We start from the raw sequence: 51,410 nt of genomic DNA, 5'->3' as shown, positions 1-51,410 counted from the left end.
CCGGACCGGTAACCGCCGGTCCGGGTCGCAGCCCAGGGTCAGCGCCGCCGCGTTGGTGACCGCGTAGTAGACGAGCACCGTGCAGCTGGAGAAGCCGATCGCGTCGCGGACGTCGCCGAGCAGCACCACCACGATCACCACGGCGGCCACGGCCAGTTCGGCGCGGTGCGGCACCTGGTGCAAGGGGTGCACGGCGGCCAGCGCGCCGGGCAGGTCGCGGCGGCGGGCCATCGCGAGGGTGGTCCGGCCGACCCCGGCGACGAGGGAGAGCAGCACCCCGACGACGGCGATGGTGGCACCGGCGCGGACCACCCAGGCCAGGCCGGGCAACCCGGCGGTGGTCACCACGTCGACCAGGGGCGCGGCGGACTCGGCCAGCCGGTCGGCGCCGAGCACGCCGAGCGTGACCACGGCCAGCACCAGGTAGATCGCGAGCACCGCCCCGAGCGCCAGCGGCACCGCGCGGGGGATGGTCCGTTGCGGGTCGCGGACCTCCTCGCCGAGCGTGGCGATCCGCGCGTACCCGGCGAACGCGAAGAACAGCAGCCCGGCGGCGGTGAGCACACCCCGGGCCGAGCCGCCGGGGTCGGTCAGCCGATCCAGGCGCACCGGGCCGCCCACCACGCCGACGGCCGCGACCAGGGCGAGCACCGCGAGCACGAGCGCCACCAGCAGCTTCGTGGCGGTGGCCGTCTTGCCGATGCCGCGCAGGTTCACCGCGGTCACCGCGAGCACCGCGCCGACGGCGACCAGCCGGGCCTGACCCGGCCACAGGTACGCCCCGATGGTCAACGCCATCGCCGCGCAGCTCGCCGTCTTACCGATCACGAACCCCCAACCGGCCACGAAACCGGCGAACGGCCCGAGGCGCTCCCGGCCGTAGACATAGGTGCCGCCGGACTCCGGATAGCGGGCCGCCAGCCGCGCCGAGCTGGTCGCGTTGCAGAAGGCGATGAACCCGGCGAGCACCAGCGCGGGCAGCAGGCCGGCGCCGCCGGCCGCCGCCGCGGCCGGGCCGAAGACCACGAAGACGCCGGCGCCGAGCATCGAACCCAACCCGATGACAACTGCATCGGGTACGCCGAGCCGCCGCGCCAGTTGATCCACGAGCCGACCCTAGGGGTACGAGGTGAACGGCCGGTCCCATCCGCGTAGCCGGCCCGGAAGCGGCACGTCGTCCCACGGCACCCGGTGCAGCAGCCGGTCCAGGAAGAGGCCGAGCAGCAGGGCCGCCACTCCGTCGGTGAGCCAGTGGAAGTTCAGGTATGTCGTGGTGGCCAGCAGGATCGCTGGCGGCGCGAATCGGATCAGTCGGTGCACTGTCGGGTGCAGTCGCCCGGCTGTCAAAGCGGTCAGCAGCACGGCTATGACGCCGTACCAGACGATCGCGTTGGCGACGTGCCCAGACGGGTAGGAGAGGTCGTACTCGGTGGGCGGCAGGTCGTTGAAGATCCGGACCGACTCGCTCGGCGGCAGGTCGGAGCTGGGTGCCGCCCGGTTGGTCAGGACCTTGAGCGGTCCGACCGTCAGGTACAGGAGCACGAATGCCCCCGCCAGCAGCAGCAGTGGCCGGACTGTGCGCGCCCGCCACGCGACCGCCAGGCCGAGCGCCCCGGCGATCGGCATCAGCAGCCAGCCACCCTGCCCGAGGAAGTTGAATGCCCGCGCCGTCCAGTAGATCGGCGCCGGGTGATGGGCGTAGGCCCACTCCCGGACGGCGAGGTCCACACCGAGCAACGCACCTCCGGCGAGGGTCAGGGTCAACGCGCCGAACCCGGCAAGCAGTAGCGCGTCGAACCACCAGCCGGCCGGGCGGACGGGCCGTAGCCGCAGGTCACGTCGTACCGCCGAGGGTTTGAGCACGGGACCACGCTACCGGCCCGGCGGGAGCCCGGGGTGTTCGGCGCTGTGTGCCCAACCACGATGTGAGGCGGATGCGGGGGGCGAGGCGTCATGCTTGTGCCCGTGCGGATCACGTCTGCCCTCGTCGACCCGGCGCTGCTCGACCTGCCCTGGTCGACACCGCTGGAGGAGTGGCCTGCCCAGCACCTGGTGGCGCTGCCGCAGGGCATCTCCCGACACATCGTCCGGTTCGTCCGGTTGGGCGATTACGTGTACGCGTTCAAGGAGACCCGCGAGCGGATCGCCGAGCGGGAGTACGACCTGCTGCGGGCGCTGGAGCGGATCGACTTCCCGTCGGTCGAGGCGGTGGCGGTGGTCGCCGACCGGCAGACCGAGGACGGGGAGCCGCTCGAATCGGTGCTGATCACCCGGCACCTTCAGTTCTCGCTGCCGTACCGGGCGCTCTTCTCGCACACCCTGCGACCGGAGACGATGAGCCGCCTGCTGGACGCGCTCGCCGCCCTGATCGTGCGGATGCACCTGACGGGCTTCTTCTGGGGCGACTGCTCGCTGTCCAACACCTTGTTCCGCCGGGACGCGGGCGCCTTCGCCGCCTACCTGGTCGACGCGGAGACGGGTGCCCTGCACAACGCGCTCTCCAACGGGCAGCGCAGCGAGGACCTGGAGATCGCCCGGGTCAACATCTTCGGCGAGGCGCTGGATCTGCAGGCCGCTGGCCTGCTGCACGAGTCCATCGACCCGGAGGTGGTCTGCGAGGAGGTCGTGCAGCGCTACGAGCGGCTCTGGCACGAGATCACCTACGAGCAGGCGGTCGAGCGGGAGGCGCGGCACGACATCGAGGGCCGGATCCGTCGCCTCAACGAGTTGGGCTTCGACGTGGCCGAGGTCGCCATGTCGAGCGCCGAGGACGGGCGTTTCCTGGTCCGGCCGAAGGTCGTCGACGCCGGCTACCACACCCGACGGCTGTTGCGGCTGACCGGCCTGGACGCCGAGGAGAACCAGGCCCGCAAGCTGCTCAACGACCTGGACGCCTACCGGGCGGAAAGCGACCTGATCGACGAGCAGCAGGCCGCGCACCGCTGGCTCACCGAGGTCTTCGAGCCGGTGGTCCGGGCCGTTCCCGCGCACCTGCGCCGCAAGCTGGAGCCTCAGGAACTGTTCGCGCAGATCATCGAGCACAAGTGGCTGCTCTCCGAGCAGGCCGGCCGGGACGTCGGCATGCGCCACGCGGTCCAGTCGTACCTGGCCGACGTCCTGGTCCACCGCCCCGACGAGCAGGCCGTCCTCGGCGTCGACGTCCCCGCCATCGGCTGAGGCCCGGCCGGGTCGTCGTGCTCACTTGGCGGCCGGTGGCCTGGCGTTGCGCGGAGCGGCGATGCGCGGAGCGGCGTGGCGAGATGTCTGGGCGCCAACTCTGGAGCTGATGTCGTAGACGATTCAGCTCCAGACGGTCTCTGGTAGTCGTGTAGAGCTGCCCCAGATGTGGGGCGGCTGCGTTCCGCAGCTGCCTTGCTCGCTCTCCGCTCCGATGCTCGTCCGCTGCCCGCCTTGCGCCCCACATGTGGGGCAGCTCTACAGGCCGCGCAACAGACCCGGCTCGCTCGACCGCGCCCGGCTGGCTCGACCGCAACCGACCGGCCTCTGTGTCACTCCACCCAGGAGCCGTTGCGCAGCACCCGCACCACGTTCAGGTCGTCGTCCAGCACCACCAGGTCGGCGCGGAGGCCGACCTGGAGGGCGCCGACCCGGTCGCCCAGGCCGATGGCCCGCGCCGGGGTGGTGGCCACCATCCGGGCGGCGTCGGCGATCGGGATCCCGGTGGACACGGCGTGCCGCAGCGCGGCGTCCATGGTCAGGGTGCTGCCGGCGATCGCACCGTCGCGGGCCAGCCGCGCCACCCCGTCGGTCACGGTGACGGCCTGGCCACCCAGCTCGTACTCGCCGTCGGGCATACCGGCGGCGGCCATCGCGTCGGTGATCAGCGCGGCCCGGTCCGGGCCGGCGGTGGCGGTGACGAACGTCAACATCCCGTCGTGCAGGTGCACCCCGTCGGCGACGAGTTCGCAGATCACGGTGGGCGCGTCGAGCAGTGCCACCACCGGTCCCGGCTCACGGTGGTGCAGCGGCCGCATCCCGTTGAACAGGTGGGTGCCGACGCTGGCGCCGGCGGCGACGGCGGCGCGGGTCTGTTCGTACGTGGCGTCGGTGTGCCCCACCGCGGCCACGACCCGTTGCGCGGTGAGCAGCTTGATGGCCTCCAGCGCGCCGTCCCGTTCGGGGGCGAGGGTGACCATCCGGACCGCGCCGCGACCCAACTCGATCAGCTCGGTCAGCTCCTCGGTGGACGGGTCGCGCAGGTACTCCGGGTTCTGTGCCCCGCAGCGGGCGGCCGACAGGTACGGCCCTTCGAAGTGGACACCCGCGAGCACACCCTCGTCGACCAGCGGAGCGAACGCCTCGGTGGCGGTGCGCATCAGCGGGAAGGGAGCGCTCACCAGGCTGGCCAGCAGAGTGGTGGTGCCGTGTGTCAGGTGGAAGTCGGCCGCCGCCCGAGCCTCGGCGGCGTCCCCGGTGGTGAACGTGTGCCCGCCACCGCCGTGCGTGTGCATGTCGACGAAGCCGGGCAGGATCCAGTGCCCGTCCCGCACCGACGGATACTCGGCCACCGCCGTGATCCGGTCGCCGTCCCACTCGACGCAGCCCTGCCGGATGACACCGGTCGGGGTCACCACTCGGCCGTTCACCCGTACGGTCATCGTTTCTCCTGACGGTCACGGACACCCAGGGTGTCCAGGGCGAGCAGGGCGGCGCCGAGGCAACCGGCCTCGTCGCCGAGGGCCGCCGCGACCAGCCGCGGCTCCCGGTGGAAGGTCATCCGCTCGTGCAGCGCCGCCCGCAGGGGGTCGAACAGCCGGTCCCCGGCCTGGGCCAGGCCGCCGCCGAGCACGATCGTCGCCACGTCGAAGAGTGCCTGCCCGGTGGCCAGGCCGTCGGCGAGCGCCTCGACGGCCTCCTGCCAGACCCGACCGGCGAGCGGTTCGCCGGCGGCGGCCCGCTGAGCCACCTCGGCCGTGGTCACCACCCCGACGGTCTCGCCGGCCAGTTCGGCGTAGCGGCGGCCGATCGCGGCGGCCGAGGCGACCGCCTCCAGGCAGCCGGGTCGACCACAGCCACAGCGCGGGCCGTCCGGCCGGACCATGATGTGGCCGATCTCGCCGGCCGCGCCGTGCGCGCCCACCGCGGCGGCGCCGTCGACCACGTGTGCGGCGGCGATGCCGGTGCCGATCGCCACGAACAGCACGTGCCCGGCGCCGCGCCCGGCACCGAGCCGTGCTTCGGCGAGACCACCGACGCGCACGTCGTGGCCGAGCGCCGTGGGCAGGCCGAGCCGCGACACCGCCAGGTCCCGCAGGGGTACGTCCCGGAAGCCCACGTTCGCCGACCAGACCGCCACCCCGCGCGCCTCGTCCACGATCCCCGGTACGGCGATGCCGACCGCGACCGGGGTGAGCCCGTCGGCGCGGGCCTTGTCGGCGAGCCCGACGGCGACGTCCAGGATGGTGTCGACCACGGCGTCCGGGCCGCGCGTCGCGTCGGTGGGGTGCCGTTCGGTGCGTACCGCGACGCCGTCCGGGCGGACCAGGGCGCACTTCATGCCGGTGCCGCCAACGTCCAGCGCGACGACCACCCGGTCGGCGTCCATGGCGTCGGCGTCCCTCACGCCAGCACCACCGACCGGGACAGGTGTCGGGGCGCGTCCGGGTCGAGGCCCCGACTGGTCGCGAGCGCGACCGCGAAGCGTTGGGCGAGGATCAGGTCGGCCATCGGGTCGACCGGGGTACGACCGGCGGACCAGCTGCCCAGCACCGTGCGCCAGCCGTGCGTACGGCTGTGCACGAAGGCCGCTCCGGTGGCGGCCACGTCCTCGGGCAGCCCCTCCGGCAACTCGCCGAACGCCCAGACCAGCCGGCCGGGCGCGGCGACCGAGATGGGGCCGTGCCGGTAGTCCATCGCCGGGTACGCCTCGGCCCAGAACGTGGCCGCCTCGCGGCACTTCAGCGCTGCCTCGTGGGCCAGCCCGACCGTCCACCCCCGACCGAGGAAGGTGGCCTGCCCGATGGTGGCCGGGTCGATCGGCAGCGGGGAGCGCACCGCCACCTCGGCGTCGGCGGCGAGCGCGGCCACCGGGTCACCGAGGTGTGCCCGCAGCAGGGCCAGCGCGGTGGTGGCGAAACGGGTCTGCACCACCGACCGCTCGTCGGCGAACGGCATGGTCACCGCGGCGGCCGCCAGCTCGACCGCCGGGGACGTCGGGTCGCCGACGAGGACGGTGGTGGGCGTGTGCCCGCGGAGCGCGGCGAGCAGCTCCACCACCTCGGTGGTGGTGCCGGAGCGGGTGATCGCGATGAGTCGGTCGTAGCGGCGGCCGGCGGGGAACTCGGACGCCTGGAACGCGTCGGTCTCGCCCTGGCCGGACTGTTCCCGGCGGGCCGCGTACGCCATCGCCATGAACCACGACGTGCCGCAACCGACGACGGCGACCCGCTCGCCGGGGCGCGGCAGGTCATCGCGTACGACCCCGGCCAGTCCGGCGGCCTCCCGCCAGCAGTCGGGCTGGCTCGCGATCTCCGCGTCCACGTACGCCATGGGAAACTCCTCGCAAGGCCGACCGGTGCGCGATACGGCTCGTTACACCCGTATTTCGCGCGTTATTCTGCGCGAACGCGGGTGGCCGTCGCAACCGACCGGCCGATCGCGCAGCCCAGTCTTTTGCGCCCGCCCAGTTTCGCGCACTAGTGTGCACGCAATCAATCACCGTCCGTGCAGTCTCTGGAGGACCCCCGCGGTGGACCGGTACGCCAGATGGAACGCCCTGCTCGAGATGCTGACCGACAACGGCCGGGTCAGCGTCGAGACGGCCGCCGAGCGGCTGGACGTCTCCCAGGCCACCATCCGGCGCGACTTCGACCAGCTCGCCCAGCAGCAGATGATCACGAGGACCCGGGGCGGCGCGGTCGCGAACGGCGTCTCCTACGACCTGCCACTGCGCTACAAGACGGCCAAGCACTCGGCCGAGAAGCAGCGGATCGGAGCGGCCGCCGCCGCGCTCGTCACCCCGGGCACCGTGGTCGGCCTGAATGGCGGCACCACCAGTACGGAGGTGGCCCGCGCGCTCGCCGTCCGCCCGGATCTGAACACCAGCGCCGAGGGCGCCCAGTTGACCGTGGTGACCAACGCGCTGAACATCGCCAACGAGCTGCTGGTGCGGTCCCGGATGAAGGTCGTGGTGGCCGGCGGGGTGGTACGCCCGAAGTCGTTCGAGCTGGTCGGCCCGCTGGGTGGGGCGCTGCTGCGCGAGGTGACCCTGGACATCGCGCTGCTCGGCGTGGACGCGATCGACCCGCAGCTCGGTGCCGCCGCTCACCACGAGGGGGAGGCGGCGATGAACAACCTGATGGTGGCCCGTGCCAAGCGGGTGGTGATCATCGCGGACTCGTCCAAACTGGGGGGTCACGCCTTCGCCCGGATCTGCCCCGTCGAGCGGGTGGAGACGCTGGTGACCGACTCGGGTGCCGCCCCGGAGGTGGTGGACGCGTTCCGCGCCGCCGGTGTGCACGTCATCTGCGCCTGACCGGTCACGCTCGGTCGATGAATTAGCTCTTTCGGCGCGTCGATGCATACCCGGTATTGCACCCGTCTGCATACCGCGTATGGTGTCGGCTGTCACGCCCACCATCGGGGGAGGTGCAGCTTGCCAGCTGTCCTGGAGATCGAAGGTCTACGAAAGACGTACAAGAGTCGTCGACGCGGCACCCGCAACGCGCTCGACGGCTTCGACATGCGGGTCGACGCGGGGCAGGTGCACGGCTTCCTGGGCCCCAACGGGTCCGGCAAGACCACCACGCTGCGTACGCTGCTCGGCCTGATCCGGCCCGACGGTGGCCGGATGACGCTGCTCGGGCACGAGGTACCCGACGCGCTACCCACGGTCGCCGGCCAGGTCGGCGCGATCGTGGAGAGCCCGCAGTTCTTCCCGCACTTCTCCGCACGGGACACGCTGTCCCTGCTGGCCGGGGCGGGCGAGGTGCCGCAGGCCCGGGTGGACGAGGTGCTGGAACTGGTCGGGCTGCGCGACCGGGCCGGCGAGCGGGTCAAGACGTACTCGCTGGGCATGAAGCAGCGGCTCGCCGTCGCGTCCGCCCTGCTGAAGAACCCGAAGCTGCTCATCCTCGACGAGCCGGCCAACGGCCTCGACCCGGGCGGCATCCGGGAGATGCGCACGCTGATGCGGACCCTCGCCGAATCCGGGATGACGGTGCTGCTGTCCAGCCACATCCTCGGCGAGATCCAGCTGATCTGCGATTCGGTCACCATCATCTCGCTGGGTCGGCGGGTCGCCTTCGGCCCGGTCGACGAGGTGCTCGCCCAGCACTCGTCCGGCGCGGTCCGGGTCCGCCTGGAGGCGGTCAGTGACCTGCCGGCGGCCACCGACGCGCTCACCCGGGCCGGGATCCGGGTCACCGGGCACCCGGACCACCTGATGCTGGCCGACGTCGACAAGCCGGCCTCGGTGACGCGACTGCTCGCCGAACACAACCTCTACGTCAGCGAGCTGGCTCCGATCGCCGTCGACCTGGAGAGCGTCTTCCTCGAACTGACCGCCACCGCGCCGGTACCCGGCCAGCACCGGCAGGTCGACGAGTCCATGAAGGTCGGTGGGACGGGTCAGCCCGGCACCACCGGGGGAGGGTGGGGCGCGTGAGCCTCTTTCGTACCGAACTGCGCCGGCTCACCAAGCGGCGCTTCACCCGATACATGACACTGCTCGGCCTGCTGGTGCTGGCCGTGGTGGTGGTCGGGGTCTTCTTCACCAACCAGAAGATCGGCGCCGACCAGCTCGCCAAGGCCGAGCGTCAGGCCGAGCAGGATTACCGGCAGCAGGTCGTCCGGACCGATCAGGAGCGGGCCTCCTGCGAGCAGGCCAAGAAGGCCGGCACGGCGACCGACGGCCGCTACCCCGACGACTGCTCGATGATCACGCCGCCACCCCGGGAGTCGTTCGAGGCGCGTTGGTTCCTGCCGTCGACGTTCAACTTCCGGGAGACGTTCGACGAGACGCTCATCCCGTTCGCGGCGACCCTCGCCCTGGTCGGGTTCATCGTCGGCGCGTCCTTCGTGGGTGCCGAGTGGAGCACCGGCGGCATGATGAACCTGCTGCTCTGGCGACCCAAGCGGCTCACCGTGCTGCTCACCAAGCTGGCCGCGCTGCTCACCGGCATCCTGGCGGTGACACTGCCCGCCGCGGTGCTCTGGTTCGCCGGATTCTGGGCGGTCGCCAGCTTCCGGGGTAGCACCGAGAAGATGACCTCGGGGGCCTGGCAGTCGTTCGCCCTGACCGGGCTGCGCGGCGTGGCACTGGTGCTGGTGCTCACCACCATCGGGTTCGCGCTGGCCTCCCTGGGCCGGCACACCGCGATGGCCCTCGGCGGCGTGGTCGCGGTGATGGTGGTCTTCCAGTTTGGCCTGGGCATCCTGCTGGAGATGGCGAACGTGAAGTTCGCCGAGGCGTGGCTGCTGCCCACGTACGCGCTGGCCTGGATGACGAAGACGGTCACCCTGCAGAACTGGGACTCCTGCAACGCCACCTACTTCGGGTCGTGTGAACCGGAGACCATGGACATCACCTGGCAGCAGTCGTCCGTCCTGTTCTCGATCGGTGTGGTGGTGATCCTCGGCGCGGCACTCTGGGCGATGCGTCGGCGCGACATCTCCTGACGGATCGACCACGAAGGCCCCCGGCTCCCCCCGGGGGCCTTCGTGCGTCGGTGGGACGCCGCGCCGGCTGCTGCGACCGGGCTCCTGGCTGGCTAGGCTGAGCGAATGTCCGCCGACGCCACCGCCCCCGAGCCGTCCACCGACGCTCGCCCGGCGGACATCGCGGGCGGCACCGGGCCGACCGTCCCGACGCCCCGACCGGCGCCGCCCATCGAGACCGCCGACGAACCGGCGCGGTCGGTCGACGCCACCGACGAGCCGGCCACCGACGAGCCGGCCCCCGCCGAGCCCGTCGAGCCGGGGCTGACCGAGCGGGAGCGCGCCATCCTCGCCTTCGAGCAGCAGTGGTGGCGACACGCGGGTGCCAAGGAGCAGGCCGTCCGGGACACCTTCGGGGTTTCCGCGACCCGCTACTACCAGCTGCTCAACGGACTGCTCGACAACCCGGCGGCCCTCGCCGCCGACCCTGTGCTGATCGGCCGGCTCCGCCGGCTGCGCTCGTCGCGCGCCCGCAACCGCCGCCGCTGACGGCAGCTACTTCTTCTCGTACCCCTGCAGGCCGTTGCCGATGGCGAAGAACGTCGGCGCCCACTCGCCGATGAAGATGCCCCACCGGTCGGCCCGCGCCACGCCGGCCCGCTCCAGGTGCTTCGAGAGAAACCAACTGGTGAACGACAGGCCGATGCTGACGAAGCCGGCCATGTACATGTGATCCGCCTTGAGCCCTGACTCGTGCAACCGCTGCAACATCTGCGATCCCCCTGTCGCGATGGACGGCCCCGAACCGTCGTCCACCTGCGGATCGACGGCCCGCAGGCCCGACGCCGTCACGCTACCGCTGGTAGCCGGGCCGGGACCCGGGTTGCCGGGATACCGGGAGCTGGGGGAATGTCGCTCAGCCGAAGGGGTACGCGGGGGAGCGCTCCGAGTCGCCGGGAGGCGGCCGGAGGCCGACGGAGGGAGCGGGCAATGACGGGTGCCTACCCGAGGCGGCCGCGCCGATGATGCAGGTCAGTTCCGCGTCCGTGCCGGCCCCGGGCCGAGGGGTCAACGAGGACCTGGTCTTCCGGTTCGGTCCGCTGGTCGGTGTCCTGGACGGCGCGACGGTGCCGGAGGGCTTCGACACGGGCTGCGTGCACGGACCCGAGTGGTACGTCCGGCACCTGGCGGCCCGGCTCGGCGTCGCCGAGGCGGTGCGGCCCGCGGCCCGGCTGGCCAGCAACCTGGCCGCGGCCATTCTCGCGGTGCGGGCCGACCACGGCGGGCAGTGCGACCTCGACCATCCGGGCACCCCGTCGAGCACGGTGTGCCTGCTGCGGGACTGCGGCGACCAGGTTGACTACCTGGTGCTCTGCGACAGTCCGCTGGTGCTGGACGCCGGTGGGCAGGTCAGTGTGGTGACCGACGACCGGCTGGAGACGGCGATGGCCGAGCTGCGCCGGACGGTCGCCACCGTGCCCGCGGGCGTCGCCGACCCGGTGACCCGGTTCCGGCACGCGGTGGGCGTGCAGCGGGAACGGATGAACCGCACGCACGGCTACTGGGTGGCGGCGGCCGACCCCGACGCGGCGTTCCACGCGGTGACCGGCACGGTGCCCCGGCACGGTCCCGGAGCGGTGCGCCGGGCGGCGCTGCTCAGCGACGGCGCGTCCAGCGCGGTCGAGCAGTTCGGGTTGACCGACTGGGCGGGTCTGCTCGACCTGCTGAGTGGTGGCGGGCCGGGAGCGTTGCTCGACCGGGTCCGCGACGCCGAGCGCGATCATCCCGACCGGCTGCGCCGGCACAAGGCCACCGACGACGCCTCGGTGGTGTTCTGCGAGTTCGGACCGACGGCCTGAGAAACTTTTTCATCCCGACGGGTGACGACGGAGCGTGAGGAAGAACACCCACGCCGCCCGACCGGCCGGTACCGGTGACCGGACCGCCAGTGGATGTCCAATGGGGTGGACTTCGGCCGATGGGGCCGGCAGACTGCGGCACGTGGCGGGTGCGGTCCGGCTGGAGCCGGTGGACGAGCAGAACCTGGAGCCGTTGCTCTCCGTAGCGGCTGCCGAGGCCGAGCCGGATGATGTGATGCCTCCGGTGGAGGCGCCCGCCGGTTGGTCGCTCGCCCGCCGGGAGGCGTTCCGGGAGTTCCACCGGGCGAGTTTCGGTGGCTTGGACGGCCCGACCCGCTCCCAGATGTACGCGATCCTCGTCGGCGGCGAGGTGGTGGGCATGGTCCGGATGACGCGCTGTGACGAGCCGGGCACGGTGGAGACCGGGATGTGGCTCGGGCGCTCGGCGCGTGGTCAGGGAATCGGCGTCGTGGCCCTGCGGGAGTTGCTGAACGCCGCCGCACGGGCCGGCATGCGGGCCGTGGTGGCGGAGACGACGCCGGACAACATCGGTGCGGTCACCGTACTCGAAAAATGTGGTGCGAAACTGCACGAGGCCGGCGGCAAGGTGCGCGCCGAAATATGCCTCGATTCGACGCCTCCGGCTCTCTGAGACGCCGGCCCGGTCACCCCCGGTCGGCGGCCCGCAGCCGGTCCGCGGCCAGTCCCGCGTCCGGTTAGCGCCCGGGGTCCAGTTCGTCGAGCAGCGACGGGTCCCGCCGGATCAGCTCGGCCAGGCGGGCCGCCGGGTCCGGGGTCGCCCCGTCCGGGCCCGGTGCCCACGCCGGCACCGTCCGCCCCGACATCGGCCAGGCCGGCGGTTGTTCCACCGGGGCCGCCGCCGAATGCTCCGGGCCGACCGTGGCGCGCGGGCCGTCCCAGGACACCCGCAGCGGGTACGTCCGCCCGGCGTGCTCGACCCGGACGGTCACCGCCAGACCGGGGTGGGCGTCGACGACCTGACGGACCGCCTCGGCCACCTCCTCGACCGGCCCCCATCCGGGCGGATCGTCGGGCGTGTCCCGCCCGGCGTGCCGGCCCGGCCCGGTGCCGCGCGGGTCGGTGTGGCCGCTCGCGTGGTGGGCCGGGCCGCCGACCGGACCGGGCGGTGGTGTGCTGTCGTCGCGGTCGTTGGTCCGCCGGCGCAGCGCCTCCTCGCGCCGGGCCAGCCGGGCCAGCGTCTCGTCCAGGTCGCCCCTCACCAGATCACCCCTTCCCGCCACGGCCGGAGCCGGTCGGCTCAGGCCCTCCTGTCCCGGGTGGCCCGGTCCAGCGCCCGGTCCAGGACGACCAGCAGGGCGTCCCGTACTGACAGCCGGTCCCGGGCGTCGAACTGCACCAGAGGTACCTGATCGCCGATGGCCAGCGCCCACCGGATCTCGTCGAGTTGCAGTGCCAGCCGCCCGTCGAAGGCGTTCACCCCGACCACGAACGGCAGTCCCGCGCGTTCGAAGAAGTCGACCGCCGGGAAGCAGTCGTCCAGCCGGGCGCTGTCGACGACCACCAGCGCGCCGAGCGCACCACGGGCCAGGTCGTCCCACATGAAACCGAATCTGGCCTGCCCCGGTGTGCCGAACAGGTACAGCTTCAGGCTGCGGTCGATGGTCACGCAGCCGAAGTCCATCGCCACCGTGGTGGTGGTCTTGGCGGACCGGGCGCCCGGGTCGTCCACGCCGATCCCGGCGCTGGTCATCTCGGCCTCGGTGGTCAGCGGCGCGATCTCGGAGATCGCACCGACCGTGGTGGTCTTGCCCACCCCGAAGCCACCGGCGACCAGGATCTTGACCGGGATCGGTGGTGCGGCCGGCCGGTTGACCGGCGGCGGCGTCGACCCGCTGTCGGCCGGCGGGCGGTACGGCGGTGGTGCGGCCGCCGGCGGGCCGGTGCGTCCGAGCACGGGGCCGCTGCCCGGCGAGGTGCCGTACCGGGCGGTGGCGCTGTTGCCGGCGAGACCCCCCAGCGGGGCGACCGGCCATTCAGGAGATCGCACGGAGTCCATCAATCACTCGCAGGATGAGGTCGGGGTCGTACGCGTCGTCGGCGTCGGTCACGTGCACGTTCAGGTGCCCGGCGGCCCGCAGGTCGCCGACCAGGACCCGGGCCACCCCGAAGTGCAGCCGGGTCCGGGCCGACAGTTCGGCCACCGAGATCGGCTCGGCGCAGAGCGCGATGATCGCCTGGTGTTCCGGTGCCAGCAGGGCGTCCTGCGTGCCGGTCCACCAGCCGCTCTCGGTGCGCACGGTCACCTGCGTCTCCAGCCCGATCGCCGGGTCGGCGCCGGTCACCCGGCCGGAGGTGAGCACGAACGGTCGGGGGCCGGCCGGCCGGCCGTCGCCGGGCTCGGGCTGCACCGTCGCCGCCGGCGCACCATCCCCGGGCGGGGGCGTACGCAGGTAGGGGCGGATCCGGGCCCCGGGTTCCGGGTCCGGTTCCTCGCCAGCGACGTCGGGGATCATTGTTGGACGGCGTTCTTCAGCTCGACGATCAGCCGTGGGGTGAGGGCGTTCCCGGCCCGCCCGGCGAAGAGCGTCATCTCGTACGCGACGGTGCCCAGGTTGGCCGACCGGTCGGCGACGACACCGAGCACGGAACCGCTGCTGATCGCACTGATCAACAGGTAGCCGTCGGCCATGTCGACGATCACCCGGTTCAGGCCGCCGAGCGCGTACCAGCTGGCCGCGCCGCCGGCGAGGCTGGTCATGCCGGAGACCACGGCGGCCAGTCGTTCCGCGTTGGAGCGGTCCTTGATCGCCGACATGGCCATCAGCAGCCCGTCGGAGGAGACCGCGATCGCCTCCAGCACCCCGGCCGTGCTGGAGGTGAAGGAGTCCAGCAGCCAGTTGAAGGTGCGCGCCTCCGGGCTGAGATCGCCGGCGCCGCTCTGGTTCTGGTGGTCGACGTTGTCGTGCAGGAAGGGGCTGGTCACCGTGATGATCCTTCTTCGTTCCGGCGGTCTGGGCTGACTTCGCGGAGAGCGCGGGCGACGCCCGCCTCGAAGTCGGTGATGAGTTGGCGGACCTCGGTCGGGTCGCCGAGGTGTGTGCTGGCCGGCGGGCAGGGTGGGGTGACGGTGAGGTTCGCCCCGGGTACCCGTCGACTCAGCCGGGGGCGGCCGGGAGCCGTCGGCGTGTTCAGTTCGGCCCGGCGTACGCCGGACTGGAACGCCTCGACGAGTGCGCGGGCGGCGGCCGGGTCGGCGGCGGTCGCGTCCACCGGCCCCGCCGGTGCGGCGGTGGGCGGCAGGCTGGCCCCGGGGACCCGCTGCCGGATCCGGGGGGTGTTCGGCGTACCCGAGGGCTCCGGGCGCGGTGGCGCCGGCTCGGTGGGCGTTGGCTCGGTGGGCGTCGGCTGCTCGGTGCTGGTGGCGGTGCCGAACGCGTTCCAGGACGGGCCGGACTCCAGGCTGCGGGTCGCGCGGCTGAGCAGGTCCGAGTCGAAGTGCGCGGGGGTGGTGGTCGCCGCCGCGAAGGCCGGCGCACCGCCGTCCGGGTCGAGCACGGTCGTCGTACGCCGGTCGGGCACCGCGACCCGGGCCACGACGGCGCCGGCGCGGTCCGCGCGGCGCAGCACCAGCGACGCCGACGGGATCTCCACCTGGGCGGTCACCCCGCCACCGGCGGTGGCGGCCAGGCTCACCTCCCAGCCGTGGCGGCGGGCCAGCCGGCCCACCACGAAGAGGCCGAGCACCTCGGTCGGCGCCAGGTCGAGCCGTTCCCGTCGGGTGAGCCGGGCGTTCTCCTCGGCCAGCCGTTGTTCGGACATGCCGATGCCGTGGTCCACGACGGTGACGCGGGCGCCGAGCCCGGACGTCTCACCGGTCACCAGCACGCGGGTGTGCGGCGGGGAGAAGACGGTGGCGTTCTCCATCAGCTCGGCCAGCGCGAGGATGAGGTCACCGACCACCGCCGGTGCGGCCGAGACGCCCGCCGGCACCCGCACCTCGACGCGGGTGTAGTCCTCGATCTCGCCGAGCGCCAACCGGACGACGTCGGCCAGCGGCACCGGCGCGGTGTGCGCGTCCGCACCGGCCGAGCCGGAGAGCACCACCAGGCTGCCGGCGTTGCGTCGCAGGCGGCTGGAGATGTGGTCGAGCCGGTACAGGTGTTCCAGTCGGCCCGGGTCGGCCTCCTGCTCCTCCAGCCGGTCGATCAGTGCGATCTGCCGGCCCACCAGGTTCTGGGTGCGCCGCCCGACGTGGCCGAACATCTGCGCCACGTTGCGCCGGCCGGCGACCTGCCGCTCGACGAGCCGGGAGGCGGTGCTCTGCACCCGGTCGAAGGCCCGGGCCAGGTCGCCGATCTCGTCGTTGGCCCGAATGTCCACCGGTTCCAACCGGATCGACTGCGCGCTCTCCGTCTCGTCGTCGGTGACCCGCACCAGTTCCGCCTCGGCGACCCGGGCGACCCGGTCGGCGGAGCGGGTGAGCTGGGTCAGCGGCCGGGCCACCGTTCGCGCGACCGCGGCGCTGAGCAGCACCACCAGCGCCAGGATCAGCGCCGCCGCCGCACCGACCAGGTACGCGGCGGTCAGCGCCCGCCGCTGCTCGGCGGTGACCTCGGCGAGTACGTCGGCGACGAGCTTCTTCTCGACGAACTGGCCGAGTCGGATCATCGTGCGGACAGCCGGGAAGAGCGCGTCCATCGGCACGTCGCGGACCGCGGCGGCCGGATCCCGGGCGCTGGTGACCAGGAAGTCGGGGCTGGTACGCGCGGCCACCGCCGCGTCGTTGAGCTGGGCCACCTTGAGCTGCTCGGGCGTGATGAGGCTGCGGAAGCGCGCGTTGTCGACCTGGAGGGCGGCGATGCAGGCCACGTAGCCGGCGGTGGTGTCCGGGGTGCCGATCGCCTTGACCAGCAGGCTGAGCGTGGCGCACGCGCCCAGGCCCTCGTCGGCGCGCAGCAGCCCGTCGAGGGCGAGCACCTGGCGGCCGGGCAACGTGTCGGTGTCCACGCCGACCACCAGCCGCAGCGACTCGATCATCCCCATGTTGACCGGGCCGAACGCCGCCATCACCTGGCCCGGGTTGGCGACCCGGGCCAGCACGGCGGTGCGCAGGTCGACGAGGCTGGACACGCCGTCCAGGGAGCGGTCGACCCGACCGGTCAGCGCGTCCCCGCCGGCGGCCCGCAGGTCGGCGACCCGGTCGTCCACGTCGGCGGACTTGCGGATGACCTCGGCGCGTTCGACCCGGCCGAGCAGATAGCCGACGGAGAGGATGCGTTCCTGCTGGAGGTCCTGGACGAGGCTGCCGACCCGGCTGGCGAGGCGTACCCGGTCGGTGATGTCGCCGGCGCGCTGCGCGGCGGCCACCCGTTCGAGCACCACGGGCACGGCGAGGCCGACCATGCTGAGCAGCGGGATCACCACGAGCAGCGCGAGTTTGCCGCGGATCCGGAGCCTACCGAGCAGCATCGAACGGCCCCCACTGGGTGGCTTCCGGCTCACGGGCGGCACCGACCGGTTGCAGCGCCCGGTGGTCGCCGGCCCGGCCCGCACCGATCGGTGGCTGCCAGGCGTCGGCCGGCGTCGGCTCGTCGGGGCTATCGGTGCCCGGGATGGGCATGGCGGCGCGGCGGCGCGTGCGACGGTCGGCGCTGATCAGTAGCCCGGCCAGCCAGCCCGACAGCAGCACGAAGGCCGCCGCCGCGCCGGTGGTCAACCAGCGGTCCCGGTCCAGGCCGTCGATCCGTTCGACCAGCAGGGCGTCCAGTTCGGCCAGGATGACCGGCTGGAGCTGCCGGGCGGCGGTGTGCGCGTTGAGCCCGGCGGCGCCGAGCCGGCCCGGGTCCACCGTGGCGGTTCCGTCGGCCGGCATCGAGTAGGCGGCCAGCGCCTCCACCGAACGCTGGTAGTTGTCCAGCGGGGTCAGCACGTTGGCGCCGAGGTCGGTGCTCTCCGAGCCGTCCACGGCAGATCTCAGGTTGTCGACCACGTCGGCGGCGGGGGCCAGCGCGGCCACCCGCAGCGCGGTCAGTTCGAGGAGGCCGCGGGGCTGCTCGGCGGCAGGTCGGCGGGCGACGAGGGCACCCAGGTCGGCGAGCCTGCCGGCGGCGACGACCGCCTCGGGCAGTTCCTGGCCGACGCTGTCCTGGAGGAAGTACGAGTCGGCGGCGGGGTCGCGTACCAGGCCGGAACTCTCCCGGACCTTGCGGTGCAGAGCCAGCAGCAGGTCGGTGACCTCGCTGTACGCGGTGAACGCGGCGGCCGGGTCGGCGGGACTGCGGTCACGCAGCGCCTCCAGCTTGGCGCGCAGCCCGGCCCAGCGTTCCTGGCTGCGCAGCTCGACGCCGATCCGGGCGTCCACCGAGGCGGCCTCCTCGACCGCGCGGGCGAGCGTCTCGCCGGAGGCGGGACGGCCGTTGACCGCGGCGGACTGGGCGTCCACCAGCGCGTCGGTGACCGGGGCGAGGGCGCGCAGGTACTGGACGCCGAGTCGTTCCCGGGCGGCCAGGTCCCGGTCGTCAGCGATGTGCCGCCAGGTCTGCGTGAGGAGCAGACCCACCGGTGCCAGCAGTGCCGCGATGAGCAACAGCGGTAGCAGCCGGCCCAGTGTGGAGGGCCGTCGACGGACCCGCGGTGCGGGGACTGCCATGGTGTGTCTCCTCCGGCGTCAGGCTGGGGGCGGCGCGGTGTGGGGTTTCGCCGATGAGTCCCGTGCACCGGACCGGAAAACTAACCGAACCGCCGTGGCCCGGACCGTCGTCAGCGAGTCGGCTTTGCGTCAGTTCGAGCGATGTCACGGTTCGTCCTGGTCGCCGCCACGCTGCGTCACATCGGCGGGTGTGACATGAAGGGATCGAGGGGGATATCCGCGGAAGATCGGAATTCACGGAGTCCGAACTCAACTCACTGGGCCGCGTCCGATGGTGCGCGGTCGCACCGGGCCGGATCGCCGATCGGGCCAACCGGACAGACGTACGGCGGATCTCAGCCAACGCTCAGGCTGCGGCCCGTACCGTGTGCCGCATGAGATCGCCGTCGCCGGCCGCGTGGATCCGGCGTGCCCTGCCCACCCGTCGCCGCGCGATCGCCGCGGCGGCGGTCGTCGTGCTCCTGGCGGCCGCCGTGACCTGGGCGGTGTGGCCGCAGGGACCGGGTGTCCGCACCGAGAGCGCGATGCTCACCGTCCGCTCCGGACCGTCCGGCGACCAGCCGGTGAACCTGGACACCACCTTCTACCTGCCGGCCGACGCGTCGTCCGGGCGCAAGGTGCCGGCGGTGCTGCTGGCGCACGGCTTCGGCGGTACGAAGGAGTCGGTGCGGTCGGACGCGGAGGAGTTCGCCGGGCGCGGCTACGCGGTGCTGACCTGGACGGCGCGGGGCTTCGGCCGCAGCGGCGGCGAGATCCACCTGGACAGCCCGGATTACGAGGTGCGCGACGCCGAGCGGCTGCTGGACTGGCTGGCAGCCCGACCGGAGGTGCGCACCGACGGCGCCGGCGATCCGAAGGTCGGCGTGGTCGGCGGCTCGTACGGTGGCGGGCTGGCGCTGCTGCTGGCCGCCCAGGACCGTCGGGTGGACGCGATCGTCCCGATGATCACCTGGAATGACCTGTCCCGGGCGTTCCTGCCGGAGAGCACCGGCGCGGCGCCCACCGAGGGCGTGTTCAAGAAGGGCTGGGCCGGCCTGTTCTTCGGCGGGGGCGGCAACGTGGGCTCCGGCCCGGCCGGGCTCTCCGGTGCGACCGCCGCCCAGCCGCAGGGCGCACCGGCGTCGGCCGGTCCACCCAGCCCCGCCCCGACCGCCGGGCCGGGCACCGGTCCCGGTGGCGCCCCGACCGGTGCCGCCGACCCGTCCTGCGGGCGGTTCGCCGCCGACGTGTGCGCCGCGTACCTTCGAATCGCCACCACCGGACGCGCCGACCAGCCGGCCGTGGACCTGCTGCGCCGCTCCAGCCCGGCCGGTGTGCTGGACCGGATCAAGGCGCCGACTCTGCTGGTGCAGGGCGAGGCGGACACGCTCTTTCCGCTCGGCGAGGCGGACGCGAACGCGCGCGGCATCGCCGCCACCGGCACCCCGGTGCGGGTCGCCTGGTTCACCGGCGGGCACGACGGTGGCAGTGGTCCCCGCTCGGACGAGGACCGGGTGAAGTTCCTGACCGTGCAGTGGCTCGACCACTACGTCAAGGGCGAGGGCGACGCACCCGGCGACGACTTCACCTGGTCGCGGATCGCCGGCTTCGACGCGCTCGACCGGGGTCTGGTCGCCACCGGTTTCCGCCGCGCCGACTACCCGGGCCTCGCCGGCAACGCCCGCCGGGACGTCACGGTCGCCGGCCCGACGCAGCCGATCGCCAACCCGCCGAACGGCAACCCGGCTGCCATCTCCTCGATCCCCTTCGCGGGCGGGCTCACCTCGCTGCTGGACGGGGTGGCCGGCGACGTACCCGGTCAGCACGCCCGGTTCGAGTCGACCCCGCTCACCGAGGCGGTGGACGTGGCGGGCGCGCCCACCGTCACCCTGCGGGCCGCGTCACCGACCGGCGAGGCGGTGCTCTTCGTCAAGCTCTACGACGTCGACCCCGACGGCGCGGCCACCCTGCCGAACGGCCTGGTCGCGCCGATCCGGCTCACCGGCCTGCCGCAGCGGGTGCAGGACGCCCGCCCGGTCACCGTGACGCTGCCCGGGATCGTCCGCCGGGTGGAGGCCGGGCACCGGCTGCGGCTGGTGGTGGCCACCTCCGACCAGGCGTACACCACTCCCGCCGAACCCACCGTCTACACGGTGGCGGCGGACGGCGTGGTCAGCCTGCCCACGGTCGACGGCGAGCCGATCCCCACCGCGGCGACGGTGTGGCGTTGGGTGCTCGCCGGTCTGCTCGCCACCATCGCGGTCGGGCTCGTCGTGGTCGTTGCCCTGGTCCGCCGGCGGCACCGCCGCCAGGACCGGTCGGTGCATCCGGAGTACGCGGACACGCCGCTGGCCGTGCGCGCACTGCGCAAGGAGTACGCGGATGGCTTCGTCGCGGTGTCGAACGTGGACTTCGAGGTGCACCCGGGCCAGGTGGTGGGTCTGCTCGGGCCGAACGGCGCCGGCAAGACGACGACCCTGCGGGTGCTGATGGGGCTGACCCAGCCGACCGCCGGCGAGATCTACGTGTTCGGCCGTCGGCTGGTGCCCGGCTCACCGGTGCTGTCTCGGATCGGGGCGCTGGTGGAGGGGCCAGGTTTCCTGCCGCATCTGTCCGGTCTGGACAACCTCAGGGCGTACTGGCGGGCGACCGGGCGGCCGTGGGAGGACGCGCAGTTCGACGCGGCCCTGGAGATCGCCGGGCTGGGCGACTCGGTGCACCGGAAGATCAAGAACTACAGCCACGGCATGCGCCAACGGTTGGCCATCGCCCAGGCGATGCTGGGCCTTCCCGAGCTGCTGGTGCTGGACGAGCCGACCGACGGGCTCGACCCGCCGCAGATCGCCGAGATGCGCCGGGTGCTCCAGCGGTACGCCACGGACGGCCGGGCGGTGCTGGTCTCCAGCCACCTGCTGGCCGAGGTGGAGCAGACCTGTACGCACGCGGTGGTGGTGAACAAGGGCCGGATCGTGGCGTCCGGCCCGGTGGAGGAGATCGTGGGCGAGTCGCCGAGCGTGCTGTTCGACGTGAGCGACCAGGTGGCGGCGCGGGCGGTGCTGGATCGGCTGCACGGTGTCCGCGTACTGCCGGAGAGCGACGGTCAGCTGGTGGTCGACACCAACGGCACGGCCCGCAGCGAGGTGGTGGCCGAGCTGGTGCGCGCCGGCATCGGGGTGGACCGGGTGGTGCCTCGGCGGCGCCTGGAGGACGCGTTCCTCGCCCTGGTGGGCGACAACTCTCGGGGAAGCGGTGACCGGTGATGGCTGTTCTTGAGGCGGGTGAGGCGCGAGGCTACCGGCCGTCGGCGACCATGCCGTTCGGGGCGGAGTTCCGCCGCCAGGCGTCCCGGCGGCGGACCCAGCTGGCGCTCGGGTTCATGGTGCTGCTGCCGCTGATCATCCTGATCGCGTTCCAGTTCAACTCGGGTGGGGACGACGACAACGGCAACAACGAGTTCGCCAGTCTGGTCGACCTGGCCACCTCCGGCGGGCTCAACTTCACCCTGTTCTCGATCTTCGTGTCGGCGTCGTTCCTGCTGGTGGTGGTCGTCGCGCTGTTCTGCGGCGACACGGTGGCCAGCGAGGCGAGCTGGGGCAGCCTGCGCTACCTGCTGGCGATCCCGGTGCCCCGGGCACGGTTGTTGACGGTGAAGCTGGTGGTCGCGCTCGCGTACTCGGGTCTGGCCCTGCTGCTGCTGGCCGGCACGGCGCTGCTGGCCGGCACCCTGCGCTACGGCTGGTCGCCGCTGCGCAGCACGGTCGCCGCCGAGTTGGAACCGACCGAGGGGCTGCTCCGGCTGCTGGCCGTGCTCGGCTACCTGGCGGTCGTCCTCCTGGTGGTGGCCGGGCTGGCGTTCCTGCTGTCGGTGACCACGGACGCCGCCCTGGGCGCGGTGGGCGGCGCGGTCCTGCTGTGGATCCTGTCCAGCATCCTGGACCAGATCACCGCGCTGGGCGCGCTGCGGGACTTCCTGCCCACCCACTTCAGCACCGCCTGGCTGGGGTTGCTGTCCACGCCGGTGCAGACCGACGACGTGGTGCGCGGCTGCATCTCCGCGATCAGCTACTCGACGCTGTTCTGGGGGCTGGCGTTCTGGCGTTTCACCCGCAAGGACATCACGTCGTAGCCGGCTTCCAGGCGCTGACGCCGATCCGGCCGGTGTTGCCCACGTCGAGCGGGCCGTCCGGGTCGATGTCCTCGGACGGCTGCCCGGCGGCGGGTGCGACCTGCCGCCGGGCAGCCGGGGCGGTTGCCTCGTGCTGAGCCTTTGGAGTTGATGTCGTTGACGACATCGCTAGCCCCGCTGGCGCCGCACCTGCCGGCGACCCCCGGCGCGAACTACTAATCCAGAGTCAACAGCTGCCTCGGTCACCTCCTCGTCGGCCAGCACTCGGCGCATGATCTGCACGATGTTGGGGGCCGAGGTCCCGTACAGTTCCGCCAGCTGAGCCTGAGTCAGCCGGACCGTTTGGTGAGGGCTTGGGTGATCTCGGTGGCGTCGAACCGGGCGGGCTGGAAATCGGCGGCTGAGGCCAGGCCGAGCCATTCCAGCCGGTCGCCGTGTTCGGGGTGGCCGGGATCGCTCAACACCTCGACAAGTTCGGCGTAGCCCCAGATGCCGCCGCAGTCCTCCGGTGGGGCAGCCCGCCGACCGCCCGTGCACCGTGGGTACGCGATGGGCTGGCGCGCAAGCACCTTCTCCACGACGATGTCGTGTGCCCAGTCGTCGCCGAAGTCGTACGTGTACCTGAACTTGTCACCGACGCCGGACGCGACCTGTTCCAGGGTCACCGGGGCCTCGGCGCGGTAGCCCAACTCCCGGTCGGCGACCCCGAAGTCGCCGTACGCGGTCTCGAAGACGTGCAGATGGGAGTCGTGCCAGCCGAAGGCCACCTGGATGATGTCGTGCAGGTCGGCCAGGCTGGTGTCGGAGGGCACCTCCAGACGCCGCCAGATCGGCGGCTTCGCCCCCCGCAGACCCACCTTGAGCTGGTAGATGGGCGCGATCGGGCCAGACTTCTTCCGTTTCGCCGGCAGCTTCCGCCCGGCGGTACGCCTTCCTGCGCGGGTCTGGATCTGCTGCGCCTGCCCGGCGATCTGGCTGATCATGTCCAGCAGTCCGAGGGTGGTCTGACGGGTGTCGGCGTCGTGCTCGGCTGGTGGGCGCGTCGGCTCGGGCAGCGTACGGATCCGGGCTCGCAGCAGCACCGCCAGCATGTGGTAGCCCGGCCCGTCCTCGTCCTCGAAATCGTCGTCAAACTCCGAGGGGTCACGGTCCTGGTCGTGGTCCGCGCGAGCGTCGAGGGCCCGTTCGACCTCCCACCGAAACTCGGCCGGGTCCAACGATTCCTCGGCGATTGTCACACTGGCACGACGGCTGTTTTGCCGAATGGTGGTGACGACCTCGTCCAGGGCGTGGGCGGGAAAGAACACGATGTCTGCCGCCGCGTCACAGTCGAGGTGGTCGACGTTGACGACGAACCCATACGCTCGCCCGGCCCGCTCGAAGGCGCAGACGAGCATGGACGCGCTGCCCGCCGGGTCGGCGAACCGTCGACAGGCGCCGACCCGTACAGGCTGGCGCAACTCGCTGGCCCAACTGGGCGCTGCCACGCCCTCGTCCGCCAGACGCTGGGCGGCGGCTGCGGCGACGGTGCCCTCCCGGACGGCGTCGACCGCGAGGAGCACCGCGAGCGCTTCTGGCGTACCGATCTCGGCGACGGCCGGCAGCATGCCGTCGTTGAGCGCCTCGGTGAAGCCTTCGCCGGCAAGGTCGCCGGCGGACAGGAAAGCCGCGGCAAACAACTCGGCCTCGACGGGGTCGTCCGCCTTGACCAGGTCGGCAGCCTCGGCGACCAGGCCGCCGATGAAGTTCTGCGGGTCGAAGTCGGCATCCGAACACGCCGGGCAGTCGCACTGCTCCACCTCGGCGGGGCGGGTGCGACGCACGACCTGCTGGCCGGACCGACTGGGCTTGGCGCGCTTACGGCGGCGGCTCTCGGGACTCATCCGAGCATGTTTTCACGGGCCGCCGGGGTCGCCTGACACGACCCGCCGGGGTGGTCGGTCGGCAGGGCGCAGCGCGCGCCGCCGGGGAGGCGACGGTCGCACCAGACACGGGTACGCACGAACTGGCGGTCCTCCTCGCTCAACGTCGTCTCGCCGAAGTCGATGGCGACCACATGCCCGAGGGAGTGGCGCAGCGCCATGGCCAGCGCCGCCGCGTCCTCGACCCGGCGCAGGGTGGTCGGCAGATGGATGATCCAGTGCGGTTCGGTCACCGGGACCACCGGCTGTTCGGGGCGGGCGAGGTGTGCCGACAGTCGGTGTGCCGCGACTGCCACTGCCGCAGCGCCTGCCGGATGCGTTCACCCTCGGTGTTCGCGGTGGTGAGATCACGGGTGAGTCGTTCCAGTTCGTCGGCGACCAGGTCGAGGTAGGCGTACACCTGGGTGGGGTCGAGGCCGCGCCACCGGCGGGCGTCGAAGGTGGCGGCGCGCACGTGTTGGGGGAGCAGGCGCCGCATGGTCTGGTAGATCACGGTGGACCGCCTTCCGTTCGATGGTTCCGCCGGCGGCACCGGGGCGGGCGGGGTCGGCCGGCACGACCGCGCGTGACGTGCCGGCCGGAGCCCGGCACCCACCCCGGGCCCTTTCCTTTCCACGGAGGTCCGCGGGCAGGTTTCAGGTGGTGGCGGGTTCCGCGCCGGACAACCCGCCGGTGTACGACGTGAGCGCGGCGACCGCCGCGGACAGGCTCTCGGTCATCAGCCCGAGCTGGTCGGCGGCCCGGTGCCACTGCCCGGCCGCCGTCTCGGTCGCCGGGTCGCTGGGCCGGTCGTGCGGGTCGGTGCCGATGAGTTGCTGCCCGGCGGTGGTGATCCGGGCCGGGAGCGCACCGATCCGGGCGGCTGCTTCGGCCAACTGGTCGCGGACGGTGTCCAGCACCTCGACCAGCGCGCCGATGGTGGCCCGATCCTGGTGGCCGGCGTCAGTGCGGAGCAGGTGAACGCCGTCGCTGAGCTGCCGCTCCGCATCACCGGCCAGGTCGAGCGCATCCTCGCCGCTGCGTCGCGCCAGCCGGATCGCCGGGTGGGCGCAGCCCGCCCCGGTCCGTTCCAGCAGCACGGCGGCGGCGGCGACCGCGAGGTACGTCTCGCGCAGCTCGGCCGTCACCTGCTCCACAGACCAGCTCGCGCTCGCCGCCGGCACTTCCGTCGCTGTCTCCGACACGGTCACGGGTGGACTCCTCTCGTGGGGTTACAGGGGTGCCGGGGCAGCACAGGGGTGCCGCCCCGGCGGGGAACACCCAGTGCCTAGCTGGAAGCTCCGCCTGCAGCTTTACCGATAATGTCGGTAAAGTCAACGATGCGCTTGAGGTGTCTCGTGTGGTTGTGGTCAGATGGGCGTGCCTAGCTGGGAGTACCTCGCATGCCCTCACCACGAAAGTTCGAGCCGCACTACCGGCGGATCATCGCTGACATCAGGAAGCGCATCGCCGACGGCGAGTGGCCGCCAGGTCACAAGCTGCCCTCGACCAAGGAGTTGGCGGATCTCTACGACGTGCGTAGCCAGACGACGGTCCGGCAGGCCATCACGATCCTGATCGAGACTGGCGAGTTGTATGGCCACCAAGGGCTCGGTGTCTTCGTGGCTGAATAGCGCCATCGGTTCGAGACTGCGATCTGCGTCGATCTCCGCTACCGTATCCCGATGTACCTTGAGCGGGGACGGGTGGCCGGATGAGGGCCTCGGCCTGTTCATCCGTTCACTGGTCGGGTTGGACCGCGAGGCGGCCCGGGACGCGTTCAGCGAGTTCCTTGTCGACCGGACCCTCAACGCCGCCCAGCTCGACTTCATCAACCTGATCGTCAATGACCTGACCGTGAACGGTGTGATGGAGCCGGGACGCCTCTACGAGTCCCCGTTCAACGGTGTCGCCCCGCGCGGTCCGGAAGCGCTCTTCTCCAACCCTGACGCCGATCGTTTGGTATCGATCCTCCGCTCGATCAAGAACAACGCCGTCTTGGCGAGCGAGGTGGCGTAGCGGGCCACGCCATCTCTCGCGGGCACGGTAGATCTTCGCAGGGCGGGCCGAGCTGGCCTACGTCTAGGGCAGGTCGATGGGCGATGAGGGCTGCGGGCGTCCCCGCTCACACCGTTTGCCGGGAGTCGGTGATGTCGTTGACGGCATCAACTCGAAAGCGTCCCTCCGGCAGGTCTCCGGGCACGGCCCCGGTCATCGTCCCTACCGCAATCGACCGCCGTCACGGACCCGATCGCGGTGGTCTACCAGGTGGCCGTCGCCGCCTGTTGACCCACTCCCTGGGATGCCCGGTGGAGGCCGCGGGCAACGTTGCCTAGACTCGACCGCACAACTGCATACCTCATCCAGAGGGGCTGAGGGATACGGCCCGACGACGCCCCGGCAACCACCCCGCGCGCTCACCGCTGAGCGACCCGCGGGGCAGGTGCCAATTCCGTCCCCGCCGCAGATTGCGATGCGGGGAAAGATGAGAGGACTCCTCGACATGACGTCGACCCTCGCCGCCCCCGGCATCGACACCTCCGCCAGCCCCGCCCGCGCCCTGGTCTGTCGCGCCTGTTCGGCCCGCTACCCGCTCGCCGCCCAGCACGCCTGCTACGAGTGTTTCGGCCCCCTCGAGGTCGACTACGACACCGCCGCCCTGGCCACCGTCACCCGCGAACAGATCGAGGCCGGCCCGAAGAACATCTGGCGGTACGCCGCGCTGCTGCCCGCCGGCCAGGACCCGGCCACCCGGGTCACCCTCGACCCGGGGCTCACCCCGCTGGTGGCGGCCCCGCACCTCGCCGCCGAACTGGGCATCACCGCACCGCTCTGGGTCAAGGACGACAGCGCCAACCCGACCCACTCGTTCAAGGACCGGGTCGTCTCGGTGGCGCTCACCGCCGCGAAGGCGCTCGGCTTCACCCGGTTCGCCTGCGCCTCGACCGGCAACCTGGCGAACTCGGTGGCCGCGCACGGCGCCCGCGCCGGGGTGCCCTCGGTGGTCTTCATCCCCAGCGACCTGGAACAGGGCAAGGTCATCACCACCGCCGTCTACGGCGGCGAGCTGGTCGCCATCGACGGCTCGTACGACGATGTCAACCGGCTCTGTGGCGAACTGGTGGAGACCGACGAATTCGAGGACACCGCGTTCGTCAACGTCAACGTCCGGCCGTACTACGCGGAGGGCTCCAAGACCCTCGGCTACGAGGTGGCCGAGCAGCTCGGCTGGCGGATCCCCGCCCAGGTGGTCATCCCGATGGCCAGCGGCGAACTGCTCACCAAGATTGACAAGGCGTTCTCCGAGCTGGTCGAGATCGGCCTGGTCGAGGCCCCGGCCGGCGGCTGGAAGGTCTTCGGCGCCCAGTCCGCCGGCTGCAACCCGATCGCGACCGCGCTGCACGCCGACACCGACACGATCACCCCGGTCAAGCCCACCGGCATCGCCAAGTCGCTCAACATCGGCGACCCGGCCGCCGGCCTCTACGCCCTGGAGGCGGTCCGCCGCACCGGCGGCTGGATGGAGTACGCCGACGACGACGAGATCCGCGCCGGCATCCGCGATCTGGCCCGCACCGCCGGTGTCTTCGCCGAGACCGCCGGTGGGGTCACCGTGGCGGTGCTGCGCAAGCTGGTCGAGTCCGGTCGGCTCGACCCGACGGCCGAGACCGTCGTCTTCAACACCGGCGAGGGCCTGAAGACCATCGATGCGGTGGCGGGTCAGGTCGGCCCGACCCACCACATCAAGCCCTCCCTGCGCGCCGCCCGGGACGCCGGCCTCCTCGGCTGACCCCTCGGCCGGGACGGGACGTGGCGGGGTGGCCTGGCGGGGGATGGCGGATCGCCCGGTCGGGGGATCGGGCCGATCCGCCGGGTAACTGGCTTTTCGCTGTGAGTGTGGAAAACCCACCGCTATGGACTTGACGGCAGGAACCGGACGGCGCAAGATGCTCCGTGCGGGAGGGCATTTCGCCGGAGAATTTTGAAGTTCTTGCGACCCAACGCCGGAGGCGTTGTGCGAGTGTCCCTCCCGACCACGTCCGATCGGGCCAGCGAATTAATTCGCTGGCCCGATCGCTTTTGCGGGGTGCAGGCTCATCGGCATGAGCATCACGATCGTGTCGTTCGATGGAGCCGACCGGGCCGCGGTCGACGAGGCGTACCGGATCGGGGCCGCCGCCAACGACGTCGACCTGCCGGACTTCCCGCCCTTCTGCCGGCGGCGCTTCGACGCGATGTTCCACACGCCGGCACCCGGCGCACGATCGCTCTGGGCGCTGGCCCGGCTGGACGGCGTACCGGCCGGCTACCTCCAACTGGACCTGCCGCACCTGGACAACACCGACAACGCCACCGCCGAGCTTGTGGTGCATCCCGAGCTGCGGCGGCGGGGCGTCGGTCGGGCGTTGCACGAGTACGGGGTGCGCCTGCTGCGCGAGCACGGCCGCAAGCGGGTCGTCGGGATGGCCGTCTCCGCGCTGCCCGGCGGGCCGGCTCGAAGCGTGGCGGGCGACTCGTTCGCCGCGACCACCGGCGCCCGGCCCGCCCTCGCCGAGGTGCGTCGCCGGCTCGACGTCGCAGAGATCGATCGGGTCGCGCTGCGGGCGGCGCTCGCCGAGGCCCGACCGCGAGCCGAGGGCTACCGGTCGGTCTGCTGGCAGGGGACGACCCCACCGGAGTACGTGGCGGACATCGCCTACCTGGACGGCCGGCTGCTGATGGACGCCCCCATGGGGGACGTGCAGTGGGAGCCGGAGCAGGTGGACGCCGAGCGCATCCGCGGCAACGAGCGCGCCCTGGACGCCAAGGGCCGGCGGCGCTACCACCTCGCAATGCGACACGAGGCGTCCGGCCGGCTGGTCGCCTGGACCCTGCTCGACGTGGGCGCCTCCGCCGACTGGCACGCGTTCCAGCAGATCACCATCGTCGACCCGGCTCACCGTGGGCACCGGCTCGGCCTCATCGCCAAGGCGGAGAACCTGCACCACCTGCTCACCCACGAGCCGGCGGTACGGGTGATCGACACCTTCAACGCGGCCAGCAACAGCTACATGGTGGCGATCAACGAGCAGCTCGGCTTCCGCCCGGTGGACGCCTGGACCGACTGGCAGCTCACCCTCTGACGGGAATCGGCGCTACTGCTCGCGGACCGGACTCAGGCATGCACCGCTGTCGGGCATTCGCGCTACTGCTCGCGGACCGGACTCAGGCATGATGGCGGGCATGACGGAGACCCCGCATCCCCTGTACGACAGGCACGCCGACACCCTCAACCGTGCGCTGACCGCGATCACGGAGCGGGGCTACTGGTCCGCCTATCCCGAGTCCCCGAGCCCCCGGGTGTACGGCGAGACCGCCGCCGCCGACGGCAAGGCCGCGTTCGAGGCATACCTCGGTGGCGACTTCCCCCTCGACCAGCCGGGCACCGGCGAGCGGATCGCCACCGAGGCGAGCCCGTTCGGAGTTGAGCTGGCCGTGCGCTACCCGCACGCCGGCACCGACGAGCTGATCAGCGCCGCCTCCGCCGCGCTGCCCGCCTGGCGCGACGCCGGCCCGCAGGCCCGCGTGGGGGTCTGCCTGGAGATCCTCGACCGCCTGCACAAGCACATCTTCGAACTGGCCAACGCGGTGCAGTTCACCAGCGGCCAGGCGTTCGTGATGGCCTTCCAGGCCGGCGGAGCGCACGCGTTGGACCGGGCGCTGGAGGCGCTGGCGTACGCGTACGCCGAGATGACCCGGCACCCGGGCACGGCGGGCTGGGAGAAGGCCGCCGGCAAGGGTGACCCGCTGCGGATGACCAAGACGTTCCACGTGGTGCCCCGTGGTGTGGCGCTGGTGATCGGCTGCAACACCTTCCCGACCTGGAACTCGTACCCCGGGCTGTTCGCCTCGCTGGTCACCGGCAACCCGGTGATCGTCAAGCCGCACCCGCGCGCGGTGCTGCCGCTGGCCATCACCGTGAGGTACGCCCGGGAGGTGCTCGCCGAGGCCGGTTTCGACCCGAACCTGGTCCTGCTGGCCGCCGAGGCGCCCGGTGAGAAGCTCGCCAGCGACCTCGCGCTGCACCGTGCCGTGAAGATCGTCGACTTCACCGGTTCCACCGAGTACGGCGACTGGCTGGAGACGCACGCCCGGCAGGCGTCGGTGTACACCGAGAAGGCCGGTCTGAACACGGTCGTCATCGACTCCACCGACGACTTCGCCGGCATGTGCCGCAACCTCGGCTTCACGCTGACCCTCTACAGCGGCCAGATGTGCACCACCTCGCAGAACATCCTCATCCCGGCCGGCGGCATCGACACCGATCAGGGGCACAAGAGCTTCGACGAGGTGGCCGGCGGCATCGCCGCGGCGGTCGGCAAGCTGACCGCCGATCCGGCCCGGGGCGTCGAGCTGACCGGCGCCATCGTCAACGACGGGGTGTTGGAGCGGCTGGCCGAGGTGACCAAGGTCGGCGAGCCGGTGCTGGAGTCACGGGCCGTGGCCCACCCGGCGTACGCCGACGCGGTGGTGCGTACCCCGACGATCGTGAAGCTGACCGCGGGTGACGCGGAGACGTACGGCCGGGAGTGGTTCGGGCCGATCTCGTTCGCCATCGCGACCGACTCCACCGCGCACAGCCTGGAGCTGCTGCGCCGGACCGTCGGCGAGAAGGGCGCGCTGACCGCCGGGGTCTACTCGACCGACGAGGCGGTGCTGGACGCCACCGAGGCGGTCGCCGTCGAGGTCGGGGTGCACCTGTCCTGCAACCTGACCGGCGGGGTCTTCGTCAACCAGTCGGCGGCCTTCTCCGACTTTCACGGCAGTGGCGCCAACGCGGCGGCGAATTCGGCGCTGACGGACGGGGCGTACGTGGCGAATCGGTTCCGGATCGTGCAGTCTCGGCGTCCGGTGTAGTTGCGGTTGGGGTTTCCGGGGCAGCCCGACCCGCTCCGGGCGGTCAGGCTTGATCCCTGCGCGGGTCGGGCTGCCCCGGAAACCCTTCGTGGGCACGGTTGTCGCTTACGCATCCGGCCTTGGGGAAACAGCACGGTGGTTTTGCCCTGGGAGGGTTTCAGGCTTGGCGGCGCATCTGTAGCTCGGTCAGGGCTGGGATCGTGGGGTGGGGGACTCGTACGCCGGTGTCCTCGAAGCCCAGGCGTTGGTAGGCCCGGTAGGCGCGGTCGTTGCCGACCACCACCTCCAGCAGCAGCTCCGGTCGGCCGCAGGCCCGCGACCAGGCGGCCACCCCGTCGATCAGCTCACCGAGCAGGCCGCTGCCCCGCCAGGCCGGCGTGACGTAGACCGCGTAGATGACGGTGAGCCCGGCCTCGCGCGGTGTGACCGTACCCCCGGCGTGCCCGACGAAGCGGCCGCCCGGATCCGCCACGAACTGCGCGTTGTCCGCGCCGCGCGAGGTGTACGCCACCCGCGCCGCGTACTCCGCGTGGGACCGGGCGGCCGCGTCGGCGATCGTCTCCAGGAAGGCCAGCGGAGCGTCGGCGAGCATCTCCAGGCGCAGCGCCCGCATCCGGGCGGCGTCCGCCGGCCGGACCCGGCGAATCTGCGCCCGCAGGGCTGGCGAGCCCGTGTCGGTGGTCATGTCCGCATGCCTACCACAGCTGCGACCGCTGTTTCGCGGCCGTTTCCTCTGAGCCGTGGGCCGGGGTCAGACCAGCAGGTCATTCAGGTACGCGACACCGCTGCGCGCCTGCGCGACCTCCCACAGCCGGGCCGCCCGGACGATGCCCGATTTGTGGTCGTGCGCGGCCGTCACTCCTCGTGTAGCGTGCGATTTCGGTCACCCGTTTCAGCGGCCGTCATCGATCGCTGGAGCGGTGGTCCGCGGGCGCTCGGCCAGGCCGTGCGCCGGGGCAGGCAACGCTGCGCAGAGTGAGGAAGTGCACCGTGGCACAGGGCACCGTGAAGTGGTTCAACGCCGAAAAGGGCTACGGCTTCATCGCCGTCGACGGCGGTCAGGACGTGTTCGTCCACTTTTCCGCGATCGAGATGGACGGTTACAAGGCGCTGGACGACGGTCAGCGGGTGGAGTTCGAGATCGCGCAGGGTCAGAAGGGCCCGCAGGCCGAGCGCGTACGCCTGCTCGCCTGAGTCCTTTCCTCCCGCGCGTCGCGGCTGCGGTGCGGGCACACACCCGGGAAGATCGTGAACCGTTCCAGCCGATGCTGAGGAGGGTTCATGACCGACCAGCCACCCCCGCCCACTCCGCCTGACGGGCCGGGCGTTCCCGGCGGCCCGCCGCCTGGCTGGGATCCCACGCAGAGCGGCTGGGGTACGCCGCAGGTGCCCCCGCAGGGTTGGGCGTTCCCGCCCACCGGCGGATACCCGCCCGGCGCCGGCCCCTACCCGGCGCAGCAGTGGTATCCGGGGGCACCGGTCGGCTGGTACCCGCCGGGTCACGGGGTCGACCCGAACGACGCCCTGGTCACGCCGCCCGGCATGGGTATCGGCGGCTGGTTCGCCCGGTGTGCGGGAGCACTGCGCCGGGGGTGGCGGCTGTTGGTGCCGATCATGCTGATCACCCAGGTGCTGCCGGCCGCCGTGCTCGGGGTGATCTCCCTGGGTGTGGACCCGTCGGCCGGCTGGGCGGCGCAGGTCGAGGCCGGCTCACCGTCCGAGCTGCCGGAGACGTTCGTCACGGACCTGGTCACCGTCCTGTCCGTGGTCATCGTCGGCAGCCTGCTGATCGGGCTGGTGCAGGCCGTGGGGTGGGCCGCCGGCAGTTGGGTGATCACCCGGCAGGCGGCGGGGGAGCCCGTCGGCGTGGGGCCGGCGCTGCGCTACGGCGTGCGGCGGGCGCTCGGGCTGTGGGGCTGGACCCTGCTGGTCAGCCTGCTCATCGGGGTGGGGGTCTGCTTCTGCGTCCTGCCGGGCATCTACCTGGCGTTCGCGCTGAGCATGGCCGGGCCGGTCTACCTGTTCGAGCGGCAGAACCCGATCGGTCGGTCGTTCCGGATGTTCCACGACCGGCTCGGCCTGCTGCTGGGTCGGGTGGCGCTCGTCGCCGCAGCGGTGATCGTGGCCACCCTGATCCCGTCGGTGCTGGAGGGGATCATCTCGGCCCCGCTGGGTCCGGATCCGCTCGCGTCACCCGGCACCGCGGTCGGCATCGTCCTGGTGACCGGGGTCGCGGCCGTGCTGGCCCTGCCGGCCCACCTCGCCCAGTTGATCGGTCTGCTGGTCACATACGCCGAGCAGCGGGCTCATGAGGCGCCGGTGAACAGCGCCGGGCTGGCCGCCGAACTCCGCTGACCGGCCCCATCGTGCTTGCACTCGGCAGGGGAGAGTGCTAAACAAGTCATTGGCACTCGCATACCGTGAGTGCCAATGGTCGGGACGGTGGGGCCAGGTTGCACCGGCGTGGAGACGCCGGGGCGGCACATGGCCGGTCGTCGCGGGCTATCCGGCCCGGCCGAAGGACGTCGTCGTCGCCAGGTGGCGACGTCCCAAGGTGCGTACACCAGGCGGCCCATCCGGGGCACACATCTCGGGTGGCCCGTGAGTGTCCAGGAGGACAACGCCGTATGGCCAAGATGATCGCGTTCGACGAAGAGGCGCGCCGCGGCCTCGAGCGGGGCATGAACCAGCTCGCTGACGCCGTAAAGGTGACCCTCGGCCCCAAGGGCCGCAACGTCGTGCTCGAGAAGAAGTGGGGTGCCCCCACCATCACCAACGATGGTGTGAGCATCGCCAAGGAGATCGAGCTCGAGGACCCGTACGAGAAGATCGGCGCCGAGCTGGTCAAGGAGGTCGCCAAGAAGACCGACGACGTTGCCGGTGACGGCACGACGACGGCGACCGTCCTGGCCCAGGCTCTGGTTCGCGAGGGCCTGCGCAACGTGGCCGCCGGCGCCAACCCGATGGCCCTGAAGCGGGGCATCGAGGCCGCGGTCGCGAGCGTCTCGGAGGAGCTGTCCAAGCTCGCCAAGGACGTCGAGACCAAGGAGCAGATCGCCTCCACCGCCTCCATCTCCGCTGGCGACAGCACCGTCGGCGAGATCATCGCCGAGGCGATGGACAAGGTCGGCAAGGAAGGCGTCATCACCGTCGAGGAGAGCAACACCTTCGGTCTGGAGCTTGAGCTCACCGAGGGTATGCGCTTCGACAAGGGCTACATCTCGGCCTACTTCATGACCGACCCGGAGCGCATGGAGGCCGTCTTCGACGACCCCTACCTCCTGATCGTCAACAGCAAGATCTCGTCGGTCAAGGACCTGCTCCCGATCCTCGAGAAGGTCATGCAGTCGGGCAAGCCGCTGCTGATCATCTCCGAGGACATCGAGGGTGAGGCCCTGGCGACCCTGGTCGTCAACAAGGTCCGGGGCACCTTCAAGTCGGTCGCCGTCAAGGCGCCGGGCTTCGGTGACCGCCGCAAGGCCATGCTCGCCGACATCGCCATCCTCACCGGTGGCCAGGTCATCAGCGAGGAGGTCGGCCTCAAGCTGGACGCCGTCGGCCTCGACATGCTGGGCCGCGCCCGCAAGGTCGTGGTGACCAAGGACGAGACCACCATCGTCGACGGTGCCGGCGACGCCGACCAGATCCAGGGTCGGGTCAACCAGATCCGGGCCGAGATCGACAAGAGCGACTCCGACTACGACCGGGAGAAGCTGCAGGAGCGGCTGGCCAAGCTGGCCGGCGGCGTTGCGGTCATCAAGGTCGGCGCGGCCACCGAGGTCGAGCTCAAGGAGCGCAAGCACCGCATCGAGGACGCCGTTCGCAACGCGAAGGCGGCCGTCGAGGAGGGCATCGTCCCGGGTGGTGGCGTCGCGCTGGTCCAGGCCGGCAAGACCGCCTTCGACAAGCTCGACCTGGTCGGCGACGAGGCGACCGGTGCGAACATCGTCAAGGTCGCGCTGGACGCCCCGCTGCGGCAGATCGCCGTCAACGCCGGCCTCGAGGGCGGCGTCGTGGTGGAGAAGGTCCGTAACCTCGAAGCGGGTCACGGTCTGAACGCCGCCAACGGCGAGTACGTCGACCTGCTGGCCGCGGGCATCATCGACCCGGCCAAGGTGACCCGGTCGGCGCTGCAGAACGCCGCGTCCATCGCGGCGCTCTTCCTCACCACCGAGGCCGTTGTCGCGGACAAGCCGGAGAAGACCCCGGCTGCCCCGGCTGGCCCGGGTGGCGGGGACATGGACTTCTGAGTCCAGTTCCGACACACCGAACGGGGCGGGCCGCTGACGCGGTCCGCCCCGTTCGTCGTCAGGTGGGCAGCGGGCGCTGGTTACGCCGCTTCTGCGCCCGGTCGTACGGCGGAAGCAGCTGGATCGGCGCGTCCACCATCTCCTGCGGCTCCTCGACCACCGGCTCGCCGTCGGTGGTCATCTCGGCCAGTTGCTCGGCGTCTCCGTAGTCGAGCCGTTCGAACGGCAGTTGGCCGGGCAGTTCGCCGACCGGTTTCCAGGTGATCGGCGGGCCGTCCTCGGTCTGGTCGTCATCCGTGGTCATGGCTGCCTCCTCTACCGAAACGGTAGGGGGCGTCGATGGGCGATGCGGGCGAATGAATCAATGTCCCATTTGCCCAGTTATGCCGCTGGTAGGGTCCGCCGGTAGAGGAAGAAGACCCGCTCGATCCGGGCGCCCGCGCTGCCCGAATAGAACGGCACCGGCCCCACCCAGCCGATCTGCGCCCGGTCCAGCCCCGCCGCCCGCTGGTCGCGCAGACAACGCCGCAGCAGCACCCCGCCGATTCCCGAACCCTCGGCCGCCGGATCGGTGCCCATCGGCCCAAACCAGCTCGGCCGCGACGACCCGTACGCGGCGAAGCCGAGCACCTGGCCGTCCCGCTCCGCGAGGTGACAACCGGCGCCCGCGCGACCCACCGAACCGGCCAGCTCGCCGTCCCACGTCCCGCCGAAGGTGGACCGGGCGAACGCGGCCAGCGCCGGCAGGTCAGCCGGCTCCGCCCGGCGTACCGTGATGCCCCGCTCCGCCAGCCGCCGCTCCCCCGCCTCGGTGGACCGCAGCGCCGGCGAGTCGTCGTACGACAGGTCGGCGGTCATGTTCCAGGCCGTCCGGTCCTGCCGGTACCCCAGCGCCAGAGCGGCGCAGACCGCGGGGGTGTAGCGCACGTCGATGCCCGGCCACGCGTAGCACGGCGGGTTCCCGGCGAGCAGCACCTCGGTCACGCCACGCTCGGCGAGCACCGCCTCGGCGCGCGCCACCAGTGCGCGGCCCACCCCCTGGCGGCGCTGCTCCGGCAGCACCGCGACCAGGTCCACGTGCCCGACACCCGGGTCGGCCGGCGACAGCGAGCCGAGCAGCACCCCGACCAGATCCGCCCCCCGGTACGCGCCCAACCCGACCACCGTCCGGTCGGCGCTGGCGCGCGGCCACAGCACGTCCACGATGGGGGCCGCCTCGGTGGCGTCCTCGGGAAGGTCGAGCGCCCGTTCGCAGAGCCGCACCACGGCGGTGGCCAGGTCGGGGGTCAGCTCGGTGATGGTGATCTCGGCGTCCATGGTCGCGACCTTAGATCACCGCTGTGCGGCGCGGACGGCGGCGAGGGCGTCGACCTGGCCGGCCCCGGCGACGTTCGCCGGGCCACCGCAGGCGTCGCCCGGGTTGCGGGAACGGTAGGTCGGCACGGCCGGCGTCGCGGTGTCCCGCAGGATCTGCCGCGTCCGGGGCAGGTCACCGACCAGCGCCGGATTCGCCGACCACATCAGCGCCACCACCCCCGCCACCTGCGGCGTCGCCATCGACGTGCCGTCCAGCGCGGCATACGTGCCACCCGGCATCGCCGACACCACACCCACGCCCGGTGCCAGCACGTCCGGTTTGCCCACGCCGCCGGGCACGGGTCCGCGCGAGGAGAACTCGGCCACCCGTCGCTGCGCGTCCACGGCGCCCACGGTCAGCACGTCCGGGTACGGCGCGGGCGGGTCGTCGATCGACGCGCACCACGGGCCGGTGTTGCCGGCGGCGGCGACCACGAAGATCCCGGCGGCGTCCAGGGCGGCGGTGGCCGGTCGCAGCACCCGCTGGTCGCAGCCCTCGATCGTCGGGCAGCCCCACGAGTTGGTCAGGATCTGCGGTGCGCGGTCGGGCCGGCCGTCGGTGAACGGGTCGCCACCGGCCGGGAAGGGCGCCAGCATGAACTGGAGGCAGTCCAGGTAGTGCCCCGGGCTACCCAGATTGCGGTCCAGGTTGACGCAGCCCACCCACTGCGCGTCCGGCGCGACACCGATGCCGTCGCGCCCGACGGCACTGCCCACCGTGTGGGTGCCGTGCCCACCCATGTCGGTCGGGGTCCGGGTGCCGTTCCACGGGTCGTACCAGGAGTCGTTGCCGCCGCGGAACCCGGCCCGCAGCGCCGGATGGGTGCCGTCCACGCCGGAGTCCGAGCTGCCCACGACGATCCCCGTGCCGGTCACTGCGAGCTGTGACCAGACCCGGTCCGCGCCGAGCTGGCGGATGTTCCACTCCGGACCGGTGGGTGCCGGCGCGTCGCCCCGGCTCTGCCCGGCCGGCGCGGGCAGGGGTCGCAGGCGTTGGCTGACCAGCACCCGGGCCACCTCCGGCCGGCGCGCCAGCCAGACCCGCACGCCCGGTCCGCCGTCCACCTCGACCGCGTTCACCAGGTAGTAGGAGACCGGGTCGAGCCCCAGCCGGTTCAGGTCGCGGCGCAGGTCGGCCTGGCTGCGCTCGGCGGTGTCCACCAGCCGCCGGTAGACCTCCGTCGCCCGGGCGTCGCGCCCGGCCCGACCCGGTGTGCCGGCCGGCAGTCCGTTCAGGTCGGCCTGCGCCCGCAGCACCACCAGCAGCCGCTCGCCGTACAGGCCGGGCTGTCCCGGGCCGACGTCCACCACGCAGACCGTCACGAGCAGCACCACCGCGGCCACCGCCGCCAACCGACGGCTCGGGGCACGCGCCGACCGTCGGGCCAGCAGCACCGCGTACCCGATGGCGAGAGCGACCGCCACGGCGAGCCCGGCGCCGGCGGCGGCCGCCACCCAGAACGGCACGTCGCGGGTGCCGAGCAGCAACAGGCTGATCTCCTCCGGGTCGGTGAACGCCAGCGGGCCGAGCGCGCCCAGGCCCACCAGCCAGCCGGTCGCGGTCCGGCCGGCGCGCACGGCGTCGGCCGGGTCGACGGTGGGCCGCCAGGCCGCGGCCCAGAGGGCGGCCAGCGTGAAACCCGCCGGTGGCAGGGTCAGCAGCGCGGGCAGTTGGGCGCCGGACTGGCCGGTGCCCGCCGCGAGCAGCAGCAGCGCGACGCCGGCGACCAGGCCACCGACCAGCACCAGGCGGGCCGGCCGGGGTGGCCGGCCGACCGCGAAGCGGGACCAGAAGGTCGCGTCCAGCAGCGTGGCGGCCAACGCGCCGAGCGCGGCGGCCGCCGCCAGCGCCAGCACGGTCTCCAACAGACCACCGAGGGCACCCAGCCAGGCCCAGGGCAGCAGCAGCGCCAGCCCGGCGGCGACCGCGAGCAGCGGCACCGCACCGGGGCGGCGCGACCGCCGGCCGCCCGGCTCCGGGCGCGCGTCGGCCCCGGCGCGCCCGGTGTCGTCACCGTCGGAGGGCGTCGCGCGCCCGGTGTCGCCGCCGGGGGGAGCCGCGTCGACGTCCGTGCCGGCCGGTCCGGGGTACGCCGACCGCCGTGCCGACCAGCGCAGGACGAGCGCGACGACCGCCGTCGTGGCGGCCAGCGCGGCGAGGTACGCCTCGTGGTGCACCTGCGGCACGATCCGCAGCAGGGTGAGCACCCCGAGCGTGAGCGCAGCGGCGAGCCACACCCGCCCGGTGACCCGGACCGCAGCCGACCGAGGCAGCACGGCCAGCAGCAGCGCGGGCGTGCCGACCAGGACGACGGTGGCGAGGCCCAACACCGGCCAGAGCCAGCCGACCCGGTCCCGTCCGAAGCCCAGCAGCACCTGATCGGTGACCCAGCCGCCGGTCTGGGTGCCCACGGTGACCGTGATGGTCCAACCGCCGGCAAGGGCGGCCGCGACCACCGGCCACGGGCTGGTCCGGCCCGGTGGCGGCTGGTGCGGCAGCGGTTGAGCGTGCATCCGAGAACCTTACGACCAGGATGAGCACTTTCGATGCGGGCCTCTTCGAGCAGATCGCGAGGAAACGGCCGCGGCCGCGATCCGCCCAGAGGTGGCGCATGTCGACACGCCGCCCACGGCGGATACGGTGGACGGGTGCGAGATCCCAACATCTCCCGATCCGTCGCCGGGCAGCTCTCGCCGGTCCGCCGTACCGCCGACCTGCGCCGACTGCGTGCCGAGCGCTTCGACGTGCTGGTCATCGGGGGTGGGGTGACCGGTGCCGGCGCCGCACTGGACGCGGCGTCCCGGGGTTTGAAGGTCGCCCTGGTCGAGGCGCGTGACCTTGCCGCCGGCACCTCCAGCCGGTCCAGCAAGCTCATCCACGGTGGCCTGCGCTACCTGGAGCAGTTGGAGTTCCATCTGGTCCACGAGGCGCTCACCGAGCGGGGGCTGCTGGCCACCCGGCTCGCGCCGCACCTGGTCCGCCCGGTGCCGCTCCTGGTGCCGCTGCCGGCCGGTCGAGGTCTGCGGGACCTGCCCGCCCGGGTCTTCCGCCGCTCGTACTACGGGGCCGGCGTGGCCGCGTACGACGCCTTCGCCGGGGTCTTCGGCGGAGGCCGGGGCATGCCGCTGCACCGGCACCTGACCCGGGAGGGTGCCCGGCGGATCTTCCCGAGTCTGCGGGCCGACTCGCTGGCCGGGGCGATCCGCTACTACGACGGGCAGGTCGACGACGCCCGGCTGGTGGTCACGCTGGCCCGTACGGCGGCGAGCCTCGGCGCCACGGTGGTGAGCAGCGCCCGCGCCGTCGGGCTGATCCGGCAGGCGCGGGAGGTGACCGGCGTCCGGGTCCGCGATCTGGAGGCGCCGGCCGGCTCCCCGGACGCGGAGTTCGAGGTGCACGCCCGCACCGTCATCGCCGCCACCGGTGTGTGGAGCGACGACATGTCCCGGATGCTCAACGACGTGGGCCTGCGTCCCGGCGTCCGGGTGCGCGCCTCGAAGGGGGTGCACCTGGTGGTGCCCCGCTCGGCGATCACCGGCGAGACCGGGCTCATCCTGCGGACGGCCAGTTCGGTGCTCTTCGTCATCCCGTGGGGCGGGCACTGGATCATCGGGACCACGGACACCGACTGGCGGCTGGACCGGTCCCACCCGTCCGCTTCGGCCCGGGACATCGACTATCTGTTGCAGCAGGTCAACACCGTGCTGGACCGGCCGTTGACGACCGCCGACATCGAGGGCGTCTACGCCGGGCTGCGGCCGCTGCTGGCCGGCGAGGCCGACTCCACCTCGAAGCTCTCGCGCGAGCACGCCGTGTTCGAGCCGATGCTCGGTCTGCTGCTCGTGGCCGGTGGCAAGTACACGACGTATCGGGTGATGGCCTCGGACGTGGTCGACCGGGCCGTCCGCCGGTTGGGCGACGGCCGTCCCTCGCGGACCGCCGACCTGCCGTTGCTGGGTGCCGATGGGTACCCGGCCATGTGGCGGGACCGGGCCGACCTGGCCCGCCGGCACGGCGTGCCGGTGGGCGTGGTGGAGCACCTGCTGGAGCGGTACGGCACCCTCACGCTGGATCTGTTGGCGCTGATCGACGCCGATCCGCTGCTCGCGTCCCCGCTGGCCGGCGCACCGGAGTATCTGGCGGCGGAGGTCGCGTACGCGGCGCGGGCCGAGGGTGCGCTGCACCTGGAGGACGTGCTGACCCGGCGGACCCGGATCTCCTTCGAGACCACCCACCGGGGGCTGGAGTCGGCGGAGCACGCCGCCGAGCTGATGGGTGCCGTGCTGGGCTGGGACGCGGACACCCGGCTGCGGGAGGTCGAGCACTACCGCGCCCGGGTGGAGGCGGAGCGGCAGTCCCAGTTGATGCCGGACGACGCGGCGGCGGACGCGGCCCGGCTCGGTGCTCCGGACGTCCGCGGTTACGCGGCGGACCGGGGTGGCGACGACGACCAGGCCACGGTGCGACCGTCCGCTCGGTGACCGAAAAGTAACGTTACCGATGGGTAACTATCGATACCGGCCCGGATGGTGGTTTCGGACGCTACCTACGGTGGGGTAGGTTTCCGCGCGTGCTTGACCGCGCGCGCTCCCGTCTGCTCATCCCCCTTTTCGCTGCCGCGCTCGCCGTTGCCCTGACCGGGTGCTCGCTGCTCGACCGGGACGCCGGCGAGACATCGCAGGCGCAGCCACCGGTGGGCTCGGCGGCCGGTGGGTCGCTGCCCGAGGTCCCCACCACCGTCGCGGCGGGGCAGGTCAGCCTGCTTCAGCGGCTCGGCAGCGACGGCCCGCTGCGCACCCTGAGCGTGGAACGCAACGGGGCGTGGCAGTGCCTGGACTGCGCCGGTGACGGGGTCACCTCCCGTGGCACGCTCGCCCCGGAGTTGACCCAACGGCTCCAGGTGCTGCTCGCCGACCCGAAGCTGGCCCAGGAGACCGACCAGGTCCGGCGGTACCGGGCGACCTGCATCGACGCGCTGACGTCGAGCCTGCTCACCTCGGCGGGGCTGATCACCTCCCAGGACTGCCCGGGCGAGGAGCAACCGGTGGTGGCCGGGGAGATCCTGCTGCTGCTCACCCAGGCGACCCCGGCCGAGGTCAAGGGCTGACCCCGGGCGGGTCAGAGCACCTTGCCCGGGTTGAGCAGGCCGTCCGGGTCGAGCGCCGACTTGATCGCCTGGTGCACCCGCATCCCGACCGGCCCGATCTCCCGGGCCAACCAGTCCCGCTTGAGCAGCCCCACCCCGTGCTCGCCGGTGCAGGTGCCGCCCAGGTCCAGGCCGAGCCGCATGATCTCGTCGAACGCCCGCCGGCCCCGTTCCAGGCTCGCCGGGTCGGCCCGGTCGACCACGATGTTCGGGTGCATGTTGCCGTCCCCGGCGTGCCCCACCACGCCGATCGGCACGTCGCAGTCCGCCGCGATCCGGGCCACACCGTCCAGCAGCGCGGCGAGCGACCCGCGCGGCACCGCCACGTCGTCGATCACCAGGCCACCGTTGCCACCCGGGTAGGTGTCGGCCGCGAACTTCTCCATCGCCGGGTGGGCCAACCGCCGGGCCTGCAGCAGCGCCGCCGCCTCCACCGCGTCGGTGGCCGCGTACACCTCGTCGGCACCGGCCGCCCGGCACACCTCGGCCAGGGCGCTCAGGTCGTCCGCCGCCCGGGCGCCGGTGTCCGCGGCGGCCAGCAGCAGGGCCTGCGCGTCGGTCCGCAGCCCCATCGGCTGGTACGCCTCAATGGCCCGCAGGTGCGTCTGGTCCAGCAGCTCCAGCAGGCTGGGTGTCAGCCCGCGGGCGGCGATCTCGGCCACCGCCGCGCCGGCCGCCGCCGTGGAGCCGAAGACCGCCACCATGGTCAGTGACTCGGCCGGGGCGGGCCGCAGCGCCACGGTCACCTCGGTGATCACCCCGAGGGTGCCCTCCGAGCCGACGAAGAGGCGGGTCAGGTCGTAGCCGGCGACACCCTTGGCGGTACGCCGGCCGGTGCGCAACACCTCACCGGAGGCGAGCACCACCTCCAGGCCGAGCACGTACTCGGTGGTCACGCCGTACTTCACGCAGCACATGCCGCCGGCGTTGGTGGACACGTTGCCGCCGATCGTCGACGACTCCCACGAGCCGGGGTCCGGCGGATACCACAGCCCCTGCTGGGCCACCGCCCTGGCGAGCGTCGCGTTGACCACCCCGGGCTGGACCACCGCGATCCTGCTCACCGGGTCGATCTCGCGGATCTCGTCCATCGCGACGGTGCTGAGCACCACCGCGCCGTCCACCGCGTTCGCCGCGCCGGCCAGCCCGGTCCGCGCGCCCTGCGGCACCACCGGTACGCCGTGCCGTGCCGCCGCACGCACGACGGCGACCACCTGCTCGGTGCTGCGCGGGCGGGTCAGCACCAGCGGGGTGCCGGCGACGCAGAGGTCCGCCTCGTCGCGCTGGTGCATCCGCAGCAGGTCCGGGTCGGTGAGCACGGCGTTCTCGCCCAACGCGGCGCGCAGGTCGTCGAGGAGTCCGGTGGGGGCCATGCAGCCGAGGCTAGGTCGGCGGTCGCCGATCATCAACATGATCAACTGGGCGGGATAACTTGTGCACCATGCTCTACCTGGACCGGCCGGCCTGGCCGTGGCGCGGCCGGCTCTGGTCACACCTGATCAGCGACGTCTCGTACGCCGAGCTGCACGCCTTCGCGGAGGCGTTGGGCGCGCCCCGGCGCGGATTCGACCGCGACCACTACGACATCCCGGCGGAACGATTCGCGGCGGCGGTCTGGCTCGGTGCCCAGGTGGTGCCGAGCCGGGAGCTGGTCCGGCTGCTCCGCGACGCCGGTCTGCGCCGCCCGAAGCACCTCGTCAGCCCGCTTCCGCCGGCGCGTCGGTGAGCGTCGCCAGCTCGCGGCGCAGGTTGTCCCGGGCCGGCCGTTCCCACCGTTGCGCCAGCGGCGGCAGCCGGAACAGCGCGGGCAGCGCCAGCAGGCCGGTCAACACCGCGGCCCGGCCGGCCCGGAAGGCCGGCTCCGGCACGTGCGCGTACTCCCGTCGGATGGCCGCCGCGTAGCGGTCGTACGTCTGCGGTGGCGCGGCCAGCACGGCGAGGTCCGCGTCGCAGAGCAACGCGCCGTCGCGGTCCTGGTGTCTGACCACATGCCCGGCGGTGAGCAGCACCAGCCGACGCACCTCGACCACCGCGGACGCCGGCACCCCGAGCCCGGTGAGCAGGCTCGCCGCCAACGCGGCGCTGTCCCGCTCGTTGGCGTCGCCGGCGGCTCGGGGGTCGTAGACCGCGTCGTGGCACCAGGCGGCGAGCCGGACCAGGTCGGCCCGGCCGGCCAGGTCGGCGTGCCGGTCCACCACGTCGAGTACGGCCGTCAGGTGGGCAACCGTGTGGTAGTGCCGGTGCGGCTCCCGCCACCGGGCGAGCAGGTGCTCCCCGGCCCGCGTCGTCTCCGCATCGGGCCTCGCGCCGGCATCCCGGGCCGCCGCCCGCCACCGGTCCAGCAGATCAACCACCGCACGAGTCTCCCGCATCGGCCCGCCGCGTGCCGACGGGAGGATTCAGCGCGCCTGGCACGGGTAGTCGCGCCCATGGCCGTGGCCCGGGACAAACGACCTCCGATCATGCGGCGTACCGCGCTGCGCGAAGGGTTGGTGGACATCGATGGTGCCCGGATCGCCGAGGCCACCGAGCAGCTGCGCCATCGTGGCCGGGCCACCCTGCACGACCGCCTGCACCGGGTACGGATGGCCGGCGGACTCGCCGTGCAGGCCGGGCTGGCGGCCGGGCTCGCGTACCTGATCTCGCACAAGGTGCTCGGCAACCCGCAACCGGTCTTCGCGCCGATCTCGGCGGTCGGCACCCTGGCCGCGTCGGTCGGCCAGCGGTTCCGCCGGACCGTGGAGTTGATCGTCGGGGTGGGGGTCGGGGTGTTCGTCGGCGACCTCCTGATCTACCTGCTCGGCACCGGGGCGTGGCAGCTCGGCCTGGTGGTCACCGTGGCGATCCTGCTCACCATCTTCGCCGGAGCGAGCGTGGCCATCGTCATCCAGGCGGCGGCCACGGCGGTGCTGATCGTGACGCTGAGCCCGTCGACCCAGAACCTGGAGATTCCCCGCTTCGTCGACGCGTTCCTCGGTGGTGGGATCGCGCTGCTGGTCACGGCGGTGCTGCTGCCGCTGAACCCGCTCCGAGTGATCAACCGCGCCGCCCGACCGGCGCTGGACCTGCTCGCCGCCCAACTCGATGTCACCGCCGACGGGTTGCGCAGCCGGGACCGGGCCAGCATCCAGCGGGCACTGGATCGGCTGCGCAACAACAAGGACGAACTGGCCACGCTGTCCGAGGCGATCGAGGGCGCGAAGGAGACGGCAACCCTCTCCCCGGCCCGCTGGCACCGCCGCAGCGAGCTGATCCACTACGCGGAGGCGGCCGATCCGATCGACCGGGCGATGCGCAACAGCGGCACGCTGATCCGCCGGTCCGTCACGCTGGTCGAGGACGAGGAACCCGTGCCCGATCCGATGCCGGACGCGATCGGCCACCTCGCCGAGTCGGTCCGGCTGCTCAAGCACGAGTTCGCCGCCGGCGAGGAGCCGGCGAAGGCCCGGGAACGGTCACTGCGCGCGGTCAGCGAGGCAGGCCGGGCGTACGGCGAGGGCGTCGGCTTCTCCGGCAGCGTCGTCATCGCCCAGATCCGGACCACGGCCAGTGACCTGCTGGTGGCCTCCGGGATCGAGCAGGAGGAGGCGAACCGGTGCATCCGCACCGCCTTCGGGGAGCAGCAGGAGCGGCCCGTCGGTGAGTCGGCCGAACCGGGTGAGGCGCCGAAACCGCCCACCGCCCCACCCGTCGGCTAACCGTACTCAACCCAGCTCGGCGAGCGCCTCGATCAGCCGGTCCACCTCAGCGGCGGTGCTGCCCAGGCCGATGCTGGCGCGCAGCGCCGTGGACGGCAGGTCCCGTCGGCCGCTGCGCCCCGCCGCCTCGTCGAGCAGCCGCCGGGCCAGCGGGTGGGCACAGAACAGGCCGTCGCGTACGCCGATGCGGTGCCTCGCGGCCAGCCGGGCGGCCACCTCGGCCGAGTCCCACCCGGTGACCACGAACGAGACGATTCCGACCCGGGGCGCGTCCGGGCCGAAGGTACGCAGTTCCACCACGTGCGGCAGGGCCGCGAGGCCGTCCCGCAGACGAGCCAGCAGCGCCTGCTCGCGGGCGGCCAGCGCGGCACGGTCCGCGCCGGCCAGCTCCGTGCACACCGCGGCCAGCGCCACGGCGCCGAGCAGGTTCGGGGTGCCGCCCTCGTGCCGTGCCGGGCCGGTCGCCCAGGTCACGTCATGGGTGGCCGGGCCGACGCGGCTGGTGGCGCCGCCGCCGGCCAGGTACGGCGGAGCCGCGTCCAGCCAGTCGGCCCGGCCGATCAGCACGCCCGCGCCGAACGGGGCGTACAGCTTGTGGCCCGACACGGCCAGGTAGTCCACGTCGAGGGCGAGCAGGTCGACCGGTGCGTGCGGGGCGAGCTGCGCGGCGTCGAGCGCGATCCGGGCCCCGTGCCGGTGGGCCACCCGGGCCAACTCCGCGACCGGCCACCGCTCGCCCGTCACGTTGCTGGCGCCGGTGACCGACACCAGCACCGGCAGCGCCGGGTTGCTGTCCCGCCGCAGCTCGGTCAGGGCGGCGGCGAGGGCGCGTACCGCCCCGGCGGGGTCGGCGGGCACCGGCAGCCGTACCGAGCCGGGCGGCCAGGGCAGCAGGTTCGCGTGGTGCTCGCCGGCGAACGTGACAACCGTGGTGCCGGTGGGCAGCGCCCGACCCAGCAGGTTGAGCGCGTCCGTGGTGTTCCGGGTGAAGATCACATGGTCGTCGGGGCGGGCGCCGAAGAAGTCGCCGACGGTCTGCCGGGCCTTCTCGTAGGCCAGCGTGCAGCGCCGCGACAGCGCTCCCGCGCCGCGGTGCACGCTCGCGTACCAGGGCAGCAGCTCGTTCACCGCGTCGGCCGCGGCCCGCGCGCACGGCGCGCTGGCCGCGTAGTCCAGGTTGATCTCGCCGGGCACGCCCAGCACGTCGAGCGGCGCGGGCGCCACGGTGGGCAGGGCGGGCAGCGAGGGTACGAGAGTGACGGACACGCCGGAACCTCCGGGGTCAGGGACCCCGGGTGCGACATCGGGACGGGGTCCGCGCTTGCCCAGCACGCCGATCGGGCTGGGCCCGGTCATCACCCGGGGCACCCCACCGCGAACTCGACGAGGGTTGCCGGCCAGCAAGCCGGGGCTTGACGCTGGCGCTCGTGACCTGCCCGCAGCATAGCGGCTGCCGATGCGACCGGACCAGTCGGCGGCGGATGGCTACGCTGACCGCATGGCCGACACCCCGCCCGGTTCACCCCTGCCGTCGCCGCCGCCCGCGTCGGCGGCTCCGTCCACCGGCGAGGCGCCCCGGATGCCGCCGCGCAGCAAGGGTTGGCGGTTCCTGGCGCTGGCCGGGGTGGCGCTGTTCATCGCCGCCTGCGCGGGGTTCATGGTCTTTCGGCTCGGCCAGTCACTCGGGTTGCAGGCGCTGCTGATCGGCGTGATCGCCGCCATCCTGCCGGTGCCGGTGCTGGTCGCCTGCTTCCTCTGGCTGGACCGCTACGAGCCGGAGCCCCTGAAGTACCTGATGTTCTGCTTCGCGTGGGGCGCGTTCGTCGCCACGGCCGCCTCGCTCACCGTGAACGAGTTCGCCGCCGGACGTTTCGCCGACTGGGGTTTGCCGGCCGCGCTCACCGGTGTGCTGGTGGCGCCCTTCATCGAGGAACTGACCAAGGCGCTCGGCCCGATCCTGCTCCTGGTGTTCCGCCGCCGGGAGTGGTCGGGGATCACCGACGGCCTGGTCTACTGCGGGCTCTCCGCGGTGGGCTTCGCCATGGTGGAGAACATCCTCTACCTGGGCGGGTACGGCTACGCGGCCGGCGCCGACCGCTACGGCCCCGCGACGGGCACCCAGCAGGTCATCGCCATCTTCATCGTGCGGATCCTCCTGTTCGGGTTCGCCCATCCGCTCTTCACCTCGATGACCGGTATGGGGCTGGGTGTCGCGGCCCGGACGGCCGACCGGCGGGTACGGGTGCTCGCACCGGTCGGCGGTCTGCTGCTGGCGATGATGCTGCACGGCACCTGGAACCTGCTGCCCACGCTGACGCAGGCCACCGGCGAGACGGTGATCATGCTGTACGGCTTCCTGGGCCTCATGGTGCCGGTCTTCTTCGGCATGGTGGGGCTGGCGGTGTGGCTGCGCGCCTGGGAGGGGCGGCTCACCGAGCGGACGCTGCCGGACTACGTCCGCGCCGGCTGGTTGACCCCACCAGAGGTGGCCGCGCTGAGCAGCCTCGGCCGTCGGCACGCCGCCCGTAGTTGGGCCCGCCGGGTCGCCGGGGACGCCGGTCTGCGGGCGATGCGCGGCTACCAGTTCTCCGCGACCCGACTGGCGCTGCTGCGCGACGGGACGCTGCGCGGCCTGGACCGTAAGCCCGCCGACCAGGAGCGCTCGGCTCGGGAGGAGCGGGAGTTGCTGGATGCGATCAGCGCGTACCGATCGTTCTTCGTCGGTCGTGACCCGCAGGCTCCGGTGGGGGTCTGGGACGGCAGCCGCTACCACCTGCGCTTCCCGGACGGCACGCAACGCTCGCTGGATGCGCCGGACGAGCCGGTGGTGCCGATCCCGGTGGTGCTGGCTCCCGCGCCACCCGCGCCTCCGATCGGGTACGCCCCGCCCGGCTGGCCCGGTCTGCGGCCGGCGTCGCCGTGGACGCCCGGTCAATCCTGACGTCGGCCTTGGGGGCGGCTCAGGTCATCAGGGTGGTGAGGAAGTCACCGAGGCCCTGCGCCATCGCGACCAACGCGGCCCCGATCGCCTTGAACATCTGCGCGGCACCGTCGGGTCGGAACGCCATGAAGTAGATCAGAAACGCGACGCTGCCCCAGGTCAGCAGCTTCTTCACGAATACCGGCATCGTCCCTCCCCAGGGCCACGGTCGCCGGATGGCTTCCCGTCGTGCCGCGCGGCAAACGGCGCGCGGCGGGGGAGGGGCGTCTAGAGGTAGAGGCCGGTGGAGTCGTTCTCGACCCGCTCGGCGGCCACGGCGTGCACGTCCCGCTCGCGCAGCAGTACGTAGCCGCGGCCGTGCAGCTCGACCTCGGAGCGCTCGTCCGGGTCGAAGAGCACCCGGTCGCCGGAGACGATGGCGCGCACGTTCGGCCCCACCCCGACGGCGGTGGCCCACGCGAGCCGTTTGCCCACCGCGGCGGTCGCCGGGATGACGATGCCGGCGGTGGAGCGACGCTCGCCGTCGCCGCCCTCCATCCGTACCAGCACGCGGTCATGCAGGAGGCGGATCGGCAGGCCGGCGTCGAGATCCTGGTCGGCGGTCACGACGCAGACGCTACCGTGTCGCCGACGGCCGATTGCCGGTGGTTACGCCCGAGGCTGCGGGGGCAATGTGTGGCGGAACTGCCCTACGGTGTCGGGAACGGACGTATGCTGTCCGACCTGTCGCCGTGGGCGGACCATTCTTCTGCCAGGAGGTGCGCTTGAGCCGCTTCGAGCGGGTACGCGGGCGGCTCCGCCGCGCCTACCAGTCAAGCCGGGAGTCGGTTCGCGCCGATCGGGACACGCCGAGCGACGACGCGGAGCCGGTCCGGGTGGCCTCACCGGCCGTGCCGGGGCCGCCCGCGCCGCCGAGTGCCACGGTCGTCGGCGCGGAACCTCCAGTTGACCTGCACAGCTCCACCTCCAGTCGGGACGACGCCGACGTGCCGCACGGGCTGCGGATCGCCGCCGCCTGGTGCTGGCGGTTGATCGTGATCGGGGTGGTGGCCTGGGCCCTGCTCCGGATCGTCGGCACCATCAAGATCGTGATCATTCCGCTGGCCATCGCGCTGCTGCTCTCGGCGTTGCTCGCCCCGGCGGTGGGCTGGCTGCTGCGCGCCCGACTGCCCCGGTCGTTGGCGACGGCGGTGGTGCTGGTCGGTGGCCTGGCCGCGGTGATCGGCACGCTGACCCTGGTGGTCAACGAGTTCATCCGCGGGGTGCCGGAGCTGAGCCAGAAGTCCTCCGAGGGCGTCCGGCAGATCCAGGACTGGCTGAAGACCGGCCCGCTGCACGTCTCCGACACCCAGCTCAACAGTTACATCGACGAAGCACAGGCCTGGATCAACGACAACACCTCGAAGTTCACCAGCGGCGCGCTGAGCACCGCCGCAACGCTGGCCGAGGTGTTGACCGGCACCATCCTGGTGCTCTTCGCGACGTTCTTCTTCCTGCGCGACGGCAACCGGATCTGGCGCTTCCTGGTCCGGCTGCTGCCGGTGGCCGCCCGCTGGAAGGTCGACGACGCCGGCCGGGCCTCCTGGCAGACGCTGGGCGCCTACGTCCGGGCGACCGTGCTGGTCGCCTTCATCGACGCGGTCGGGATCGGCATCTTCCTCGTCGTCTTCGACGTCCCGTTCGCCTTCCCATTGGCCGCGTTGGTCTTCCTCGGCGCGTTCATCCCGATCGTCGGCGCGGCGCTCTCCGGCGGCGTGGCGGTGCTCGTGGCGCTGGTCGACAGCGGTCCGGTCACCGCGCTGATCATCCTGGGAGCGGTGATCGGTGTGCAGCAGGTCGAGGGGCACGTGCTCCAGCCGCTGATCATGGGGCGGGCGGTCGCCCTGCACCCGCTCGCGGTGATCATCGGTATCGCCGCCGGGGTGGTGCTCGCCGGCATCACCGGCGCGCTGGTCTCCGTCCCCCTGATCGCCGTCCTGAACACCGCGGTGCGTCGGCTGGCTGCCCGGAGGGTCCCGGACACCCCGCCCGACGCCGTGGTCGTCGCCTCCCAAGCGCCCTAGACCCGCCGCGCCGCGCCGCGCCGCGGTGTCGCGAGGCGCGGTGTTCGCGCCAGTTGCTCGCAAGATCGTGCTCGATCCTGGAAGTAGTGGCCTCCTCCGCGAAGGAGGCCACTACTTCCTTGTTTCTGCACGATCTTGACCATCGGCGCAGGGCGCAGGGCGCGGGGCGCGACGCGGTGGTCGCGCGCTCTGCGTCAGGAGCTGGCGAGGCGTTGCAGCGCGCCGCGGGCCACCTCGGGGCGGGTCGTGTACCAGAACGGCGGCAGCGAGCGACGCAGGAACGGGCCGTAGCCGCGGGCGGTCTCCAGCCGGGAGTCGAGCACCGCGACGACTCCCCGGTCGCCGGTGGCCCGGATCAGCCGGCCCACGCCCTGGGCCAGCCGCACCGCCGCGATCGGCACGCTGACCGCGGCGAAGCCCGAACCGCCGCCGGCGTCCACGGCTGCCGCGCGGGCGGCCGCGAGGGGCTCGTCCGGGCGGGGGAAGGGCAGCCGGTCGATGACCACGAGCTGGCAGGCGTCGCCCGGCACGTCCACCCCCTGCCAGAGCGACATCACCCCGAACAGGCAGCTGGACCGCTCCTCGCGGAAGCGGCGCACCAGCAGCGGCAGCGCCTCCTCGCCCTGCAACAGCACCGGCAGGTCGGTCCGCGCGCGCAGCAGCTCCGCCGCCTGCTGCGCGGCCCGCCGGGAGGAGAAGAGCCCGAGAGTACGACCGCCGAGCGCGTCGACCAGCCCGAGCAGTTCCTCGCCGGCTGCCTCGGGCAGCCCGGAGACGCTCGGCCGGGGCAGGTGCGCGGCGACGTACAGGATGCCCTGCCGGGCGTAGTCGAACGGTGAACCGACGTCGAGTGACCGCCACCCGGGGCCCTCGGTGGGTGGTATCACGGCGTTCGGCGCGACGTCGCCGGCGAGGCGACGGCCGGGCGTCTCGGCGGCCGGGCG

The 51,410-nt window shown here is 72.7% G+C and carries 50 protein-coding genes and 2 riboswitches; of the genes, 23 read left to right on the top strand and 27 right to left on the bottom strand.

Translation table 11 applies throughout. The features are described from left to right. Together F8271_RS05665 and F8271_RS05660 are read right to left on the bottom strand one after the other, a co-directional pair. On the bottom strand, window positions 1-1,107 hold a 1,107-nt coding region (locus F8271_RS05665; protein WP_151488583.1), incomplete at its 3' end, for an APC family permease. Between the two features lie 9 nt (window positions 1,108-1,116). Continuing rightward, window positions 1,117-1,863, bottom strand: a complete 747-nt coding sequence (locus tag F8271_RS05660) for a phosphatase PAP2 family protein (protein WP_151488582.1) — start codon at window positions 1,861-1,863, stop codon at window positions 1,117-1,119. Between the two features lie 102 nt (window positions 1,864-1,965). Between F8271_RS05660 and F8271_RS05655 the strand changes: the two genes are divergently transcribed. Further along, window positions 1,966-3,177: a DUF4032 domain-containing protein gene (locus F8271_RS05655; protein ID WP_225854182.1), complete on the top strand. Its 1,212-nt coding sequence runs from the start codon at window positions 1,966-1,968 to the stop codon at window positions 3,175-3,177. A 332-nt stretch (window positions 3,178-3,509) separates the two neighbouring features. Here F8271_RS05655 and nagA read toward each other — a convergent pair whose 3' ends face one another. From nagA to F8271_RS05640, 3 genes are read right to left on the bottom strand one after another with little or no spacing between them, the layout of a single operon-like run. Beyond that, window positions 3,510-4,619: an N-acetylglucosamine-6-phosphate deacetylase gene (nagA, locus tag F8271_RS05650; protein WP_151488580.1), complete on the bottom strand. Its 1,110-nt coding sequence runs from the start codon at window positions 4,617-4,619 to the stop codon at window positions 3,510-3,512. Continuing rightward, window positions 4,616-5,566: an ROK family protein gene (locus tag F8271_RS05645; RefSeq protein ID WP_151488589.1), complete on the bottom strand. Its 951-nt coding sequence runs from the start codon at window positions 5,564-5,566 to the stop codon at window positions 4,616-4,618. The genes nagA and F8271_RS05645 overlap by 4 nt, the downstream gene beginning before the upstream one ends. Before the next feature lie 14 nt (window positions 5,567-5,580). Further along, window positions 5,581-6,510, bottom strand: a complete 930-nt coding sequence (locus F8271_RS05640) for an SIS domain-containing protein (RefSeq protein ID WP_151488579.1) — start codon at window positions 6,508-6,510, stop codon at window positions 5,581-5,583. A gap of 199 nt (window positions 6,511-6,709) precedes the next feature. On the opposite strand from F8271_RS05640, the gene F8271_RS05635 reads away from it, so the two are divergent. The 4 genes from F8271_RS05635 to F8271_RS05620 all read left to right on the top strand — a co-directional run bounded on the left by F8271_RS05635 (window position 6,710) and on the right by F8271_RS05620 (window position 10,167). Next, window positions 6,710-7,495 (top strand): DeoR/GlpR family DNA-binding transcription regulator, encoded by a 786-nt coding sequence (locus F8271_RS05635; RefSeq protein ID WP_151488578.1) that lies wholly within the window; start codon window positions 6,710-6,712, stop codon window positions 7,493-7,495. A 120-nt stretch (window positions 7,496-7,615) separates the two neighbouring features. Next, window positions 7,616-8,626: an ATP-binding cassette domain-containing protein gene (locus F8271_RS05630; RefSeq protein WP_151488577.1), complete on the top strand. Its 1,011-nt coding sequence runs from the start codon at window positions 7,616-7,618 to the stop codon at window positions 8,624-8,626. Further along, window positions 8,623-9,639 carry an ABC transporter permease subunit gene (locus F8271_RS05625; protein ID WP_151488576.1) on the top strand — a complete coding sequence of 339 codons (1,017 nt, stop codon included), beginning with the start codon at window positions 8,623-8,625 and terminating at the stop codon, window positions 9,637-9,639. Before F8271_RS05630 ends, F8271_RS05625 begins: the two co-directional genes overlap by 4 nt. Window positions 9,640-9,744: 105 nt before the next feature. Next, on the top strand, window positions 9,745-10,167 hold the full coding sequence (locus F8271_RS05620; protein WP_151488575.1) for a DUF3263 domain-containing protein: 423 nt from the start codon (window positions 9,745-9,747) through the stop codon (window positions 10,165-10,167). Between the two features lie 6 nt (window positions 10,168-10,173). Here the strand turns inward: F8271_RS05620 and F8271_RS05615 are convergent, their stop codons facing one another. Further along, window positions 10,174-10,389, bottom strand: coding sequence for a hypothetical protein (locus tag F8271_RS05615; RefSeq protein ID WP_139587469.1), 216 nt, complete (start codon window positions 10,387-10,389; stop codon window positions 10,174-10,176). A gap of 251 nt (window positions 10,390-10,640) precedes the next feature. On the opposite strand from F8271_RS05615, the gene F8271_RS05610 reads away from it, so the two are divergent. Together F8271_RS05610 and F8271_RS05605 are read left to right on the top strand one after the other, a co-directional pair. Beyond that, window positions 10,641-11,477 (top strand): hypothetical protein, encoded by an 837-nt coding sequence (locus tag F8271_RS05610; protein WP_225854181.1) that lies wholly within the window; start codon window positions 10,641-10,643, stop codon window positions 11,475-11,477. 142 nt (window positions 11,478-11,619) lie between these two features. After that, a complete protein-coding gene (locus F8271_RS05605; RefSeq protein ID WP_151488574.1) occupies window positions 11,620-12,129 on the top strand; it encodes a GNAT family N-acetyltransferase in 510 nt (169 codons plus the stop codon). 64 nt (window positions 12,130-12,193) lie between these two features. On the opposite strand, the gene F8271_RS05600 is transcribed toward F8271_RS05605, so the two are convergent. The 6 genes from F8271_RS05600 to F8271_RS05575 are packed head-to-tail and all read right to left on the bottom strand — an operon-like array spanning window position 12,194 to window position 18,108. Next, the gene (locus F8271_RS05600) at window positions 12,194-12,718 is read right to left on the bottom strand and encodes a hypothetical protein (RefSeq protein ID WP_151488573.1); all 525 of its coding nucleotides are present in this window, start codon (window positions 12,716-12,718) and stop codon (window positions 12,194-12,196) included. Between the two features lie 38 nt (window positions 12,719-12,756). After that, a complete protein-coding gene (locus tag F8271_RS05595; protein ID WP_151488572.1) occupies window positions 12,757-13,515 on the bottom strand; it encodes an ATP/GTP-binding protein in 759 nt (252 codons plus the stop codon). Further along, window positions 13,493-13,972 (bottom strand): DUF742 domain-containing protein, encoded by a 480-nt coding sequence (locus F8271_RS05590; protein WP_151488571.1) that lies wholly within the window; start codon window positions 13,970-13,972, stop codon window positions 13,493-13,495. The genes F8271_RS05595 and F8271_RS05590 overlap by 23 nt, the downstream gene beginning before the upstream one ends. Next, entirely contained in the window at window positions 13,969-14,442 is a 474-nt protein-coding gene (locus F8271_RS05585; RefSeq protein ID WP_151488570.1) for a roadblock/LC7 domain-containing protein, read from the bottom strand. The genes F8271_RS05590 and F8271_RS05585 overlap by 4 nt, the downstream gene beginning before the upstream one ends. Continuing rightward, entirely contained in the window at window positions 14,439-16,928 is a 2,490-nt protein-coding gene (locus F8271_RS05580) for a sensor histidine kinase (protein ID WP_151488569.1), read from the bottom strand. The genes F8271_RS05585 and F8271_RS05580 overlap by 4 nt, the downstream gene beginning before the upstream one ends. Further along, window positions 16,915-18,108, bottom strand: a complete 1,194-nt coding sequence (locus F8271_RS05575; protein ID WP_151488568.1) for a hypothetical protein — start codon at window positions 18,106-18,108, stop codon at window positions 16,915-16,917. The genes F8271_RS05580 and F8271_RS05575 overlap by 14 nt, the downstream gene beginning before the upstream one ends. Before the next feature lie 374 nt (window positions 18,109-18,482). Between F8271_RS05575 and F8271_RS05570 the strand changes: the two genes are divergently transcribed. Both F8271_RS05570 and F8271_RS05565 read left to right on the top strand, forming a co-directional pair. Next, the gene (locus tag F8271_RS05570; protein ID WP_151488567.1) at window positions 18,483-21,347 is read left to right on the top strand and encodes an alpha/beta fold hydrolase; all 2,865 of its coding nucleotides are present in this window, start codon (window positions 18,483-18,485) and stop codon (window positions 21,345-21,347) included. Then, complete coding sequence (locus F8271_RS05565; RefSeq protein WP_151488566.1) at window positions 21,347-22,213, top strand: ABC transporter permease; 867 nt, start codon at window positions 21,347-21,349, stop codon at window positions 22,211-22,213. Before F8271_RS05570 ends, F8271_RS05565 begins: the two co-directional genes overlap by 1 nt. On the opposite strand, the gene F8271_RS32200 is transcribed toward F8271_RS05565, so the two are convergent. From F8271_RS32200 to F8271_RS05540, 5 genes are all read right to left on the bottom strand, one after another. Further along, window positions 22,203-22,379, bottom strand: a complete 177-nt coding sequence (locus F8271_RS32200; RefSeq protein ID WP_192580153.1) for a hypothetical protein — start codon at window positions 22,377-22,379, stop codon at window positions 22,203-22,205. The two genes, F8271_RS05565 and F8271_RS32200, sit on opposite strands and share 11 nt — an antisense overlap. A 163-nt stretch (window positions 22,380-22,542) precedes the next feature. Beyond that, a complete protein-coding gene (locus F8271_RS05555; RefSeq protein ID WP_151488565.1) occupies window positions 22,543-24,096 on the bottom strand; it encodes a plasmid pRiA4b ORF-3 family protein in 1,554 nt (517 codons plus the stop codon). Next, window positions 24,093-24,377 (bottom strand): hypothetical protein, encoded by a 285-nt coding sequence (locus F8271_RS05550; RefSeq protein WP_151488564.1) that lies wholly within the window; start codon window positions 24,375-24,377, stop codon window positions 24,093-24,095. Before F8271_RS05550 ends, F8271_RS05555 begins: the two co-directional genes overlap by 4 nt. Next, window positions 24,365-24,613 (bottom strand): DivIVA domain-containing protein, encoded by a 249-nt coding sequence (locus tag F8271_RS05545; RefSeq protein ID WP_151488587.1) that lies wholly within the window; start codon window positions 24,611-24,613, stop codon window positions 24,365-24,367. The genes F8271_RS05550 and F8271_RS05545 overlap by 13 nt, the downstream gene beginning before the upstream one ends. A 157-nt stretch (window positions 24,614-24,770) precedes the next feature. Continuing rightward, entirely contained in the window at window positions 24,771-25,325 is a 555-nt protein-coding gene (locus F8271_RS05540) for a hypothetical protein (protein WP_151488563.1), read from the bottom strand. Window positions 25,326-25,517: 192 nt separating this feature from the next. Between F8271_RS05540 and F8271_RS05535 the strand changes: the two genes are divergently transcribed. The 5 genes from F8271_RS05535 to paaN all read left to right on the top strand — a co-directional run bounded on the left by F8271_RS05535 (window position 25,518) and on the right by paaN (window position 31,011). Continuing rightward, entirely contained in the window at window positions 25,518-25,748 is a 231-nt protein-coding gene (locus F8271_RS05535) for a winged helix-turn-helix domain-containing protein (RefSeq protein ID WP_151488562.1), read from the top strand. Window positions 25,749-25,806: 58 nt separating this feature from the next. Further along, window positions 25,807-26,133, top strand: coding sequence for a type I restriction-modification enzyme R subunit C-terminal domain-containing protein (locus tag F8271_RS05530; protein ID WP_225854180.1), 327 nt, complete (start codon window positions 25,807-25,809; stop codon window positions 26,131-26,133). Between the two features lie 337 nt (window positions 26,134-26,470). Further along, a riboswitch (SAM riboswitch) is annotated at window positions 26,471-26,606 on the top strand. 11 nt (window positions 26,607-26,617) lie between these two features. Beyond that, the gene (thrC, locus tag F8271_RS05525; RefSeq protein ID WP_151488560.1) at window positions 26,618-27,904 is read left to right on the top strand and encodes a threonine synthase; all 1,287 of its coding nucleotides are present in this window, start codon (window positions 26,618-26,620) and stop codon (window positions 27,902-27,904) included. Between the two features lie 313 nt (window positions 27,905-28,217). Further along, complete coding sequence (locus F8271_RS05520; protein ID WP_151488559.1) at window positions 28,218-29,237, top strand: GNAT family N-acetyltransferase; 1,020 nt, start codon at window positions 28,218-28,220, stop codon at window positions 29,235-29,237. A gap of 100 nt (window positions 29,238-29,337) precedes the next feature. Then, a complete protein-coding gene (gene paaN / locus F8271_RS05515) occupies window positions 29,338-31,011 on the top strand; it encodes a phenylacetic acid degradation protein PaaN (RefSeq protein WP_192580152.1) in 1,674 nt (557 codons plus the stop codon). A 157-nt stretch (window positions 31,012-31,168) separates the two neighbouring features. Here paaN and F8271_RS05505 read toward each other — a convergent pair whose 3' ends face one another. Further along, the gene (locus F8271_RS05505; protein ID WP_151488556.1) at window positions 31,169-31,696 is read right to left on the bottom strand and encodes a GNAT family N-acetyltransferase; all 528 of its coding nucleotides are present in this window, start codon (window positions 31,694-31,696) and stop codon (window positions 31,169-31,171) included. Window positions 31,697-32,001: 305 nt separating this feature from the next. Between F8271_RS05505 and F8271_RS05500 the strand changes: the two genes are divergently transcribed. From F8271_RS05500 to groL, 3 genes are all read left to right on the top strand, one after another. Continuing rightward, a complete protein-coding gene (locus F8271_RS05500) occupies window positions 32,002-32,205 on the top strand; it encodes a cold-shock protein (protein WP_132339982.1) in 204 nt (67 codons plus the stop codon). 87 nt (window positions 32,206-32,292) lie between these two features. After that, the gene (locus tag F8271_RS05495; RefSeq protein ID WP_151488555.1) at window positions 32,293-33,366 is read left to right on the top strand and encodes a hypothetical protein; all 1,074 of its coding nucleotides are present in this window, start codon (window positions 32,293-32,295) and stop codon (window positions 33,364-33,366) included. A gap of 272 nt (window positions 33,367-33,638) precedes the next feature. Further along, window positions 33,639-35,261 (top strand): chaperonin GroEL, encoded by a 1,623-nt coding sequence (gene groL, locus F8271_RS05490; RefSeq protein WP_007465827.1) that lies wholly within the window; start codon window positions 33,639-33,641, stop codon window positions 35,259-35,261. Window positions 35,262-35,319: 58 nt separating this feature from the next. Here groL and F8271_RS05485 read toward each other — a convergent pair whose 3' ends face one another. The 3 genes from F8271_RS05485 to F8271_RS05475 form a co-directional block, all read right to left on the bottom strand. Continuing rightward, window positions 35,320-35,565, bottom strand: a complete 246-nt coding sequence (locus F8271_RS05485; protein WP_151488554.1) for a hypothetical protein — start codon at window positions 35,563-35,565, stop codon at window positions 35,320-35,322. A gap of 77 nt (window positions 35,566-35,642) precedes the next feature. Beyond that, the gene (locus F8271_RS05480; RefSeq protein ID WP_151488553.1) at window positions 35,643-36,578 is read right to left on the bottom strand and encodes a GNAT family N-acetyltransferase; all 936 of its coding nucleotides are present in this window, start codon (window positions 36,576-36,578) and stop codon (window positions 35,643-35,645) included. 15 nt (window positions 36,579-36,593) lie between these two features. Further along, window positions 36,594-39,131, bottom strand: a complete 2,538-nt coding sequence (locus tag F8271_RS05475; RefSeq protein ID WP_151488552.1) for a S8 family serine peptidase — start codon at window positions 39,129-39,131, stop codon at window positions 36,594-36,596. Window positions 39,132-39,281: 150 nt separating this feature from the next. Here F8271_RS05475 and F8271_RS05470 point away from each other — a divergent pair, with 150 nt between their 5' ends. Further along, on the top strand, window positions 39,282-41,099 hold the full coding sequence (locus F8271_RS05470) for a glycerol-3-phosphate dehydrogenase/oxidase (RefSeq protein ID WP_151488586.1): 1,818 nt from the start codon (window positions 39,282-39,284) through the stop codon (window positions 41,097-41,099). Window positions 41,100-41,188: 89 nt separating this feature from the next. After that, window positions 41,189-41,725: a hypothetical protein gene (locus F8271_RS05465; protein WP_151488551.1), complete on the top strand. Its 537-nt coding sequence runs from the start codon at window positions 41,189-41,191 to the stop codon at window positions 41,723-41,725. An 11-nt stretch (window positions 41,726-41,736) separates the two neighbouring features. Here the strand turns inward: F8271_RS05465 and F8271_RS05460 are convergent, their stop codons facing one another. After that, window positions 41,737-43,137, bottom strand: coding sequence for an FAD-binding oxidoreductase (locus F8271_RS05460; protein WP_151488550.1), 1,401 nt, complete (start codon window positions 43,135-43,137; stop codon window positions 41,737-41,739). A 68-nt stretch (window positions 43,138-43,205) separates the two neighbouring features. Between F8271_RS05460 and F8271_RS05455 the strand changes: the two genes are divergently transcribed. Further along, window positions 43,206-43,490 carry a DUF4031 domain-containing protein gene (locus F8271_RS05455; RefSeq protein WP_151488549.1) on the top strand — a complete coding sequence of 95 codons (285 nt, stop codon included), beginning with the start codon at window positions 43,206-43,208 and terminating at the stop codon, window positions 43,488-43,490. On the opposite strand, the gene F8271_RS05450 is transcribed toward F8271_RS05455, so the two are convergent. Then, window positions 43,462-44,118: a metal-dependent phosphohydrolase gene (locus F8271_RS05450; RefSeq protein ID WP_225854179.1), complete on the bottom strand. Its 657-nt coding sequence runs from the start codon at window positions 44,116-44,118 to the stop codon at window positions 43,462-43,464. The genes F8271_RS05455 and F8271_RS05450 overlap by 29 nt on opposite strands. 108 nt (window positions 44,119-44,226) lie before the next feature. Between F8271_RS05450 and F8271_RS05445 the strand changes: the two genes are divergently transcribed. Then, entirely contained in the window at window positions 44,227-45,462 is a 1,236-nt protein-coding gene (locus tag F8271_RS05445; RefSeq protein ID WP_225854178.1) for an aromatic acid exporter family protein, read from the top strand. 6 nt (window positions 45,463-45,468) lie between these two features. Here the strand turns inward: F8271_RS05445 and F8271_RS05440 are convergent, their stop codons facing one another. After that, window positions 45,469-46,728 carry an aminotransferase class V-fold PLP-dependent enzyme gene (locus F8271_RS05440; protein WP_151488547.1) on the bottom strand — a complete coding sequence of 420 codons (1,260 nt, stop codon included), beginning with the start codon at window positions 46,726-46,728 and terminating at the stop codon, window positions 45,469-45,471. Window positions 46,729-46,774: 46 nt separating this feature from the next. Beyond that, window positions 46,775-46,895, bottom strand: a riboswitch (SAM riboswitch). Window positions 46,896-46,918: 23 nt separating this feature from the next. Between F8271_RS05440 and F8271_RS05435 the strand changes: the two genes are divergently transcribed. Further along, the gene (locus F8271_RS05435; RefSeq protein WP_151488546.1) at window positions 46,919-48,403 is read left to right on the top strand and encodes a PrsW family intramembrane metalloprotease; all 1,485 of its coding nucleotides are present in this window, start codon (window positions 46,919-46,921) and stop codon (window positions 48,401-48,403) included. A gap of 19 nt (window positions 48,404-48,422) precedes the next feature. On the opposite strand, the gene F8271_RS32195 is transcribed toward F8271_RS05435, so the two are convergent. Next, window positions 48,423-48,590: a hypothetical protein gene (locus F8271_RS32195; RefSeq protein ID WP_192580151.1), complete on the bottom strand. Its 168-nt coding sequence runs from the start codon at window positions 48,588-48,590 to the stop codon at window positions 48,423-48,425. Window positions 48,591-48,670: 80 nt separating this feature from the next. After that, entirely contained in the window at window positions 48,671-49,009 is a 339-nt protein-coding gene (locus tag F8271_RS05430) for a co-chaperone GroES (RefSeq protein ID WP_151488545.1), read from the bottom strand. A 158-nt stretch (window positions 49,010-49,167) separates the two neighbouring features. On the opposite strand from F8271_RS05430, the gene F8271_RS05425 reads away from it, so the two are divergent. Continuing rightward, window positions 49,168-50,466, top strand: coding sequence for an AI-2E family transporter (locus tag F8271_RS05425; RefSeq protein WP_225854177.1), 1,299 nt, complete (start codon window positions 49,168-49,170; stop codon window positions 50,464-50,466). Between the two features lie 194 nt (window positions 50,467-50,660). Here the strand turns inward: F8271_RS05425 and F8271_RS05420 are convergent. Further along, a partial coding sequence (locus tag F8271_RS05420) for an ATP-dependent DNA helicase (protein ID WP_225854176.1) occupies window positions 50,661-51,410 on the bottom strand: 750 nt, incomplete at its 5' end.

The sequence above is a fragment of the Micromonospora sp. ALFpr18c genome (assembly GCF_008868155.1).
Classification (GTDB): Bacteria; Actinomycetota; Actinomycetes; order Mycobacteriales; family Micromonosporaceae; genus Micromonospora.
The sequence above is the reverse complement of the archived record's forward strand: the minus strand, read 5'-3'. Positions and strand labels throughout refer to the sequence as shown.

Bases quoted from the DNA above. Each gene is read 5' to 3' on its own strand.
- F8271_RS05595 (WP_151488572.1), bottom strand. From the start codon at position 13,515: ATGGACTCCGTGCGATCTCCTGAATGGCCGGTCGCCCCGCTGGGGGGT.
- F8271_RS05475 (WP_151488552.1), bottom strand. From the start codon at position 39,131: ATGCACGCTCAACCGCTGCCGCACCAGCCGCCACCGGGCCGGACCAGC.
- F8271_RS05620 (WP_151488575.1), top strand. From the start codon at position 9,745: ATGTCCGCCGACGCCACCGCCCCCGAGCCGTCCACCGACGCTCGCCCG.
- F8271_RS05505 (WP_151488556.1), bottom strand. From the start codon at position 31,696: ATGACCACCGACACGGGCTCGCCAGCCCTGCGGGCGCAGATTCGCCGG.
- F8271_RS05495 (WP_151488555.1), top strand. From the start codon at position 32,293: ATGACCGACCAGCCACCCCCGCCCACTCCGCCTGACGGGCCGGGCGTT.
- F8271_RS05480 (WP_151488553.1), bottom strand. From the start codon at position 36,578: ATGGACGCCGAGATCACCATCACCGAGCTGACCCCCGACCTGGCCACC.
- F8271_RS32195 (WP_192580151.1), bottom strand. From the start codon at position 48,590: ATGCCGGTATTCGTGAAGAAGCTGCTGACCTGGGGCAGCGTCGCGTTT.
- paaN (WP_192580152.1), top strand. From the start codon at position 29,338: ATGACGGAGACCCCGCATCCCCTGTACGACAGGCACGCCGACACCCTC.
- groL (WP_007465827.1), top strand. From the start codon at position 33,639: ATGGCCAAGATGATCGCGTTCGACGAAGAGGCGCGCCGCGGCCTCGAG.
- F8271_RS05455 (WP_151488549.1), top strand. From the start codon at position 43,206: ATGCTCTACCTGGACCGGCCGGCCTGGCCGTGGCGCGGCCGGCTCTGG.
- F8271_RS05640 (WP_151488579.1), bottom strand. From the start codon at position 6,510: ATGGCGTACGTGGACGCGGAGATCGCGAGCCAGCCCGACTGCTGGCGG.
- F8271_RS05555 (WP_151488565.1), bottom strand. From the start codon at position 24,096: ATGAGTCCCGAGAGCCGCCGCCGTAAGCGCGCCAAGCCCAGTCGGTCC.
- F8271_RS05460 (WP_151488550.1), bottom strand. From the start codon at position 43,137: ATGGCCCCCACCGGACTCCTCGACGACCTGCGCGCCGCGTTGGGCGAG.
- F8271_RS05545 (WP_151488587.1), bottom strand. From the start codon at position 24,613: ATGCGGCGCCTGCTCCCCCAACACGTGCGCGCCGCCACCTTCGACGCC.
- F8271_RS05575 (WP_151488568.1), bottom strand. From the start codon at position 18,108: ATGGCAGTCCCCGCACCGCGGGTCCGTCGACGGCCCTCCACACTGGGC.
- F8271_RS05615 (WP_139587469.1), bottom strand. From the start codon at position 10,389: ATGTTGCAGCGGTTGCACGAGTCAGGGCTCAAGGCGGATCACATGTAC.
- F8271_RS05610 (WP_225854181.1), top strand. From the start codon at position 10,641: ATGATGCAGGTCAGTTCCGCGTCCGTGCCGGCCCCGGGCCGAGGGGTC.
- F8271_RS05645 (WP_151488589.1), bottom strand. From the start codon at position 5,566: ATGGACGCCGACCGGGTGGTCGTCGCGCTGGACGTTGGCGGCACCGGC.
- F8271_RS32200 (WP_192580153.1), bottom strand. From the start codon at position 22,379: ATGTCGTCAACGACATCAACTCCAAAGGCTCAGCACGAGGCAACCGCC.
- nagA (WP_151488580.1), bottom strand. From the start codon at position 4,619: ATGACCGTACGGGTGAACGGCCGAGTGGTGACCCCGACCGGTGTCATC.
- F8271_RS05445 (WP_225854178.1), top strand. From the start codon at position 44,227: ATGCGGCGTACCGCGCTGCGCGAAGGGTTGGTGGACATCGATGGTGCC.
- F8271_RS05535 (WP_151488562.1), top strand. From the start codon at position 25,518: ATGCCCTCACCACGAAAGTTCGAGCCGCACTACCGGCGGATCATCGCT.
- F8271_RS05485 (WP_151488554.1), bottom strand. From the start codon at position 35,565: ATGACCACGGATGACGACCAGACCGAGGACGGCCCGCCGATCACCTGG.
- F8271_RS05580 (WP_151488569.1), bottom strand. From the start codon at position 16,928: ATGCTGCTCGGTAGGCTCCGGATCCGCGGCAAACTCGCGCTGCTCGTG.
- F8271_RS05520 (WP_151488559.1), top strand. From the start codon at position 28,218: ATGAGCATCACGATCGTGTCGTTCGATGGAGCCGACCGGGCCGCGGTC.
- F8271_RS05565 (WP_151488566.1), top strand. From the start codon at position 21,347: ATGGCTGTTCTTGAGGCGGGTGAGGCGCGAGGCTACCGGCCGTCGGCG.
- F8271_RS05570 (WP_151488567.1), top strand. From the start codon at position 18,483: ATGAGATCGCCGTCGCCGGCCGCGTGGATCCGGCGTGCCCTGCCCACC.
- thrC (WP_151488560.1), top strand. From the start codon at position 26,618: ATGACGTCGACCCTCGCCGCCCCCGGCATCGACACCTCCGCCAGCCCC.
- F8271_RS05590 (WP_151488571.1), bottom strand. From the start codon at position 13,972: ATGATCCCCGACGTCGCTGGCGAGGAACCGGACCCGGAACCCGGGGCC.
- F8271_RS05435 (WP_151488546.1), top strand. From the start codon at position 46,919: ATGCGACCGGACCAGTCGGCGGCGGATGGCTACGCTGACCGCATGGCC.